At 72.4% G+C, this 54,911-nt stretch carries 54 protein-coding genes (1 of these 54 running past the window's edge); 27 read left to right on the top strand and 27 right to left on the bottom strand.

Translation table 11 applies throughout. The features are described from left to right. Positions 1-708: 708 nt before the first annotated feature. The 3 genes from KME80_RS14745 to KME80_RS14755 are packed head-to-tail and all read right to left on the bottom strand — an operon-like array spanning position 709 to position 3,346. Positions 709-1,980, bottom strand: a complete 1,272-nt coding sequence (locus KME80_RS14745; RefSeq protein WP_219505359.1) for a DUF6493 family protein — start codon at positions 1,978-1,980, stop codon at positions 709-711. A 33-nt stretch (positions 1,981-2,013) separates the two neighbouring features. Next, the gene (locus tag KME80_RS14750) at positions 2,014-2,808 is read right to left on the bottom strand and encodes an SDR family NAD(P)-dependent oxidoreductase (RefSeq protein WP_219505361.1); all 795 of its coding nucleotides are present in this window, start codon (positions 2,806-2,808) and stop codon (positions 2,014-2,016) included. Between the two features lie 58 nt (positions 2,809-2,866). Then, a complete protein-coding gene (locus tag KME80_RS14755; RefSeq protein WP_219505363.1) occupies positions 2,867-3,346 on the bottom strand; it encodes a GNAT family N-acetyltransferase in 480 nt (159 codons plus the stop codon). A 109-nt stretch (positions 3,347-3,455) separates the two neighbouring features. Between KME80_RS14755 and KME80_RS14760 the strand changes: the two genes are divergently transcribed. From KME80_RS14760 to KME80_RS14770, 3 genes are all read left to right on the top strand, one after another. Then, positions 3,456-5,009 (top strand): trypsin-like serine peptidase, encoded by a 1,554-nt coding sequence (locus tag KME80_RS14760; RefSeq protein ID WP_219505365.1) that lies wholly within the window; start codon positions 3,456-3,458, stop codon positions 5,007-5,009. Positions 5,010-5,109: 100 nt separating this feature from the next. Next, positions 5,110-6,744, top strand: coding sequence for a hypothetical protein (locus KME80_RS14765; RefSeq protein ID WP_219505367.1), 1,635 nt, complete (start codon positions 5,110-5,112; stop codon positions 6,742-6,744). Next, positions 6,741-7,796, top strand: a complete 1,056-nt coding sequence (locus KME80_RS14770) for a hypothetical protein (protein ID WP_219505369.1) — start codon at positions 6,741-6,743, stop codon at positions 7,794-7,796. The genes KME80_RS14765 and KME80_RS14770 overlap by 4 nt, the downstream gene beginning before the upstream one ends. Here the strand turns inward: KME80_RS14770 and KME80_RS14775 are convergent. The 4 genes from KME80_RS14775 to KME80_RS14790 form a co-directional block, all read right to left on the bottom strand. After that, positions 7,776-9,155 (bottom strand): glycoside hydrolase family 5 protein, encoded by a 1,380-nt coding sequence (locus KME80_RS14775; protein WP_219505371.1) that lies wholly within the window; start codon positions 9,153-9,155, stop codon positions 7,776-7,778. The genes KME80_RS14770 and KME80_RS14775 overlap by 21 nt on opposite strands. Positions 9,156-9,157: 2 nt before the next feature. Then, a complete protein-coding gene (locus tag KME80_RS14780) occupies positions 9,158-9,976 on the bottom strand; it encodes a carbohydrate ABC transporter permease (protein WP_219505373.1) in 819 nt (272 codons plus the stop codon). Further along, positions 9,973-10,854, bottom strand: coding sequence for a carbohydrate ABC transporter permease (locus KME80_RS14785; protein WP_308125761.1), 882 nt, complete (start codon positions 10,852-10,854; stop codon positions 9,973-9,975). The genes KME80_RS14780 and KME80_RS14785 overlap by 4 nt, the downstream gene beginning before the upstream one ends. A 77-nt stretch (positions 10,855-10,931) precedes the next feature. Continuing rightward, the gene (locus tag KME80_RS14790; protein WP_219505376.1) at positions 10,932-12,206 is read right to left on the bottom strand and encodes an extracellular solute-binding protein; all 1,275 of its coding nucleotides are present in this window, start codon (positions 12,204-12,206) and stop codon (positions 10,932-10,934) included. A 166-nt stretch (positions 12,207-12,372) separates the two neighbouring features. Between KME80_RS14790 and KME80_RS14795 the strand changes: the two genes are divergently transcribed. Both KME80_RS14795 and KME80_RS14800 read left to right on the top strand, forming a co-directional pair. Further along, a complete protein-coding gene (locus tag KME80_RS14795) occupies positions 12,373-13,380 on the top strand; it encodes a LacI family DNA-binding transcriptional regulator (RefSeq protein WP_219505378.1) in 1,008 nt (335 codons plus the stop codon). 35 nt (positions 13,381-13,415) lie between these two features. After that, positions 13,416-13,925, top strand: coding sequence for a DUF6789 family protein (locus tag KME80_RS14800; protein ID WP_246644987.1), 510 nt, complete (start codon positions 13,416-13,418; stop codon positions 13,923-13,925). Positions 13,926-13,927: 2 nt separating this feature from the next. Here KME80_RS14800 and KME80_RS14805 read toward each other — a convergent pair whose 3' ends face one another. Then, a complete protein-coding gene (locus KME80_RS14805; RefSeq protein ID WP_219505380.1) occupies positions 13,928-14,566 on the bottom strand; it encodes a TetR/AcrR family transcriptional regulator in 639 nt (212 codons plus the stop codon). Between the two features lie 66 nt (positions 14,567-14,632). Between KME80_RS14805 and KME80_RS14810 the strand changes: the two genes are divergently transcribed. The 6 genes from KME80_RS14810 (at position 14,633) to KME80_RS14835 (ending at position 21,084) form a co-directional block, all read left to right on the top strand. After that, the gene (locus KME80_RS14810) at positions 14,633-15,286 is read left to right on the top strand and encodes a hypothetical protein (protein ID WP_219505382.1); all 654 of its coding nucleotides are present in this window, start codon (positions 14,633-14,635) and stop codon (positions 15,284-15,286) included. Between the two features lie 15 nt (positions 15,287-15,301). Next, positions 15,302-15,589 (top strand): Rossmann-fold NAD(P)-binding domain-containing protein, encoded by a 288-nt coding sequence (locus KME80_RS14815; RefSeq protein WP_219505385.1) that lies wholly within the window; start codon positions 15,302-15,304, stop codon positions 15,587-15,589. Positions 15,590-15,702: 113 nt separating this feature from the next. Further along, on the top strand, positions 15,703-16,866 hold the full coding sequence (locus KME80_RS52715; RefSeq protein WP_219505387.1) for a sensor histidine kinase: 1,164 nt from the start codon (positions 15,703-15,705) through the stop codon (positions 16,864-16,866). Further along, positions 16,863-17,507: a response regulator gene (locus tag KME80_RS14825; RefSeq protein WP_219505389.1), complete on the top strand. Its 645-nt coding sequence runs from the start codon at positions 16,863-16,865 to the stop codon at positions 17,505-17,507. Before KME80_RS52715 ends, KME80_RS14825 begins: the two co-directional genes overlap by 4 nt. Positions 17,508-17,526: 19 nt before the next feature. Then, the gene (locus KME80_RS14830) at positions 17,527-17,880 is read left to right on the top strand and encodes a nucleotide pyrophosphohydrolase (protein WP_219505391.1); all 354 of its coding nucleotides are present in this window, start codon (positions 17,527-17,529) and stop codon (positions 17,878-17,880) included. Between the two features lie 39 nt (positions 17,881-17,919). Then, the gene (locus KME80_RS14835) at positions 17,920-21,084 is read left to right on the top strand and encodes an AfsR/SARP family transcriptional regulator (protein ID WP_219505393.1); all 3,165 of its coding nucleotides are present in this window, start codon (positions 17,920-17,922) and stop codon (positions 21,082-21,084) included. Positions 21,085-21,124: 40 nt separating this feature from the next. On the opposite strand, the gene KME80_RS14840 is transcribed toward KME80_RS14835, so the two are convergent. After that, positions 21,125-21,532: an SRPBCC family protein gene (locus KME80_RS14840; protein WP_246644988.1), complete on the bottom strand. Its 408-nt coding sequence runs from the start codon at positions 21,530-21,532 to the stop codon at positions 21,125-21,127. Between the two features lie 145 nt (positions 21,533-21,677). Between KME80_RS14840 and KME80_RS14845 the strand changes: the two genes are divergently transcribed. After that, on the top strand, positions 21,678-22,376 hold the full coding sequence (locus KME80_RS14845; RefSeq protein WP_308125762.1) for a helix-turn-helix domain-containing protein: 699 nt from the start codon (positions 21,678-21,680) through the stop codon (positions 22,374-22,376). On the opposite strand, the gene KME80_RS14850 is transcribed toward KME80_RS14845, so the two are convergent. Both KME80_RS14850 and KME80_RS14855 read right to left on the bottom strand, forming a co-directional pair. Further along, complete coding sequence (locus KME80_RS14850; RefSeq protein ID WP_219505397.1) at positions 22,362-22,811, bottom strand: hypothetical protein; 450 nt, start codon at positions 22,809-22,811, stop codon at positions 22,362-22,364. The genes KME80_RS14845 and KME80_RS14850 overlap by 15 nt on opposite strands. Next, on the bottom strand, positions 22,808-23,476 hold the full coding sequence (locus tag KME80_RS14855) for a 2OG-Fe(II) oxygenase (protein WP_219505398.1): 669 nt from the start codon (positions 23,474-23,476) through the stop codon (positions 22,808-22,810). Before KME80_RS14855 ends, KME80_RS14850 begins: the two co-directional genes overlap by 4 nt. Before the next feature lie 97 nt (positions 23,477-23,573). On the opposite strand from KME80_RS14855, the gene KME80_RS14860 reads away from it, so the two are divergent. Beyond that, a complete protein-coding gene (locus KME80_RS14860) occupies positions 23,574-24,392 on the top strand; it encodes an alpha/beta hydrolase (RefSeq protein WP_219505399.1) in 819 nt (272 codons plus the stop codon). On the opposite strand, the gene KME80_RS14865 is transcribed toward KME80_RS14860, so the two are convergent. Beyond that, the gene (locus KME80_RS14865; RefSeq protein ID WP_219505401.1) at positions 24,378-24,707 is read right to left on the bottom strand and encodes a hypothetical protein; all 330 of its coding nucleotides are present in this window, start codon (positions 24,705-24,707) and stop codon (positions 24,378-24,380) included. The two genes, KME80_RS14860 and KME80_RS14865, sit on opposite strands and share 15 nt — an antisense overlap. Before the next feature lie 321 nt (positions 24,708-25,028). On the opposite strand from KME80_RS14865, the gene KME80_RS14870 reads away from it, so the two are divergent. After that, positions 25,029-25,745 (top strand): maleylpyruvate isomerase N-terminal domain-containing protein, encoded by a 717-nt coding sequence (locus tag KME80_RS14870; protein ID WP_219505403.1) that lies wholly within the window; start codon positions 25,029-25,031, stop codon positions 25,743-25,745. A 156-nt stretch (positions 25,746-25,901) separates the two neighbouring features. Here KME80_RS14870 and KME80_RS14875 read toward each other — a convergent pair whose 3' ends face one another. The 4 genes from KME80_RS14875 to KME80_RS14885 form a co-directional block, all read right to left on the bottom strand. Then, complete coding sequence (locus tag KME80_RS14875) at positions 25,902-27,038, bottom strand: methyltransferase domain-containing protein (RefSeq protein ID WP_219505405.1); 1,137 nt, start codon at positions 27,036-27,038, stop codon at positions 25,902-25,904. Continuing rightward, positions 27,035-27,166: a hypothetical protein gene (locus tag KME80_RS51830; RefSeq protein WP_281427003.1), complete on the bottom strand. Its 132-nt coding sequence runs from the start codon at positions 27,164-27,166 to the stop codon at positions 27,035-27,037. Before KME80_RS51830 ends, KME80_RS14875 begins: the two co-directional genes overlap by 4 nt. Positions 27,167-27,494: 328 nt before the next feature. Then, positions 27,495-29,342: a DNA helicase RecQ gene (recQ, locus tag KME80_RS14880; RefSeq protein ID WP_219505408.1), complete on the bottom strand. Its 1,848-nt coding sequence runs from the start codon at positions 29,340-29,342 to the stop codon at positions 27,495-27,497. A 4-nt stretch (positions 29,343-29,346) separates the two neighbouring features. Further along, positions 29,347-30,531 (bottom strand): MFS transporter, encoded by a 1,185-nt coding sequence (locus KME80_RS14885; RefSeq protein WP_308125771.1) that lies wholly within the window; start codon positions 30,529-30,531, stop codon positions 29,347-29,349. Between the two features lie 99 nt (positions 30,532-30,630). Between KME80_RS14885 and KME80_RS14890 the strand changes: the two genes are divergently transcribed. The 3 genes from KME80_RS14890 to KME80_RS14900 all read left to right on the top strand — a co-directional run bounded on the left by KME80_RS14890 (position 30,631) and on the right by KME80_RS14900 (position 31,974). Next, entirely contained in the window at positions 30,631-31,365 is a 735-nt protein-coding gene (locus KME80_RS14890; RefSeq protein WP_219505410.1) for an SDR family NAD(P)-dependent oxidoreductase, read from the top strand. 28 nt (positions 31,366-31,393) lie between these two features. Next, positions 31,394-31,639 carry a type B 50S ribosomal protein L31 gene (locus KME80_RS14895; RefSeq protein ID WP_219505552.1) on the top strand — a complete coding sequence of 82 codons (246 nt, stop codon included), beginning with the start codon at positions 31,394-31,396 and terminating at the stop codon, positions 31,637-31,639. Positions 31,640-31,713: 74 nt separating this feature from the next. Then, positions 31,714-31,974 (top strand): DUF3040 domain-containing protein, encoded by a 261-nt coding sequence (locus KME80_RS14900; protein ID WP_219505412.1) that lies wholly within the window; start codon positions 31,714-31,716, stop codon positions 31,972-31,974. Here the strand turns inward: KME80_RS14900 and KME80_RS14905 are convergent. The 3 genes from KME80_RS14905 to KME80_RS14915 all read right to left on the bottom strand — a co-directional run bounded on the left by KME80_RS14905 (position 31,945) and on the right by KME80_RS14915 (position 33,775). Then, positions 31,945-32,208, bottom strand: a complete 264-nt coding sequence (locus tag KME80_RS14905) for a DUF6343 family protein (RefSeq protein ID WP_219505414.1) — start codon at positions 32,206-32,208, stop codon at positions 31,945-31,947. The genes KME80_RS14900 and KME80_RS14905 overlap by 30 nt on opposite strands. Before the next feature lie 13 nt (positions 32,209-32,221). Further along, complete coding sequence (locus KME80_RS14910; RefSeq protein WP_219505417.1) at positions 32,222-32,926, bottom strand: maleylpyruvate isomerase family mycothiol-dependent enzyme; 705 nt, start codon at positions 32,924-32,926, stop codon at positions 32,222-32,224. A 114-nt stretch (positions 32,927-33,040) separates the two neighbouring features. Further along, positions 33,041-33,775: a hypothetical protein gene (locus KME80_RS14915; protein WP_219505418.1), complete on the bottom strand. Its 735-nt coding sequence runs from the start codon at positions 33,773-33,775 to the stop codon at positions 33,041-33,043. Between the two features lie 187 nt (positions 33,776-33,962). On the opposite strand from KME80_RS14915, the gene KME80_RS14920 reads away from it, so the two are divergent. Further along, the gene (locus KME80_RS14920) at positions 33,963-34,835 is read left to right on the top strand and encodes a sugar kinase (RefSeq protein ID WP_219505420.1); all 873 of its coding nucleotides are present in this window, start codon (positions 33,963-33,965) and stop codon (positions 34,833-34,835) included. A gap of 15 nt (positions 34,836-34,850) precedes the next feature. Here the strand turns inward: KME80_RS14920 and KME80_RS14925 are convergent, their stop codons facing one another. Then, positions 34,851-38,120, bottom strand: a complete 3,270-nt coding sequence (locus KME80_RS14925; RefSeq protein ID WP_219505422.1) for a discoidin domain-containing protein — start codon at positions 38,118-38,120, stop codon at positions 34,851-34,853. A gap of 228 nt (positions 38,121-38,348) precedes the next feature. Here KME80_RS14925 and KME80_RS14930 point away from each other — a divergent pair, with 228 nt between their 5' ends. From KME80_RS14930 to KME80_RS14955, 6 genes are all read left to right on the top strand, one after another. Beyond that, complete coding sequence (locus KME80_RS14930) at positions 38,349-39,338, top strand: LacI family DNA-binding transcriptional regulator (protein ID WP_219505424.1); 990 nt, start codon at positions 38,349-38,351, stop codon at positions 39,336-39,338. Between the two features lie 93 nt (positions 39,339-39,431). Next, on the top strand, positions 39,432-40,781 hold the full coding sequence (locus KME80_RS51835; RefSeq protein WP_281427004.1) for an ABC transporter substrate-binding protein: 1,350 nt from the start codon (positions 39,432-39,434) through the stop codon (positions 40,779-40,781). Positions 40,782-40,784: 3 nt separating this feature from the next. Beyond that, positions 40,785-41,651 carry a carbohydrate ABC transporter permease gene (locus KME80_RS14940; RefSeq protein ID WP_219505428.1) on the top strand — a complete coding sequence of 289 codons (867 nt, stop codon included), beginning with the start codon at positions 40,785-40,787 and terminating at the stop codon, positions 41,649-41,651. Further along, complete coding sequence (locus KME80_RS14945) at positions 41,648-42,523, top strand: carbohydrate ABC transporter permease (protein ID WP_219505436.1); 876 nt, start codon at positions 41,648-41,650, stop codon at positions 42,521-42,523. Before KME80_RS14940 ends, KME80_RS14945 begins: the two co-directional genes overlap by 4 nt. After that, entirely contained in the window at positions 42,520-44,031 is a 1,512-nt protein-coding gene (locus tag KME80_RS14950) for a glycoside hydrolase family 13 protein (RefSeq protein WP_372455358.1), read from the top strand. Before KME80_RS14945 ends, KME80_RS14950 begins: the two co-directional genes overlap by 4 nt. 41 nt (positions 44,032-44,072) lie before the next feature. Next, complete coding sequence (locus tag KME80_RS14955) at positions 44,073-44,603, top strand: carboxymuconolactone decarboxylase family protein (RefSeq protein ID WP_308125763.1); 531 nt, start codon at positions 44,073-44,075, stop codon at positions 44,601-44,603. Here KME80_RS14955 and KME80_RS14960 read toward each other — a convergent pair. The 7 genes from KME80_RS14960 to KME80_RS14990 all read right to left on the bottom strand — a co-directional run bounded on the left by KME80_RS14960 (position 44,600) and on the right by KME80_RS14990 (position 52,625). Beyond that, positions 44,600-45,829, bottom strand: coding sequence for a hypothetical protein (locus KME80_RS14960; RefSeq protein WP_219505438.1), 1,230 nt, complete (start codon positions 45,827-45,829; stop codon positions 44,600-44,602). The two genes, KME80_RS14955 and KME80_RS14960, sit on opposite strands and share 4 nt — an antisense overlap. 72 nt (positions 45,830-45,901) lie before the next feature. After that, positions 45,902-47,143: a phospholipase D-like domain-containing protein gene (locus KME80_RS14965; RefSeq protein ID WP_219505439.1), complete on the bottom strand. Its 1,242-nt coding sequence runs from the start codon at positions 47,141-47,143 to the stop codon at positions 45,902-45,904. Between the two features lie 43 nt (positions 47,144-47,186). Beyond that, positions 47,187-48,182, bottom strand: a complete 996-nt coding sequence (locus KME80_RS14970) for a LacI family DNA-binding transcriptional regulator (protein WP_219505440.1) — start codon at positions 48,180-48,182, stop codon at positions 47,187-47,189. A gap of 33 nt (positions 48,183-48,215) precedes the next feature. Continuing rightward, positions 48,216-49,586, bottom strand: a complete 1,371-nt coding sequence (locus tag KME80_RS14975; protein WP_219505441.1) for a GH1 family beta-glucosidase — start codon at positions 49,584-49,586, stop codon at positions 48,216-48,218. Further along, positions 49,583-50,386, bottom strand: a complete 804-nt coding sequence (locus tag KME80_RS14980) for a carbohydrate ABC transporter permease (protein WP_219505442.1) — start codon at positions 50,384-50,386, stop codon at positions 49,583-49,585. Before KME80_RS14980 ends, KME80_RS14975 begins: the two co-directional genes overlap by 4 nt. Continuing rightward, on the bottom strand, positions 50,383-51,345 hold the full coding sequence (locus KME80_RS14985; protein WP_219505444.1) for a carbohydrate ABC transporter permease: 963 nt from the start codon (positions 51,343-51,345) through the stop codon (positions 50,383-50,385). Before KME80_RS14985 ends, KME80_RS14980 begins: the two co-directional genes overlap by 4 nt. Then, positions 51,342-52,625 carry an ABC transporter substrate-binding protein gene (locus tag KME80_RS14990; RefSeq protein WP_219505446.1) on the bottom strand — a complete coding sequence of 428 codons (1,284 nt, stop codon included), beginning with the start codon at positions 52,623-52,625 and terminating at the stop codon, positions 51,342-51,344. Before KME80_RS14990 ends, KME80_RS14985 begins: the two co-directional genes overlap by 4 nt. A gap of 60 nt (positions 52,626-52,685) precedes the next feature. Between KME80_RS14990 and KME80_RS14995 the strand changes: the two genes are divergently transcribed. From KME80_RS14995 to KME80_RS15005, 3 genes are all read left to right on the top strand, one after another. After that, the gene (locus tag KME80_RS14995) at positions 52,686-52,904 is read left to right on the top strand and encodes a hypothetical protein (protein ID WP_219505448.1); all 219 of its coding nucleotides are present in this window, start codon (positions 52,686-52,688) and stop codon (positions 52,902-52,904) included. Between the two features lie 83 nt (positions 52,905-52,987). Further along, entirely contained in the window at positions 52,988-54,067 is a 1,080-nt protein-coding gene (locus tag KME80_RS15000; RefSeq protein WP_219505450.1) for a HesA/MoeB/ThiF family protein, read from the top strand. Further along, positions 54,064-54,911, top strand: the 5' portion of a protein-coding gene (locus KME80_RS15005) for a hypothetical protein (RefSeq protein WP_219505452.1). Its footprint extends 310 nt past the window's final position; only the first 848 of its 1,158 coding nucleotides appear in the window; its start codon is at positions 54,064-54,066; its stop codon lies beyond the right edge, outside the window. The genes KME80_RS15000 and KME80_RS15005 overlap by 4 nt, the downstream gene beginning before the upstream one ends.

The following is a 54,911-nucleotide window of genomic DNA, read 5'->3' on the forward strand; positions in this document are numbered from 1 at the left end:
AGGCCCCCCGAGGTCCCCCGAGGCCAGGCCCCCCGAGGAACCCCCCGAGGAACCGCCCCCACCCGGGGCGGCCCCTCCACCCACCGCCGGCGGGAGGCCAAAGGCCGGCACAGCCGCCCATCCGCAGCCGTGCGGCGGGGTGCCCACCCACACGCCGGCCTCGCCACCGGCCCGCCTACCGTCCACCCCAATCCGGTCGCACCAGATCACCAAGTGAGGGGGCCCACGTGGGCCACCTTGCCGCCGCAAACGGCGGGGTCCGGCGCGGGCGGCCGGTCCGGGACCGGCTCCCCGCCGCAGCGGACGGCGGAGGCCCAATGAGGGCCTGGCCCTCCGTGGGATGGTCCCCGTGAGATGGCCCGCCCATGTGCGGCCTCCCCGTGTGCGGCCTCCCCGTGTGCGGCCTCCCCGTGTGCGGCGGGACCCGTGGGACGGCACCCCTGGGCGGCCCCCGTGGGACGGTCCGCCCGTGGGACGGTCCGCCTGTGGGACGGTCCGCCCGTGAGATGGCCCGCCTGTGGGACGGTCCCTGTGGGACGGTCCGCCTGTGGGGCGGCCCGCCTGTGAGATGGCCCGCTGTGGGACGGGTCGCCGCTGCAAACGGTGGGGTGAGGGGCGGGCGGTCCTCGATGGGCCTGCTGGCACGGCCGATGGGCGGGTGGCCAGGGGGCGGCGCCCGTCGAAGTGGCTTGCCGGGGCGAGGGGAGGTCAGGCTCGGGTGAGGGTGGTGGTGAGGTGGGTGTGGAGGTCGTCGTCCAGGGGGGTGGCGGCTTGGCGCAGGGTGGCGGCGGTGGCCGGGGTGAGGCGGGCGGCGTGGCGGAGCAGCAGGCGGACGGCTCGTTCCTGGACGGAGCGCGTGGGGTGGCCGAAGGTGGGCGTCAGGGCCGGGGTGAGGGTGTCGGCCAGGGCGGGGGAGGCGCGCAGGACGGCGGCGAGCCAGGAGAGCCCGGCGCGGACGAGGCCGGTCTCGCGGCGGAACAGCAGCGCCTCCAGGGCTTCCGCCAGGTCGGCCGGGTCGAGGGCGGGCAGCCGCCGCAGGTGGGTCAGCGCCAGCTCGGCGACGGGGCCGGGCGCGGTAGGGAGGAGGCGCAGGTACGTGGTCGCGTGGGCGGCGATCTCGGCCTCGGTGGGCGCCAGGGATTCGTGGAGCCGGGTGAAGAAGCGCAGCTCGATCGCGTCGCCGCCGAGCAGGAAGCGGCGGCGGCAGCCGTCGAGCAGCAGGTCGCGGCTGATCACGCCCTCCCGGGCGAGGGTATGCAGGGCGGTGAGCCAGGACAGCGGCCCGTGCTGCTGGTGGCGCAGCGCCAGGCCGACGCCCTGGGCGGTGAACAGGCGCGGCAGCAGGCCGGGCAGCAGCGGGTCGCCGCGCAGGCTGCTCAGCAGGGCGTCGCGTGACACGTACGCCACCACCAGCGGGTCGTGGTCGGGCGGAGTGACGCCGGTGGCGCGCAGCAGCGCCAGGACGAGGGGGAGGGTGCGGTCGGAGCCGCGCTCGCGCGGGCGGGGCGGCCGGATGCGGAGGGCGAGCCGCACGGCCACGTCGGCCTGCCACTCGGGCGGGCGGGCGGCGATCACGTCCAGGAGGGGGCCGTGGTCGGCGAACAGCGGGTAGCCGTCGAGGTCCCACAGGTCGAAGTCGCGCCGGGTGATCCAGGCGGCCGCGGCGGCGGGGCTGAGCACGCCGGCGCCCGCGATCCGCATCGGCTCGGCCCATTCCGGATGGTCGTCGATCTCGTGCTCATGGTCCCAGGGGCGCGGGAAGGTTGAGGCGAGGCGGCGTTCCTGCTCGCGGTGGGCGCGGCGGGCGGCGGCGACCTCGGCCGCGTGGGCGCGGGCGACCTGGACGTGGCCGGGCAGCTCGCGGGCGACGAGGCGGCGGCCGGCGGCGTCGAGGGCGGTCACCGCGGCGACGGTGCCGGGGACGTCACCGGCGTCGATGAGGCGGCGCAGCTCGTCCCAGGGGGATTCCTGGCGTGTCATGACGCCGGAGCCTGGCAGAGCGCACCGACATTCCTACGGCAGGATCGAGTCCACGTACCCGCCGTCCACGCGGACGGCCGCGCCCGTGGTGGCGGAGGCGTACGGGGAGCTGAGGTAGACGACCAGGTTGGCGATCTCCTCGGGCTCGATGAGGCGTTGCAGCAGCGACTGGGGCCGGTGTTCGCGCATGAACGCCCGCTGCGCCTCCTCCCACGGCAGGTCGCGGTCGACGAGCTGGTAGACGAAGTCCTCGACGCCGCCCGTGTGGGTGGGCCCGGCGATCACCGAGTTGACGGTGACGCCGCTGCCCGCCGCCTCCTTGGCGAAGCCGCGCGACACCGCGAGCAGCGCGGTCTTGGTCATGCCGTAGTGGATCATCTCGGCGGGGATGACGACGGCGGAGTCGCTGGCGATGTACTGGATGCGGCCCCAGGACCGTTCCCGCATGCCGGGCAGGTAGGCGCGCGTCAGGCGGACCGCGGCGAGCACGTTCACCTCGAAGTAGCGGCGCCATTCGGCGTCGGTGATGTCGAGCGCCGGCTGGGCGCCGAAGATGCCCAGGTTGTTGACCAGGATGTCCACGGCGGGCAGGTCCTCCAGCACCCGGGCTGCGCCCTCGTCGGTGGCCAGGTCGCCGGGGGCGGCCAGCAGGACGGCGCCGGGGTGCGCGGCGCGGATGCGGTCGAGCGCGGACGCGACGGACGCCTCACCGCGGCCGTTGACCGCGACCGTGGCCCCGGCGGTGGCCAGGCCGGTGGCGATGGCGGCGCCGATGCCCTGGGTGGAGCCGGTGACCAGCGCGGTCTTGCCGGTGAGGTCGATGCGCATGTGTTCCCCCCTGATCGCGTTGCCCTGCCATTGTCGGTGACGGGCGGGCGGTTGCCGGTCAGGCGGGGCCGCGCCGCCAGAGGCGTTCGCCGTCGTCGAAGCGGCCGGTGGGGGTCAGGCCGGCGCGGCGGGCCACGGCGGCGGAGGCGGCGTGGTCGGGGTGGATGTGCGCTTCGACGGTGGTGACGCCGTGCTCGTCGAGCCAGGCGACCAGGGCGCGGGCGGCCTCGGTGGCGTAGCCGTGGCCCTGCTGTCGTTCGCCGACGACCCAGGCGATCTCGGCCCGCCGTCCCTCGTGGGTGATCGTCGCCTGGACGTAGCCGACGGCCTCGCCGGCGACCCTGATGATCCAGTTGTGCCACTGCTGGCCGGGCGGGCCGCCGGTGACCTGGCGGGCGTAGCGGGTGCGGAGCTCGTCCAGGGTGGGGGCGGTGCCGCCGGTGAAGGCGTAGAGGTCGCCGGCGAGCACGCCGACCATCTCGTCGGCGTCGGCGACCGTCAGGGGGACGAGCGTGACTCGGCCCGTAATTTCCGTCATATCCAGCCATTTTGCCGGTACGGCGGTGGCAGCGCGCGGCTCACTGATTGTGCGGCAACGGTGACTTAGTGTGCTGAGGGGGATTTGATCTCGATGCTCAGGGGGACCGATGTCACGCCGAAGGACCCTGCTCGCGCTCGCCGTCGCCGGCACGGCCTGGACAGTGCCGCTGGGGCCGGCCGCGCCGCCCGCGCACGCGGCGCCGGAGCCCGTGCCGCCGGCCGACGCGTCGCCGGTGATGGACCCGGCACGCGCGGTGGACTACTGGACGGCCAGGAAGCAGTCCAAGGCCGACGCCGCCGAGCTGCCGGAGGCCATGGTGCTGCCGGCCGGGAAACGGCGCGGGCGCACGGGCGACCGCCCGGCGGCAAGGCCGGGCGAACGGCCAGGCGAACGCTCGGGGGAGCGCTCGGCAGAGCGAGGGGAGCGGCCAGGGGAGCGGCCAGGAGGGCGGCCGGGGGAGCGGCCGGTGGAAGGGCCCGGGGAGCAGCCGGGGCCCAGGCCGGCCGTGCTGGGGAGCGAGGGCCGGCCGGTGAGCGTGCCGGTGGCCGAGCGGCTCACCCCGGGCGCCGACGCCAACGGCTACGGCCGCATGCGCAGGCCCTACACCAGGGCCGCCAACAGCCGCGCCACCGGTCGCCTGTTCTTCCTGGACGCCGACGGCACCCGCCGCTCGTGCAGCGGCGCCGTGGTCAACTCGGGGAGCAGGCTCCTGCTGGCCACCGCCGCGCACTGCGTGTACGGGGTGTCCAAGCGCGACAACCGCGGCCGGTGGTCGTCGAACCTGGCGTTCGTGCCCGCGTACGACGGCCATGCCAAGGCGTCGGCCGATCGCGCGCCCTACGGGGTGTGGGGCGCGCGGCGGGTGTGGAAGCCGCGCGCCTTCACCGGCGAGGGCCACTGGGACTGGGACTCGATCTACGACCTGGCGCTGGTCGAGGTCGGGCGGCGGGGTGACCGGACGCTGCAGGGCACGGTCGGCGCGTACACGCCGCTGCGCAACGAGGGCGGCCGGTTCACCGTCACCACGCTCGGCTACCCGAGCGACGAGCCGTACGACGGCACCCGGCAGCTGTGGTGCCTGGGCCGGACGCAGCCCTGGTCCGGGTACGCGCGCCCGGACCGCAGGGTGACGGGCCGCCTCTACACGGACAACTGTCACCTGTTCGGCGGCAACAGCGGCGGCCCGTGGCTCGACCGGGACACCGGCCTGCTGCTGGGCGTGCTGTCGTCGGGCGCGGCGGACGAGTCCACGGCCGGTTACGCGGTCGCCAACCCGTTCGGCCGGGCCAGCTACGGCGCGCTGGTGCGTGACGCGGACCCGCACGGCGTCTACGATGCGCTGTCGGTCAAGGGGTCGGTCTCGGGCGCCAGGGTGAGCGCGGTCGTGACGATGCGCGGGCTGGTGGCGGCGAGCGTGCCGGTGACCTTCGAGCTGCCGCACGGCGTGAGCCTGGCGCCGGGGTCGCGCTGCCGGGCGAGCGCGCGGCAGGTGACGTGCCCGGCGGGCGTGGTGCGGCCCGGCGACCCGGTCACGGTGTCGTTCCCGGTCCGCGGCGTCGCCGGGGAGCGGGCCTCGTACCGGGTGCGGGTGCCGGTCTCCCACCTGGACCCGGAGCGGGGCGACAACACGCACGTGTTCGGGCCGAGCGCGCGCAGGTAAAGGCGCACGGCGGCGATGGCAAAGGATGGCGTGTCGGCCGGGCGGGCGCTCCGCCCGTGCTGGCAGGGTCGACGGCGCCGCGACGAGCTGGGAGGGCCAGATGCGACGTGCCGGGGATGGGGACCAGTTCGACCGGCTGCTCTCCGCTGCGAGGGCCTACTGGGGCAGGCGCCCCGCCGGGCCGGGAACGTGCGTGGTCGCGGAGGCCATGCACCAGGACATCCGCGTGATCGTCCGCAACCTGCTGTTGGCGAACGCGCTGTGCGATCTGACCGCCGCCCGGCTGGTCGTGCTGGTGGGCACCGACCGTGACTGGACCCGGGCGCTGTGGGACGACTACGACGTCGAGCGGGTGCGGCGGCTGGCCGAGGCGTTCGGCGCGGCCGAGGTCGTCGACGTGCACGAGCTGGCCGACCGGCGGCTCGCCGACGAGGGTGACGCGCCCGCCGAGGGCGTCGACGCGGCGGCGCTGGACGTCGTGGAGAAGGCGACGCTGATCCGGCTGAACCTGGTGCCCCGGCTGCCGCACGCGGAGGACGAGCAGCACCGCGCTCGCCGGGCCCGCGCCCGCGCCTTCTCCGCCGTGTACGACCGGCTGTTCGCCGAGCTCGCGCCCGCCGCGCTGGTCACCAGCCACGTGGACTATGACCAGTGGGGGCTCGCGGTCGAGACCGCGATGCGCCGCGACGTCCCGGTGGTGCACGCTCAGAGCACCGGGTCGCTGAAGGCGTACGCGCTCTTCCCGGGTGAGGCGCGCGGCCCGGGCGGCTTCCGTGAGGAGCTGACCCGCAGGATCGCCGCCTACTTCGACGAGCACGTGTGGGCGAACCGGGAGCTGATCAGGCCGGGCGCGGAGCTGGTGGCCTGGCGGGCGAAGGGCAACCTGGGCAGGCCGAGCTGGTGGCGGGCGGGCAACGTGAGCTCGTTCGAGGTCCGTACGGAGACCGAGCGCCGCCAGCTCCGGCGGCACGCCTGCGACCGGCTCGGCATCGAGCCGGACCGGCCGATCTTCACCGTGTTCAACCACGCCGTGTCCGACGCGGTGGGGGCGAACCGGGAGGTGTTCGGCGACCTGGCCGAGTGGTTCGAGGAGACCGCCGAGTTCGCGGCGGCGGAGGAGTCGGTGAGCTGGCTGTTCCTGGACCATCCGAGCCAGGAGCGCTACGACGTCACGGGGCACTTCGGGTCCGTCGCGGCCCGTTACGCGGGGCGGTCGCACCTGGCGTTCGCGCCCAGCCTCGACCTGTCGAAGAACATGCTGTGGAGCCTGACGGACGCCGGGGTCACCGTGCGCGGCAGCGTCTCCAGCGAGCTGCCCGCGTTCGGCATCCCCGTCATCCAGGCCGGCTGGTCGGAGTGGAGCGGCTGCGGCCTGTCGAACGTGGCCGAGACGCGGGCCGACTACTGGCGGCTGCTGGCCGACGCCGTCGCCCGGCACGCCAAGGGCGAGTCGACGCTCGGCCCGGAGCAGCGTGAGCGGGCCCGGCTGTGGCTGTGGCTCTACCGGTGCGGCGCCGACGTGTCCTCGCCGCTGCTGCCGCACTGGGAGCTGGGCGACGGCGAGGAGTATCTGCGGGCGCTGTCCGTCAGCATGCGGCACGTGGAGCGCGACGGCGATCCGCTGCACTGCGCGGTGCGCCGCATGTGGGAGCGGCGCGAGCCGCTGCTGAGCCGGTTCGACTTCCGGGACCAAGCGGGGCTGGCCGCGGCCCTGACCGCATCGAGGAGCGCATGATGAGCACGACAACGCTGACCGGGGCCGCCACGACGCTCGACGAGGAGATCGTCCCGCTGTCGCCGCCGGTCGAGGTGTTCAGCGGGCGGGCGGCGGCGTTGCAGGTGACCGACCAGTTGCATCGCGGCGAGCAGATCGTGGGCCGGTTCGAGCGGTCCGGGCTGGCCGGGTTCAAGGTGGCGGCGCGGGGCAGGCGGCTGCGGGTCAAGGTGTCGCTGGCGGTGGACGCCACGTCGATGCCGGGCTGGCATCTGCCGGACGCGCAGGGCAGGGCGGCGACGCGGCCCCGGCTCATCCAGGTGCGCTCGCAGGGGCGGCTGCGCCAGTGCGTGCTGCTCAAGGGCGGCAACGGCATCCGCAGCGCGCAGGCGGCCTTCGACCTGCTGCCCGAGGAGGTGCCCGACGACGGGCTGGTGTGCGTGGAGGTACTCGACATCGCCGAGGGCGGCGGCGTGGACGCCGGGGTGCGCGCGGCCGTGGCGGACGCGATCATGGAGTGCGGCACCGCCGGGCTGCGCATCGACGGCGTCGCGTTCGAGGAGGGCCGCGACGACGGCGAGCCCGGCGGCGGCGAGACGCTCGACGGAGCCCGCTGCGAGATCCTGTCGCTGATCAGCTCGGGCGGGCTGGCCAACCCGAACCGGCGCGGCCCCCGTACGGTGCGTACCGGGATGTTCGTCGTGAACCCGGTCCCGCCCGGCATGTTCGGCTCGGGCGGGCGGCTGACGATCCGGCTCGGCAGCCGGGCCGACACCACCCTGCGCCCCGCCACCGCCCGCGACCGCGCGCTGATGCGCCGGGCGGTGCGGCGGGCGGGCGGCGAGGCCAGGCGGCTGCGTCACGCCGCCCGCGAGGTGCTGTGCTCGGCGGCGCCTTCCGTGACCGGCGTCATGAGCGTCCAGGACGGCGCCCTGCCGATGCCGACCAGGATCACGACCGGCAACACGCTGGAGCTCGACCTGCCGGCCCCGGTCACCTCGCCCGTGCTCGTCTTCGTCGACCCGGGTGAGTGCGCGCTGCCGACCCTGGTCTCAGCGACCTGGACTCCCTGACAGGCTCTGGGCCAGCAGGTCGAGCAGCGGCTGCCGGCGCACGCAGCGCTCCAGCGCGAACGAGTCGGCCAGCGCCGCCAGCTCGTCGTCGCCGAGGCCCCTGAACAGCTCGGCGTACTCGGGCAGCATGGCCTGGGCGATGAGGATGTGCCTGACGAGGTCGTCGGTCTGGTAGCGGGCGCCCCACGGGTAGGGCGCCCAGCCGGGGAACTCGGCGTCCACCAGGGCGTGCAGCGGCCCGACGACGTCCGCCGACTCCTCCATGGTCGAGCCCCACCGGTCCGCGCCCAGCCGCGCCTTCTTGGCGATGAACGGCCCGAACCTCTCCAGGTACGGCCCGGACGCGCTGACCAGCCCCTGCAACCCCACGTCCTTGTACGTCCACAGCGCCCAGCCGGCCTCGTGCCGGTCGTAGATCTCCAGCTGGTCGCGCAGGATCTGGTAGCGCTCGTGGTCACGCTCCGGATCGCCCGTGTAGACGGGCCCGAACTCGCCCACCCACAGCGGCGTCCCCGTCTCCCGCTGGAAGCGCGAGCGCCGCTCGAACGTCCGCTCCAGCTCGCGCCGGTCACACCACTCCCCGCGCGTGTAGCCCGGGTAGCCGCCGCCGTGCGCGAACCCGGCCAGCGCGTAGTCGTGGCAGACGAACACCGTGTTCTCGTACACCTCCCGGAAGATCGAGAAGTCCGTCGAGTACGTGTTGCCGTCCAGGAAGAGCACGTGCCCGGGGTCGGCCGCGCGCACGGCCTTGACCAGCCGGTCGTAGAACGGGCCGACGACCTTGCCGGTCGGGTCGCCGGGCTCGTTGACCGGGTTGTACCCGGCCACCCAGGGATGGTCGCGGTAGTGGTCGGCGATGGCCTCCCACAGGTTGACCGCCCGGTCCTGGAAGTGCCGGTGCCGCCAGAACGCGGCGACGTGGGTGGCGTTGTCGGAGTGCCAGTGCTGGTTCTGCGAGCCCGGCAGCGCGTGCAGGTCGATCACGCTGTAGACGCCGCGCTCGCCGAGCAGGTCGATGACCCGGTCGAGGTGGCGGAACCCGTCCTCGATGATCTCGAACGGCCGCTCGTCCGACTCGAAGTGGTGGTAGTTGACCGGGATGCGCACGCAGTTCATGCCGAGCCCGGCCAGCAGGTCGGCGTCCTGTTCGGTGAAGAACGAGGTGAGCAGCCGGTCGAAGAAGAACGCGGCCCGGTCCTCGCCCAGCACCCGCGTGACCGAGGCGCGCATCGACGACTCGTCGGCCGGGTAGCCGGTGATGAAGTTCTCCATGTTCATCCAGCCGCCCAGCCCGACGCCGCGCAGCCGTACGGGCTGGTTCTCGGCCGTGAGGAGCCGCGTTCCGGAGACGTGCAGCATGGTCAGCCTTTCGTAGCTCCTGCGGTGAGACCGCCGATGAGGTGGCGCTCGGCGACGGCGTAGAAGCCGAGCGCGGGCACCATGGCGAGCACCAGGTAGGCGAGGATGCGTGAGGTGTCGGAGCTGTACTGGCCCTGGAACTGCTGGATGCCGAGGGGCAGCGTCCAGCTCGCCTCGTCGCTGAAGACGACCAGCGGCAGCATGAAGTTGTTCCAGCTCCCGACGATGGCCAGCACCGACACGGTGGCGAGCGCGGGCCGGGCCATCGGCAGCAGGATGCGCCAGAAGAAGGCGAACGGGCCGCAGCCGTCGAGCGTGGCCGCCTCCTCGATCTCGCCCGGGATGCTCCGGAAGAAGCCGCGCAGGATGATGATCGTCAGCGGCAGCCCGAACGCCGCCTGCACGAGGATCACGCCCCACGCGTTGTCGACCAGGCCGAGCGTGCGCAGCATGACGAAGATCGGCAGGATGGCGACCGCGAACGGGAACATCAGCCCGGCCGTGAAGACCGTGAACAGCAGCTCCCTGCCCCGGAAGGCGAAGCGGGCGAACACGTACGCGGCCATGGCCGACAGCGACACCGTGACGATCGTGGTGAGCACCGCGATGAACGTGCTGTTCCACATCTGGCGCCAGAACGAGCCCGCGGCCAGCACCTCGGTGTAGTTGCCGGTCTCCCACGGGCTGGGCAGGCCGAACGGGTTGGTCGAGAGCTGGCTGGTGTCCTTGAAGCCGCCGAGGACCGCGTACACGATCGGGATGAGGATGAACGCGCCGACGATCCAGGCGATCGCGTGCAGGGGCAGGGTGGGTCGCTTCAACGGGTGTCTCCCATGGCGGTGGTCGCGCCCTCCAGGTCGCGGCGCATCACGAACCGCTGATAACCCAGGGCGAAGACGAGGCTGAGCACGAACATCACCACGCTGATCGCGCTGGCGTAACCCACCTGGGAGCGGCCGAAGCCGATGTCGAACATGGTGACGGCGAGCGTCTCGGTCGAGTGCGCCGGGCCGCCCTCGGTGAGGATCCAGACCAGGTCGAACAGCTGGATGGTGTAGATGACCGACAGGAACACGCTGATTCGGATCGTCGGCCCGAGCAGCGGCAGCGTGACGTGCCGGAAGACCTCCCAGCCGGTCGCGCCGTCGATCCTGGCGGCCTCCAGCAGCTCGTTCGGGATGTTCTGCCGGCCCGCCAGGTAGATCATCATGTGGAAGCCGAAGTACTTCCAGGTCATCACGACGAACAGCGACATGAGCGCGGTGTCCTGGTCCGCCAGGAAGTCCGACTCCAGCCCGACCAGCCCGAGGATCCCGTTGGCCAGCCCGGAGGTGGGCGACAGGATGAGCGAGAACAGCACGCCGGTGATGACCTCGGACAGCACGTACGGCGAGAAGAACACCAGCCGGTAGATCGCCCGGCCGCGGATGCGCTGGTTGAGCAGCATGGCGATGCCCAGCGCCATCGGGAGCTGGACCACCAGGCAGAGCAGCACCAGGACCAGCAGGTGCCACATGTCGGTGAAGAAGATCTCGGACTCGAGCAGCCGGGTGAAGTTGTCGAAGCCGATGAAGTCGGTGGGAAGCCCGCCGAACCCGTTCCACTTGAAGCCGCTGGCGTAGACGGCCACCACGATCGGGGCCACGACCAGCAGCAGGAAGAGGGCGAGAGCCGGCAGGACGAACAGGGTGATCGTCACCCAGCTCCGCCGTCTTCCCCGGTTCGGGCGGGCGTGGGCCGGAAGCCGCCTGGCCTCCGGCCTACGGGTGATCGTCGTCATTCGCTCTTGGCCACTTCGGTGATGTCCTGGGCCACCTGCTCCGGGGTCTTGGCGCCGGCCAGCAGCTCGGCGACGCTGTCGTTGACCTCGGCGCCGACGGCGGGCGGGTAGGCCTGGTCGAGGTAGAGCTGGAAGCCCGTCGCGGTCGCCAGGGAGTCGGCCACGATCTTGAGGTTGGCGTCCTTGACCGCGCTCTCCTCGCCCTTGAGCACGGGGAGCACCGCGTTCTCCGCGACGGCCTTGGTGTGGTTCTCCTCGCTGGTGAGGAACTTCAGCAGCTCGATCGCCTCCGGCGGCGCGTCGGCGCCCACGGCCATGCCGCCACCGCCGCCGAACGCCTCGGTGATGGCGCCCTGGCCGCCCTCGACCGCCGGGAACGGGAAGAAGCCCAGGTCCTCGCCGAGGCCCTTGCCGGCGTCGATCTGCACGTTCGGGGCCCACTGGCCCATCAGCTCCATCGCGGCCTTGCCGTTGGAGACGGTGGCCGCCTGGCCGTCGGGGGTGGAGTAGGCGGCGCCGAGGAAGCCCTTCTGGAACGGCTGCAGGTCGGCCAGCGCCTTGAGCTGCTGCCCGGCCTGGACGAACGCGGGCTTGGTGAAGTCGTGGTCCACCGCCGCCTGCTGGAGCGCGGGCAGCCCGCCGATGCGCATGGCCAGGTAGGCCCAGTAGTAGTGGCCCGGCCACTTCTCCTTGCCGGCCAGGGCGATCGGCGTGATGCCGGCGGCCTTGAGCTTGCTGACCGCGTCGAGGTAGCCGGACCAGGTGGTCGGCGGCTCGGCGATGCCGGCCTTCTCGAAGAGCTTCTTGTTGTACCAGAAGCCGACCATGCCGATGTCGGTCGGCAGCGCGTACGTCTTGCCGTCGAACTGGTAGGCGGCCAGGGCGGCGGTGGTGAACGTGTCGATGACCGGGGCCACGTCGGCGGAGATGTCCTTGACCAGGCCGGCGTCGACCTGCTGCTTGAGCACGCCGCCGCCCCAGGTGGCGAACAGGTCGGGCGCCTTGCCCGACTGGGTGAGCGTGGTGACCTTGGACTTGTACGCCTCGTTCTCCAGCACCGTCATCTTGATGGTGACATGGGGATTGGCGGCCTGGAACTCCTTGGCGCGCTTCTCGTACACGGTTTTGAGCGGGTCGGACGTGGACAGGTGCCACCATTCCAGCGTGACCTTCTGCGGCGCGCCGGATTCGGACCCGGGCTGCGGCGCCTCGCCGCCTCCGCAACCCGCGACGAGCACGGCTGCCGCGATCAAGGTGACCGTTCGTTTCATTTCAGGGGCGCCCTTCATTTGCCAACGAAAATTTCGTGAACCCCCCGATAATTTCGATGTCCGGAGCATAGGTAAACGCTGCGTTACGCGTCAATAGGTGTCATGGGAGCGATCCCACTACCCTCGTCACCCCGGATTCCGAAAGTTTCGGCTAAACTTCTGATCTATGTCTGCGAAGAGGCGGGTGACGATCGCCCTGATAGCCGAGGAGGCCGGGGTGTCGATCCCCACGGTGTCCAAGGTCATCAACGGTCGTCCCGAGGTCGCGCCGGCGACCCGGCACCGCGTCGAACGGCTTCTCCACAAGCACGGCTACCAGCGGCGCATCAGCCAGGACGACACCCCGGCCGGGCTGGTCGACCTGGTCTTCGCCGAGGTGGAGTCGCCCTGGGCGATGGAGATCGTGCGCGGCGCCGAGTCCGCCGCCCACGAGGCCGGGGCCAGCGTCGTCATCTCGGTCCTGCACACCCACGCCGGTCCCGGCCGCGACTGGCTCGACCGGCTCGCCGGACGGCGCACCGACGGCGTGGTGATCGTCGCCTCCCGCCTGTCGGCCGGCGTCCAGGACCAGCTCGCCGCCCGCTCGCTGCCGTTCGTCGTGGTCGACCCCGACGGCGAGCCCGCGCCCGGCGTCGTGTCCGTCGGCGCCACCAACTGGAACGGCGGCCTGGCCGCCACCCGCCACCTGCTGGAGCTCGGCCACCGCCGCATCGGCATGATCAGCGGGCCCGCCGACATGCTCTGCAGCCAGGCCAGGATCGACGGCTACCGCGCCGCCCTGGAGACCGCCGGGGTGCCGCTCGCGCCCGAGCTCATCCGCCGCGGCACCTTCCTCGTCGACTCCGGCCACGACCAGGGCCACGCGCTGCTCGCGCTCGACGAGCCGCCCACGGCCATCTTCGCCGGCTCCGACCTGATGGCGTTCGGCGTCTTCGAGGCCGCCCGCCAGCGCGGCCTGCGCGTCCCGCAGGACCTCAGCGTCGTCGGCTTCGACGACCTCCCGCTGTCGGAGTCCGCCTGGCCGCCGCTGACCACCGTGCGCCAGCCGCTGCAGGAGATGGCCGCGCTGGCCACCCGCACCGTCCTGGCCATGCGGCGCGGCGAGTCGCCCGAGGCCCGGCGCGTCGAGCTCGCCACCGAGTTGATCGTCCGCGAGAGCACTGCCGCCGTCTAGCGTTTCGGCGCCGGGGCGCGGGGCAGCCGCAGGGCATGATGCGTGACCTCGTCAACGGCGCCGTGAGCGGCACGCTGGCCACCGTCGCCATGAGTGGCGTCATGGTGGCCGGCGAGAAGGCCGGGCTGATGCGCGGCCAGCCGCCCAAGCACATCGCCCGCGGCCTGCTGCCCGGCAGCAAGCACCGCCGCAAGCCCGGCGAGGGAGTTCTCGGCGCGCTGGCCCACCTCGGCTTCGGCGCGGGCGCGGGCGCCGCCTTCGCGCTGCTGACCCGCGGCCGGACCCGCCGCGCCCCGCTCGCCGTCGGCTACGCGCTGACGATCTGGGTCGTCAGCTACTCCGGCTGGGCGCCGCGCCTGAGCCAGCTCCCGCCCATCGGGCGCGACGCCCCCGGGCGTCCCGCCGTGATGGCCGCCGGGCACGTCGTGTACGGGACCACGCTCGCCTTCCTGCTGAACCGCCTGGCCGTCCGCGACGCCGACCCGGCCAGCGTCCCCCAGGCTGCGGCCCCGCCCGTGCCCGTCGCCGGGCTGCTGGGCCTCTGATCTCAGCGGGCGGTGGCCGGGCTCAGCAGTTCGCGGGCCAGCGCCTCGCCCCACCACTGCTCGATCCGGCCGGGTGACCAGGAACGCTCGACGTGGAGCGTCGTGTAGACGTCGATGTTGCACAGGGCGGCGTAGATGTCGACGGCGGTGGCGACGTCCAGGCCGGGCCGGAGCGTGCCGTCCGGCCACGAGGCGAACACCTGCGTGCGCAGCTCGCCGACCTGCCGCCGGCCCTGGAGGTAGAAGTCCGCGATCTCGGGCTCGGTGCGGCCCGCCTCACGTATCAGCGTGATGAGGTCGCCCGCCCGCTCGAACAGCCGCCGGTCGTAGCCGGCCATCGCCGCCAGGTGCCGCCGGGGGTCGCCGGTGGCCTCCAGCTCCTCGATCGCCTGGGGCAGGTCCGCGGCCAGGTCCGCGGCGTCGGCCAGCGCCCGGACCAGCCCCGCCTTGTTCTGGTACGCCGCGTAGACGGTCGGGACGGAGACCCCCGCCTCCCGGGCGACGTCGCGCACGGTGGTCGCGGCCCATCCCTGTGACAGGAACAGCCTCCGTGCGGCCTCGGCGATCTCCGCCCGCGTCTGATGGGCCTGCGCCACGCGGCGCAGCGAGGTGTAGCGGCGCCGCCCGGTCTCGTTCTCCATGATTGCGTCCAGACTTTCCGTGACTTACATTCAATATATGTACCGTAAAACCAATTGGTGGTCACCGTGACCGTCACCAGTCTGGCGGGTGCGGCAGGCATGGGATTCGTCCTGCTCGCCATCGTCGTCAACGTCCTCTACGTCCGCGCCGGGCTCCCGCTGCCCACCTCCGGCCTGTCCCTGGAGGCCACCACCGACGCGCTGGCCGGGATCGGCAAGCGCATCAACGCGCCCTCCGTGGTCGTGCCGGCCACCTGGCTGTTCACCACGCTGTTCGCCGCCGGGCTGCTCGCCGTGCTCTGGCGCGACGGGCAGACCGGCAGCAACATCTGGGCCCTGACCGGGTTCGCCGGGGTCCTCATGCAGAACGCCACCTTCATGGTGGTCGAGTCGCTCCGGTTCGGGACGGCCGCGGCCGCCCGGCACCACCGCGGCTCGGTCGCCGGGCTGTGGGCGTTCGGCAACGTGCTGTTCGGGTTCAACCAGGTCTTCCTGGCCATCGCGGTGCTCGGCTTCACCGCCGCCGGGGCGGGTCTCGCGTTCATCCCCGCCTGGCACGCCTGGCTGGGCTGGATCAGCGCCGCCCTGCTCTTCGTCTCCTCCGCGGCCGCCCCGTACAACGCCGGGGGCGCCGGCCGCGCCGGGGTGATCGGCCTGCTCGGCTGGGTCGGCTGGGCTGCCTGGATCGTCGTCTACAGCATCGCCCTGCTGGGCGTCTGAGCAAGGAGCACGTACGTGATACTCGTGACCGGAGCCACCGGCCGCATCGGCGGCCGGGTCGTCCACGCACTCACCGAGGCGGGCGCGCCCGTGCGGGCCCGCTTCGCCGAGCTGTCCCCGCAGGAGCTCCGCGCGGAACTCCTCACCGGCCACCCGCCCGCGGTCGCGGACGCCATGATCGACGTCCTGGCCGCCGCCACCGGCACGACCGCCCCCATTCTCCCCGGGGTGCGCCAGGCCACCGGCCGCCCGCCGCACGCCTACGCCGAGTGGGCCGCCAGGAACGCCGGCCGCTTCCGCTGAACGCCGGGACGCAAGTGCGGCCGCCTGCCCCCGGCGGTGCAGCCGTTCGTCGGTCACGTATGTAGACGAACGTCGGATCCGCCCACCCGGGCGGCCACCGTACGCTGGCGAACGTGCAGGTAAGCAAACGGATCGAGGCCGCCGTGCCGACGCTGGTCGGCGCGCTGGTGCTCGTCGCCTCGGCGGTGGCCGTCACCGGCGGCGCCGCGTCCGCCTCGCCCGCGCTGCGGGGCGCCGCCGCCCTCGTGGCGGGCGGCGCGGCGGTGGTCGCCGTCCGCCGGTCCTGGTGGCCGCTCGCGATCATCGGCGCCGTGCTCTACCCCTGGCTGGTCATGTGGCCGCCCGTCGTCGTCGCGTCCTACTACGCGGGCACCACCTGGCGCACCCGGCGCGAGCTCGGCGCCTACCTGGGCCTGGCCGTCGTCATGATGGCCGCTTCGGTGCTGGCCGGCCGGGCGAGCGGCGGCACCCGCGAGATGGTCACCGCCACCCCCGCCAACGCCGCCCTCATGGCCGCCGCCATGATCGGGCTGCCGCTGCTGCTCGGCCTGTGGGTGCGCGCCAAGCGCGAGGTGCTAGCCGCCGCCCGCGAGCGCGCCGACCGGCTCGAACGCGAGCAGGTCATGCGCGCCGAGCAGGCCCGCGCCCAGGAGCGCGCCCGCATCGCCCGCGAGATGCACGACGTCGTCGCGCACCGCGTCTCGCTCATGGTCCTCCACGCCGGCGCGCTCGAAGTGGGCGCCGCCGACGAGCGCACCACCGGCGCCGCCGCCATGATCGGCGACATTGGGCGGGAGGCGCTGACCAACCTGCGCGAGATCCTCGGCGTCCTGCGCGGCCCCGCCCAGCCCCCCGCCCTCGCCCCGCAGCCCACGCTCGACGACCTCGACCGCCTGCTCGACCAGTCGAGGGCCCTCGGCATCACGATCGGCAGGCACGCCCACGGCGAGGCCCGGCAGCTCGCCGCCACCGTGGAGCGCACCGCCTACCGCGTCGTCCAGGAGGCCCTGACCAACGTGCACAAACACGCCGCCGACGCCCGTACCGACGTCCACATCCGCTACCTGCCGGCCGAGCTCCGGGTCGAGGTGCGCAACGAGCCGCCCCCCGGCCCCGGCCCCGGCCGGACCCTCCCGGGCGCCGGCTGGGGGCTCGTCGGCCTGCGCGAACGGGTCGAGCTGCTCGGCGGCAAGCTCCACGCCGGCCGGCGCGACGACGGCGGCTTCGACGTGATCGCCGCCATCCCGGCGGAAGCGGCAGGCGGGGTGAGCGCGTGATCCGGGTGCTCGTGACCGACGACGAGGCCCTGGTCAGGTCCGGCCTCCGGATGATCCTGGAGGCGGCCGGCGACATCGTGGTCGTCGGCGAGGCCCGCGACGGGGACGAGGCCGTCACGGCCGTGACCCGCCTCAGACCGCACGTCGTCCTCATGGACGTACGCATGCCGGGCGCCGACGGGCTGACCGCCGCCGCGCGGCTCCTGGCCGCCCCCGAGCCGCCCAAGCTGATCATGCTGACCACGTTCGACCTCGACGAGTACGTGCACGAGGCGCTGCGGCTCGGCGCGGTCGGGTTCCTGCTGAAGGACACCCCGCCCCGCGACCTCATCGCCGCCGTGCGCGCCGTCGCCGCCGGGCAGGCCATGCTGTCGCCGTCGGTCACCAAGCGGATCATCCACGCCTTCGTCGACAAGGCCCCCACCCGCGCCGAGGCGGCCCGCAGGCAGCTCGCCTCGCTGACCGGCCGCGAGGAGGAGGTGGTCAGGGCGCTGGCCCGCGGCCTGTCCAACGCCGAGATCGGCCGCGAGCTGCACCTGTCGGAGGCCACCGTCAAGGCCCACGTGAGCCGGGTGCTGGCCAAGCTCGACCTGACCAACCGCGTCCAGGCCGCCATCCTCGTCCACGACGCCGACCTCTGACGCCGTAAGGTCGTGTCCTGTGACGGAGTTGGAGCGGCATGCCGCACGATTGCGCGCGTTCGCCGCGGCACGCGACTGGGAGCAGTTCCACACGCCCAAGAACCTCGCCATGGCCCTGGCCGGTGAGGTCGGCGAGCTGGTCGCCGAGCTCCAGTGGCTCACGCCCGACGAGTCCCGCGCCCCCGACCCGGAGACGCTCGCCCGCGTCACCGCCGAGCTGGGCGACGTGACCAACTACCTGGTCCGGCTCGCCGACGTGCTCGGTGTCGACCTCGTCGCCGCGGCCTCGGCCAAGCTCGACACGGTCGAGCGCCGCTACCCGAGTGACGCCTACCGGGGCTCCGCCCGCAAGGCCCCGCCCGCCTCCCCGTGACAACCCCGGGGGGAAGCGGCACCGCATAAGGTGACGGGCATGCGTTTTGGGGTGCTTGGCCCGCTGGCCGTGTGGACCGACGAGGGGGAGCCGGTCACGATTCCCGGGCTGAAGGTGCGCGCCCTGCTGGCCGACCTGCTCGCGCACGAGGGCCGTACGGTGTCGGCCGACCGGCTCGTGGACGACCTGTGGGGCGACGAGCCGCCCGGCAACCCGTCGGCCGCCCTCCAGGTCCGCGTCTCCCAGCTCCGCAAGGCGCTGGAGGACGCCGAGCCCGGCGGCCGGGAGCTGATCGTCTCCAAGGCCCCTGGTTACCTGCTGCGCGCCGCCGACGTGGACGCCGTGCGGTTCGCGGAGCTGCTGGCCCGGGCCGAGGCCGCGGGCAGCCCGGGAGCCAGGGCGGCGCTGCTCGGCGACGCGCTCGCGCTGTGGCGCGGGGCGGCGTACGCGGACTTCGCCGACGAGGAGCACCTGCGCACGGCGGTCACGCGGCTGGAGGAGCAGCGGCTGACGGCGCTGGAGCTGCACACGGAGGCCCGCCTGGAGCTGGGCGAGCACGGCCTGCTGGTGGGCGAGCTGGGCGACCTGGTGGCCCGCCACCCGCTGCGCGAGCGGCTGCGCGCGGCGCAGATGCGGGCGCTGTACCGGGCCGGCAGGCAGAGCGACGCGCTGGCCGCCTACGCCGAACTGCGCGAGCGGCTGGCCGACGAGCTCGGCCTCGACCCCGGGCCCGACCTGGTGGCGCTGCACCAGGCGATCCTCGACCAGGACCCCGCGCTCAACGCGCCGGCCGAACGCCCCGCGACGAACCTGCCCGCCGCGCTGAGCAAGCTGATCGGCCGCGAGGATGCGCTGGCGGAGGTGCGCTCGCTGCTCGGCACCGAACGGCTGGTGACGCTCACCGGCAGCGGCGGCGTCGGCAAGACGCGGCTGGCGCTGGAGACGGCCTCCCGGATGGTGGGGGAGTTCTCCGGCGGGGCGTGGCTGGTGGAGCTGGCGCCGCTCGACCGGCGCACGCCGTCGCTGGCGGAGCCGGTGCTGGCGGCGCTCGACATCCGGCAGGACGCCGGCTCGGGCACCCCGGCCGAGAGGCTGGCGGACACGCTGCGCGACCGCCCCCTGCTGCTCGTGCTGGACAACTGCGAGCACGTCGTCGATCAGGTCGCCGAGCTGGCCGAGCTGCTGCTGCGGGCCGCGCCCGAGCTGCGCATCCTGGCCACGAGCAGGGAGCCGCTGGCCGTCGACGGCGAGGTGCTGTGGGCGGTGCCGCCGCTCGGCGTGCCCGACAGCACCGACCTGACGGTCATGGCGGGCTCGGACGCGGTGCGGCTGTTCGTGACGAGGGCCGCCGCGTCGGCGCGCGGGTTCGCGCTCGACGCGGGCAACGCGCAGGCGGTCGCGCAGCTCTGCCGCCGCCTCGACGGCATCCCGCTGGCGCTGGAGCTGGCCGCGACCCGGGTGCGGCTGCTCGGCGTGCACGGCGTGGTGGCGCGGCTGGACGACCGGTTCCGGCTGCTGGCCTCCGGGCAGCGGGGCGCGCCGCCGCGCCAGCAGACGCTCATGGCCGTGATCGACTGGAGCTGGGACCTGCTGTCCGACCCGGAGCGGGCGGTGCTGCGCCGCCTGGCGGTGCACGCCGACGGCTGCACGCTGGAGGCCGCCGAGGCCGTGTGCGCCTCCGCCGAGGCGGCGCCTTCGGACGTGCTCGACCTGCTGGGCCGGCTGGTGGACCGCTCGCTCGTGGTCGTGGCCGACGGCCCGTCGGGCGTCCGCTACCGCATGCTGGAGTCGGTGACCGAATACTGCCTGGCCAGGCTCGCCGACGCGGGCGAGCTCGACGCCGTACGCCGTGCGCACGCCGGCTACTACGCGGAGCTCGCCGAGGCGGCCGAGCCGCACCTGTACGGGCACGAGCAGCACGCCTGGCTGCAACGGCTCGACGCCGAGTCCGCCAACCTGCGCGCCGCCCTGGCCACCGCCGCCGACCAGGGCACGCCCGCGACCGCGCTGCGCCTGGTGAACGCGCTCGGCTGGTACTGGTACCTGCGGGGCAGGCCCGCCGAGGCCCGCCGCGCGTTCGACGTGGCGCTGGCCGGAGCCCCGGCGGGCGACCAGGCGGCGGCGCGGGCCGCCGCCTGGCGGGCCGGGTTCGCGCTGGTGCTGGGCGAGGAGACCGACAGGGAGGGGCCGCTGCGCGACATCGCCGACCCCGGGGTACGGGCGCGGGCGGAGCTGTTCCTCGGCATGAACGCGCCCGACCTGCCGACGTGCGACGAGCTGATCGGCCGGGCGCTGACCGTGTTCCGCCGCAACGGCGACACCTGGGGCGTGGCGGCGGCGCTGAGCAAGCAGGCCATGTCCGCGTTCACCCGCCGCGACCACGACGCGCTGGCGCGTGACGGCGAGGAGGGCGCCCGGCTGTTCCGGGAGCTGGGCGACCGGTGGGGCCTGTTGCAGGCCACCGAGTGGCTGGCCGGGCACGCCGAGATGACGGGCGACGTCGAGCGGGCCGTCGAGCTGTTCACCGAGGGCCTGCGCATGGCCGAGGAGCTGGAGCTGTGGTCGGAGGCGGCCCGCCACACCGCCTGGCTCGGCTGGATCGCCCTGCAGAGCGCCGAGTACGGCAGGGCGCTGGAGCTGTGCGGCAAGGCGCTGCGCCAGGCCGCCTCCCAGGGCCACCGGGACATCGGGCTGATGGCCGAGATGGGCCTGGCGCTCGCCGCACGCCGCACGGGCGAGCTGGACCTGGCCGACCGGCACCTGCACCGGCTGCTCGACGGCGTGCCGCGCGGGCCGGGCGTCGAGCCCGCGCTGCACCTGCCGGTCACGCTCACGGAGCTGGGCTTCCTCACCGAGCTGCGCGGCGACCCGGCGGGCGCGGCGCGCCTGCACCTGGAGGCGCTGGAGGCCGCGCAGCGGATCGGCGACCCGCGCTCGTCGTCCGGGGCGGCGGAGGGCCTGGCCGCGGCGCTCGCGGCGACGGGCTCGCACCGCGCCGCCGCCCGCCTGCTCGGGCTGGCCGCCGCCGTCCGCGACCACCACAACACCCCGGCCGGGCCGTCCGAGCAGGAGGAGATCGCCCGCGTCACCGCCGCCGCCCGCGCCGGCCTCGGCGAGCCGGGGTTCGCGGAGGCGTACGAGGACGGGGCCCGCCTCAAGCTGGAGGACGCCGCCGACCTGGCCGCGACGCCGTCCGGCGGCTGACCGGGCACCGTCCGGCGGCTGGCCAGGCGCCGTCCGGCGGCTATGCGAGGGTCTCCCCGAGCCGGTCGAGGAAGCCCGCCCAGCCCGAGCCGCCGCCCGTGTTGACGCCGCGCTGGCGGAAGCGCATGAGCGTGCCGCCGGCCGCCTCGGTCAGCTCGACCGTCACCACCGACGCGGGCCCGTCGCCCGGATCGTCCGGATCGCCGGTGGTGAACACCAGCCGTCCCGGCGCCGCCACCTCCCGGTAGACGCCGTCCAGCAGCACCTCGAACCCGTCGCCGTCACGGAACCTCGCCCGCCACGCCCCGCCGGGACGCACGTCCAGCACCGCCTCCGTGCTCATGTCCGGCGGCCCGAACCACCGGGCGAACCGCCCCTCCTCGGTCCACGCCCGGAAGACCCGCTCCCGGGGCGCGTCGAAGACGCGGATGATCTCGTACTGGCTCAACGTGCCGCCTTTCCCAGGGGTTGACGCTCCCACGCTCCTACGGTGCCGGGCTGCGCTTACGATCGCCTTCAGCCGCCCTTACGGCCCCCCGAACCGCGGCACGGCGGTCGCACGCGGTCCACGGCCGGGCCGCTAGGCTGCGCGAGTGGACAGCGCAGAACTGAAGGACCGCGTACGCGAGCTGCGAGCCGAGGGCCGCTCGCCCAAGGAGATCGCCCGCGCCCTGGGCGTGTCGCCGTCGGTCGTCGCGCCGCTGGTGCGCGAGATCGCGGCCGAGGGCGCCGGCTCCGGCGGCGAGGCCGAGCTCATCGGCTGCTGGACCAACGCCGGCTGGAGCGACGGCCTCGGCGTCGACCCGGCGCGCGGCTGGACCGACGACGAGCCCGGCACGGGCGGCGGCATGGTGTCGGTGCTGGTCGCCCGCCGCCACGGCTGGGACAAGATGACGGTCGGCGGCTTCCTCGCCGACGTCTACTGCCTGGGCATCAAGTACGTGGCCGGTCCCGACGTGCTCAGCGAGCGCGACCTGCGCCGCTTCCGCGACTACTTCTTCAGCGACTACAAGAGCTGGCAGGAGGTGCCGCTGGAGCTGGCGCAGACGCTGGTGTTCGGCTCGGAGCAGTACGCGCGCACGCTCGGCTTCGAGCCGCACGAGGACTTCGCGTCCGTGTCGCCGCTGCTCGGCACGTGGGAGGGGCCGTCGGCGATCACGTTCGGGCGTGACGGCAGGCCGTTCTACCAGCCGGGTCCCGTCGACGACCCGGGCAAGGTCGTCCGCGTGCTGCGGCGCACCCTGTCCGACGACGAGTTCGACTACGTGACCGACAAGTCACCCGCGCTCTGACTCCCGCTCCGGCCCGCGGATGATCAGGTTGCGGCCCAGCCGCCAGGTGCCGCCGCCCCGGCAGGCTCCGCGCATGCCCTCCAGCGTGCCGGGCGGCGCCAGCGCCACGGCCCCGGCCGTCGAGGCGAAGCCGATCGTGCGCGCCGGGTCCCAGCCGGTGCTCTGCCGCAGCCGGGCGGCCATCCGCGCCCAGCCGAGCGGCGGCCCGGCCACCACCCAGGCGTCCGGCGGCCCGGCGGCGAACCGCCTGGCCTGACGCAGCCACGACGCCGCCTCCTCCGGCCAGTCGACCACCGCGAGCACGGTGCCCGGCCAGACCGCGAGGAAGGCGTCCACCGAGGCGCCCCGGCCGTGCCCCACGACGACCGTCTCCGCCCGGGCCTGCGCCAGCAGCCGTAGCACGGCGTCCAGCTCCGCCGCCGTCGGCGTGCTCACGCGGCGTCGTGGAAGACGAGGCCCAGCGTGTGCCGCAGCCCGGACCGTACGACGCTGACGCCGTGCCGCACCGGCGCGGCCGACCAGCCGCGCGAGGAGCGCACCGGCCGGTCGCGGGTGGTGAACACCAGCCCGCGACCCTGCGGCAGCAGCGTCGCCGTGCCGCGCGACTGGGCCCGGGGCCGCTGCTCGACCAGCATGAACTCGCCGCCCGTGTAGTCCTCGCCGGGGCGGTCCAGGCCGATCACCACCTGGAGCGGGAACACCAGGTCCCCGTACAGGTCGCGGTGCAGCGCGTTCCAGTCGCCTTCGCGGTAGCGCAGCAGGATGGGCGTCGGCCGGGTCTGCCCGGCCTCGTGGCACAGCTCCAGCCAGGCGCCGAGGTCGTCGGGCCAGGGTGCGGGGCGGCCCAGGCGCGCCGCCCAGTCGCGGGCGATCGGCAGCAGCCTCGGGTAGAGGGCTTCGCGCAGCTCGGCGACCGCGGGCGGGAACGGGTGCCGGAAATATCGGTACTGTCCGCGGCCGAACCGGTGACGTTCCATGTCCACCGTAGACCGGAACCGCCCGGCCTCGTCGTACAGTCCGGCGATCTCCGCGCACTGCGCGGGCGTGAGCAGCGGCTCCGTCAGCGTGAAGCCGTAGGCGTCGAGTTCGTCCAGGTTCATAACCAGATAAACACCGCCGCCGCCCGGGAAGTCGGCAGTTTTCGGACCTCTGAACACCTGCGTACGATCGGCGTACGGCCGAACGAGGAGTGTAGTCATGGCGGAATCCCGGGAGCACCAGTTCAACGGCACGCGCGGCGTCAACGTCGTCCGCGAGTGGCCACACCCCGACCCCCGCTACGTCGCGCTCCTCGTCCACGGCTACGGCGAGCACATCGGCCGCTACGAGCACGTCGCCGACACCCTCGTCCGCCACGGCGCCGCCGTCTACGGCCCCGACCACATGGGCCACGGCAGGTCCGCCGGCGAACGGGTGCTCATCGAGGACTTCGAGGACGTCGTCACCGACGTGCACACCGTGGAGCAGCAGGCCCGCGCCGACCACCCCGGCGTGCCCGTCGTGCTCATCGGCCACTCGATGGGCGGCCTCATCGCCGCCCGCTACGCCCAGCGCCACGGCGCCGGCCTGGCCGCGCTCGTCCTGTCGGGGCCGGTGATCGGCGTCTGGGAGGTCGTCGACACGCTCCTCCCGCTCGACGAACTCCCCGACACGCCGCTCGACCCGGCCACGCTCTCCCGCGACCCGGCCGTCGGCGCCGCCTACGCCGCCGACCCGCTCGTCTGGCACGGCCCGTTCAAACGCCCCACGCTCCGCGCCCTCGCGACCACCCTGGAGACGATCACCAAGGCCGGCAGCCTCGGCCCGCTCCCCACCCTGTGGATCCACGGCGCCGACGACCAGCTCGTCCCCCTCGCCGGCAGCCGCACCGGCATCGACGCCGTCCGGGGCGACGACCTCACCGAGCGCATCTACCCGGAAGCCCGGCACGAGGTGTTCAACGAGACGAACCACGACGAAGTGCTCGCCGACGTCACCGCCTTCATCGACCGCGTCCTCACCTCACCGGACGTCTAACCACACGTACCCGGAGCCCCGGGTCCTGGACAGCTCCACCTTCCAGCACCCGGGCTCCGGGAACACCCACCCCGTGCCCCACTCACGACCGGGCCGCCGCCAGCTCGACCCGCTGTGCTCCTCCAGCCACACCAGCCTGGCCCGCCGCCCATCCAGCGACGCCGCCGCCCGCAACGGACCCTCCCCGGTCATCCGCCACACGATCTTCACCTCCGCCCCCGCCTCGAACGGCACCTCGGCGAACAGCAACCCCCACAGCTCCGCGCCCCGCCCCGCGCCCTTCACCTCGGGAAACCCCGCCTCCGACGCGCTCATGACCGTCCCCCCACAGGTCCTGCGCGCATCCCCAGGAGACGCCACGGGAGACGCCACGGGCGTGGACACAGGAGAGGCCGCGGGCGTGGCCACGGGCGTGGACGCCCCCGCCTCTTCGGCCCTGCCCGCCCCCGCGGACTCCGCCGCACACCCAGCCACCAGTACGACGAACACCGCACCCACCACCATCAGCCGCATACCACCCCTACAGCCCGAACCCCTGGCAGGTTCCCGGACAACCGCCTCATCGACCGATGACTTTCACCCGCCCCCGGCGTCAACCCTTCCGAGTACGCGTTCCGTACAGGAGGAGGCGCAACCATGGCCCAACCGCAGACGCCCACGGTCCCGACGCCGTCCACCGCGGCCCTCCTGGACCGGGCCATCGCCTACACCACCGGCTCCCTGCACCTCGTCACCCCCGCCGCCCTCCACCGCCCCACCCCGTGCGCCGCCTGGACCCTGGCCGACCTCCTCGCCCACATGAACGACTCCTTCCAGACCCTGTACGAAGCCGCCACCCACGGCCACATCCCACCCCCGGCCCGCGACGCCCCCACCCCGGAAACCGTCGCACCCCGCCCCGCCGTCCCCCTCGCACGCGAAGTCCCCACAGCCGGCCCGTACGGCATCCCGGCCCCGGTGCCTCCCCCCAGCGCCCCGGAGTGCCCCTTCCCTCAGAACGTGCAGACGGAGGCCGGCGAGTTGCGCGGAGCGGCCTGCGCGACGCTCGGCGCATGGTCCGGGGCGGTCAGAAGCGCCGTGGTCTCCGTCGGCGGGCTCCCGCTGGCGGCGGAGCTGGTCGCCGGGGTCGGCGCCGTCGAGATCACCGTGCACGGCTGGGACGTCGCCCAGGCCTGCGGGCACCCCCGGCCGATCCCGGCCACGCTGGCCGGTGAACTGCTGGAACTGGCCGCCCTCTTCGTCACCCCCGCCGACCGCCCCGCCCGCTTCGCCCCACCCCGCGACGTCCCCTCGAACGCCACGGCCGAAGCCCGCCTCCTCGCCTGCCTCGGCCGCGACCCGAATGCCTCATGACCACCCACTCCGGCCCGTTCGACTGGACTTACCGGACCTGAAGAATGATCAGCCCGTTGTAACAGGGCACATGGAGGAGGCGGCGTTCCTCGGTGACGCGGTGGGACCATGCCCCTTGAGTCGATGAGTCGGCGCATGTCGGTCGGGGGGCGCACCTCAACTGATCACCTGGCTCGGCGTGTCGAGCCAGTAGCACTGCCCCTGCGGGCCGACCGTCATGCCGAACCGGTCGCGGCGGGGCTCGCCCCACCGCACCCACTGGAAGTAGGCGGCCACGACCTCGTCCCACACCGGCCGGTCGCTCAGCTCGTACAGCTTGTACTCAGTCTTCCCTTCCTCCCAGATGACCAAGGCCTTCTCCCGCGCCTCGGTGGTGCTCGATGCCCAGACCAGGAAGCGCCCGGGTTCGGTGCGTGTGTCCAGCCGCAGCCCCGTCAGCGCGGCGATGGCCAGCCTCGCGCCGGGCGGCGCCCGGACGACCATGCGAGGGTCGACGCGTGTGGTGCTCTCCCGCGGCTGAACCCCTGCCGGGTCCGGCAAATAGACGGGGCGCTGCGACCGCATGGCCATGTAGTCGGCGTACTCGCGAAAGCGGCCCTGCGCGGTGCCATCATCCAGCACGACCAGGCGCAGCACATGCCCGTCCCCGACCCCCGTGTGGATGGGGGTGACGATCACCGCCCCGGGCCGGCACTGATCGATCCAGACGTACGGCACCGTCCGCACCGCACAGGTGGCGTGCACGCGGTCGAACGGCCCGCGATCGGGGGCCCCTTCCGCGCCGTCACCGACGACCAGGTGCGGTCGCAGGCCCGCCTCGGCGAGGTTCTTCGCCGCTGCCTCCGCGAGAACCGGGTCGACCTCCAACGAGGTGATGTTCTGCTCTCCGGCCAGGTGGCAGAGCAGCGCGGCCGTCCAGCCCGTGCCGGTGCCGATCTCCAGGACACGATCGCCGGGCTGAGGATCGAGGAGTTCGAGCAGGTCGGCGACCGTCGCCGGCGCGGATGACGACGAGCTGTAGTTGCCGTCCAAGGTGGCGAGGTCGGTCGCGCCGTCATCGAGCTGGGTGACGATCGCCGTCTCGGTGTAGACGCTGGTCATCCACAGCTCGGGGTCCTTGTCCCGGTCGATCAGGAACGGCGGCCGGTCGCCGTCGGCGATGAGCGCTATGGGTGGGACGTACCTGTGGCGGGGCACTGACCGCAGCGCGCGTTCGATCCGGCTGTCGACCGGTGCCCGCACCTCTTCGATGCGGGCGATCATGGCGTCCAGCAGGAGGCCGAGTTCGGTCACTTCTTGCCGCCGTCGGCTGGCTTCTCCCGGGATCCGCCTCCCTGTCCCGCCCCGTCTTTCGATTGGTCCTTACCGGGCTTGAACTCCTCGTAGCCGTGCTTCTTGTCGCCCTCGTGCTTACCACCCATAGCGACCTCCATGTGTTGCCTAACGTGACTGTAAAGTCGCTCAGCGATACGGGACAAGTGAATTCGCCGGGCCGCACGCACCCGGACCACGCGCACCGAGCGACCGGGCTCATCGAGGGCCGCTCGTGATCGTCCCGCAGAGGCGCCGGTGGAGGCCGTGACAGGTCCCCTGCCATCGCTGGTCAGCCGTACGGGGGAGCGCGAACCAGGTCGCCTTGCCTGCCAGCCCCGGGGCACGCGGCGAACGCCTGCGAGATGTACCCGTACAGCCCGACTGCGGCGGCCCGGCCTGCGGTGTGACGGGCCGCGGGTCCGGCTTGCCGGCGTGTCAGGGGAGGAGGGTGCCCTGGGGGTCGTCGGTGGGGTCGGTGCCGAGGGTTTCCAGGACCTGTTGCCCGTATTTGGCCAGTTTGTTCTCGCCGACTCCCGTGACCGTGCCGAGCTGGGACAGAGAGGTCGGGCAGAGGGTGGCGATCTCGCGCAGGGTTGCGTCGTGGAAGATGACGTACGCCGGGACGCCCTGCTCCTTGGCCGTGGCGGCGCGCCAGGCGCGCAGGAGCTCGAAGCGGGCGGCGGCGTCGGGGTCGAGGTCGGCGGCGGGGCGGGCGGAGCCGCCGGACGAGGAGGAGCGGGCCGGGCGCGGCGGGCGTTTGGCGTCGCGGCGCAGCGGGACCTCGCGCTGCCCGCGCAGGACGTCGGCGCTGGCGTCGGTGAGGACGAGGGTGCCGTGGGCGGGCTCGACGGCGAGCAGGCCGTGGGCGAGGAGCTGGCGGACGACGCCGTGCCACTCGGCGTTGCCCAGCTCGGAGCCGACGCCGAAGACGGTGAGCGAGTCATGGCCGTGTTGCAGGACCTTGGCGGTGGTCTTGCCGAGGAGGATGTCGACGATCTGGCCGACGCCGAACTTCTGGCCGCGCTCGCGCTTGAGGCGCAGGACGGTGGAGAGCACCTTCTGGGCGGCGACCGTGCCGTCCCAGGACTCGGGCGGGGCCTGGCAGGTGTCGCAGTTGCCGCACGGGGGGCTGCCGGGCTGGCCGAAGTAGTCGAGCAGCATCGCGCGGCGGCAGCTCACGGTCTCGCAGAGGGCGAGCATGGCGTCGAGGTGGAGCGCCTGGCGGCGGCGGTGCTGCTCGTCGCCCTCCAGCGCGAGGCGCCGGTGCTGGACGACGTCCTGCAGCCCGTAGGCCATCCAGGCGGTCGCGGGCAGGCCGTCGCGGCCGGCCCGGCCGGTCTCCTGGTAGTAGCCCTCGACGGACTTGGGCAGGTCGAGGTGGGCGACGAAGCGCACGTCGGGCTTGTCGATGCCCATGCCGAACGCGATGGTCGCGACCACGACGAGGCCGTCCTCGCGCAGGAAGCGGGCCTGGTGGGCGGCGCGGGTGCGGGCGTCGAGCCCGGCGTGGTAGGGGACGGCGGCGATGCCGTGCTCCACCAGGAACGCGGCGATCTTCTCCACGGACGAGCGGGACAGGCAGTAGACGATGCCGGCGTCGCCGGGGTGCTCCTCGCGCAGGAAGTCGAGGAGCTGCCGCTTGGGCTCGCTCTTGGCGGTGATCCGGTAGTGGATGTTGGGGCGGTCGAAGCCGGCCACGAAGTGGCGGGCCTGCTGCAGGCCGAGCCGTTCGGCGATCTCGGCGTGGGTGGCGGGCGTGGCGGTCGCGGTGAGCGCGACGCGCGGCACGTCCGGCCAGAGCGCGGGCAGCTCCGACAGCGCGAGGTAGTCGGGCCGGAAGTCGTGGCCCCACTGGGAGACGCAGTGCGCCTCGTCGATGGCGAACAGTGAGATCCGCCCCTTGGACAGCAGCCGCACCGTGGACTCGACCCGCAGCCGCTCGGGCGCGAGATAGAGGAGGTCGAGCTCGCCGGCCAGGAACTCCGCCTCGACGAGCTGTCTCTCGTCGTGATCCTGCGTCGAGTTGAGGAACCCCGCCCGCACGCCGAGCGCTCTCAGCGCGTCGACCTGGTCCTGCATGAGCGCGATCAGCGGCGAGACGACCACGCCGGTGCCGGGCCGCACCAGCGCGGGGATCTGGTAGCACAGCGACTTGCCGCCGCCGGTCGGCATGAGCACGAGCGCGTCGCCGCCGCCCACCACCTGATCGATGATCTCCTGCTGGCCCGCCCGGAACGAGTCGTAGCCGAACACGCGGTGCAGAACCTCGATGGGGGTATCCATGCGGCTACCTTACGTGTTCGGGGTCGGTCGCAGGCCCAGTTCGCCCACGGCGATCGTAGGCCATCAGGGCGAGCGCCCCGAGCGCGCAGCAGGCCGCGACGGCCGCCATCACGGCCGGGTAGCCGGCGACCTGGGCCACCCCGGCGGCGAGCAGCGGGGCGAGCGCCTTGGCCACGGTGATGGGCAGCGCCAGGGCCCCGCTGATGCTCCCGTACGAGTCCGTGCCGTAGCGGTCGGCCAGCAGGGCGGGCCGGGCGATGGTGCCGACGCCGAACCCCAGCCCGAACAGGACGACCGCGGCCACCGCCCCCGCCGGGTCGCGCCCGATCGCGGGCAGCAGCAGCGCGGCCGCCCCCTGGAGGGCGAACATCGCCGCCGTGATCAGCGACACGCGCCAGCGCGCCTGGAGCCCGGTGGTCACGATCCGCCCGGTCACCGACAGCACCCCGAGCAGTCCGGCCGCCGTCGCGGCGAACAGCGGCGAGTGCCCCAGCGTGATCAGGTACGTGACCAGCAGCACGCCCATGACGGCCACCGCCCCGGTCTGCGTCAGGAACGCGGCCGCCAGCAGCCAGAACGCCCGGTCGCGCAGCGCCGCCCCCACCGGCCGGCCGGGCGCCCGAGCCCGTGGGCGGCTCCGTACGGCGAACGCGTGCAGCGGGACGGCGGCCAGCCCGTACCCGGCGGCCAGCACGACCAGGGCCTGCCGCCAGCCGTAGCGGTCGACGAGGAACCCGGTCAGCGGCAGGAAGACGCTGGAGGCGAACCCGGCGACCACCGTGACGGCCAGCAGCGCCCGCGCCCGCCGCGCGGCGTCGAACCAGGCCACGAGCACCGCGAACGCGGCCTCGTACAGGACCATCGCGGAGGCGACGCCGAGCGCCGCGCACGCGAGGTAGAGCTGCGCGACGGTGCGGACCTGCGACCAGGCCAGCACGGCGGCGGCGCCCAGCGCCGAGCCGGCGGTCATGATGCCGCGCCCGCCGTAGCGGTCCAGGCCGCGCCCGACGACGGGCGCGACGAGCGCCGACACGAGCACCGAGACCGTGATCGCCCCGGTGAGCTCCGCCACCCCGGCGCCCAGTTCGCGGGACATCGGCGTGATAAAAACCGAAAAAGCGTAATAAAGGACGCCGTACCCGGCGGTTTGCGTGATCGCCAGCGCCCCCACCATCCGCGCCGCCCGCATGGTCACGCCTGGAGCCCTTCCCGCTTCCCCGGCCCGGCATACGGCCTCCAGCTCCGGCATACAGTGATAATCCTCACGCGCCGGGCATGAGCCCCCGTTATGAATCACAGCTATGTCGTCACCGGAGCCGGACGTGGGATCGGCAGGGCCGTCGTGGAGCGGCTCGGCCCCGCCACCGTGGTGGCCGTGGAACGCGATCCCGCCGCCCTCGGCTGGGCGGGCCCCGGCGTCATCCCGGTGATCGGTGACGCGGCCGACGAGGCCGTCCTCGTGCGTGCCGCCGGGCTCGCCGAGGAGGCCGGCACGCTGGCCGGATGGGTGAACAACGCGGTGGTCTTCCGCGACGCCGCGCTCCACACGTCCCCGGCCGGCGAGATCCGCGCGCTGATCGCCGCCAACCTGGACCTGGCGGTCACGGGCTGCGCCGTCGCCGTGCGCCGCTTCCTGGCCGCCGGGGCCGGGGGCGCGATCGTCAACGTCACCTCCCACCAGGCTCGCCGCCCGGTCCCCGGCAGCCTCCCGTACGCGACGGCCAAGGCCGCCGTCGAGGGCCTGACGAGGGCGGTCGCGGTCGAGTACGGCAGGCACGGCATCCGGGCGAACGCGGTGGCGCCCGGTTCGGTGGCGACCGAGCGGTACGAGCGGCTGCTGGCCGAGCGGCCGGGAACGGAGGAGGAGATGGCGGTGTTGCACCCGCTGGGCCGGGTCGCCACCCCGGCCGAGGTGGCCGACGCGGTGGCGTACCTGCTGTCGGCCTCCTTCGTCACCGGCGTCACGCTGCCCGTGGACGGCGGCCGGACGGTGCTCGGGCTCGACCCGGAGGCGCGGGAATGAAAACCATTGCCACATGGTTGCACGGGCCATGAAGAAGAACCTGCACCCCGAATACCGCCCCGTCGTCTTCCGCGACCCCAGCGCCGGGTTCGCCTTCCTCACCCGCTCCACGGTGACCAGCCGCGAGCGCGTCGGGTGGGAGGACGGCCGCACCTACCCGGTCGTCGACGTCGACGTGTCGTCCGCGAGCCACCCCTTCTACACCGGACGCGGCCGCATCGTCGACAGCGCGGGCCGGGTCGAGCGCTTCCGCCAGCGCTACGGGAAGGCGTGACCCATCGTCAAGCATGCCCCGGTCAACGGCGGGTAAATGCTTCTCACCGGCGTGAGAACGATGGTGAGCGCACGATGGGTCTGTCTGGAAGGGAGCGCCGCATCCTCGCGGACATCGAGCTGGCTCTGGAGAGGGACGATCCGGAGCTGGCCAGGCGGGTGGCGGCCATCAACAGGATCGAGTCCGGCGGCGACGCGGCGATGACGCGCGCCGCCGATCCGCCCGCGCTGCGGGTCACCCGGGCGCGCGGCAGGCCGGTGGTGCGCCGCTGGATGGTCGTCCTGGCCGTGACGCTGATGGTGTTCCTACTGGCGGTGGCGGTCGCGACCGCCTGATCGCGCCCGCCGGTGCCTGAGCACCAGCAGGTCGAGGGCGGCGATGAGCGCCACGGCGGCCGCGATCGCCGCCTCCCACGCCCACACCGCCTCGCCGGTGCTCATGGCCCGCACGACGAAGAACACGGCCGCCGCCGCGCCCAGCACCAGCGCGACCACCGACAGCACCCGGCGCGCGCCCAGCGGGCTGCGCGCGGTCACCGGCTCGGTGCCTTCGCGGTTCCGCAGCCACATGACGGGTCTCCTCTCAGGCCAGGCAGCGCAGCGCTGAGACGAGCCGCTGGTCGAGCGGGTGCGTCTCGGGCAGCCGCCCCACGGTGGCCGCGACGAACTCCGGATAGGACAGGCTGGCGCTCGCCCCGCCGGCGTGCGCCCAGATCTGCTCGGCAGTCGGCTCGACCTGGACGTCAGCGCCCCGCCCGGCCAGCGCGAAGCGGCCGACGGCGGCCCGCCAGAGCGTCCGGCCCTCCGCCTCCTCGTCGGAGACGGGCGCGCCGACGTCGTCGGCGTGGGTGGCGTACTCGGAGTCGTAGTGGAAGGTCTGCTTGCCCACCGGGTACGGCCCGGCCATGGTCTCCAGCGTCGCGTACGGGCCGAGCTCGCGCATGCGGGCCCGGGTGTCGCCGTTCTTGGTACGCCACTCCTCCAGCACCTCGGCGACCGGCACGCCGCGCCGCTCCCGCACGCACCACTCGTTGAACTCGTCATAGCCGGAGATGCCCTGCGACTCCATCAGCTCGCGCAGCTCGGGCAGGGTGCCGTCGAGGCACGTCTGGTTGTAGAGCTCCTCGCCTGCCAGATGGCCGAGCACGTCGCGGACCGTCCACCCGGCCGCCCGTGAGGGACGCCGCCAGCCTTCCTCGTCCAGTCCCGAGAAGAACCGGTCCAGCCGGGCCGCCTCGGTGTCGAAGATGTCGAACGGGTCGAAGTCGCGGAGCAGATCTTCAGCCATACCTGCGTCGCTACCCCCAGGACCGCACCTCTCACCGGGGCCGCCAAACGGCGAAGGCCCGGCCCCCCACGTGGGGGGCCGGGCCGTCAGTCGTCAGTCGTCAGTCGTCAGGGTTTAGCGGTGCCAGCCCCAGGAGGAGACGCGCACGTAGTCGTGACGGCTCTCGGCGCCGTCACGCTTCCAGTCGCCCTTGTAGACGGCCTTGAACGTGCCGCTCTTGTAGGCCTTGGTGCTCGCGTGGAAGTCGCCGCGCCAGTTGGTGCGGTCGGAGTCGACCCACTTCCAGCCGCTGTGGCCGTTGGCGCGGTAGTAGATGTGCACCTTCTGGTTGCGCAGGGGCTCCCAGCCACGGTCGTCGGCCTGGAGGCGGCCGGAGAAGTGGATGGTGCGGCCCTTGCGGACCTTGTACGGGTCGGCGGAGAACCGGGTGATCCGGGTGTCGGCCTTGCCCGCGCGGATGTCCACGTAGAAGCGGATGGTGTCGGTGGCGACCTTGTCACCGTCGTCGTCGAAGGCGACCGCGGTGGCCTTCCACTTGCCCTCGACGTCGTTCTTGTTGAAGGGCACCGAGAAGAGCCACTTCTCCAGCTCGCGCACGTCGCGGGCGACGAGGGTGCGGGCCGCGCGGCCGTCGGGCTCGACGCTGAGCTCGACGCGCTCGACGTCGGAGCTGGCGCCGACCTTGAACTTGGCGGTGGTCTCGCCGTCGCCCCGCACGACCACCGGGTTGGGCGAGATGTCGAGGATCTCGACCTCGGACGCCTTGGCGGTCGCGCTCGCGGCGCCACCGGACACCAACATGGTGCCGCCCACCAGGGCGGAGATGATTCCTACAGCGATTTTCTGCATGAGGGTGCTGATTCCTCTCCCCGTATCGCTGGAGCCGGTCCGGGATGACCAGCTCCGTCTACTCCTTTGAGTCACAGTAGGAGGAAAAGGTTCGCAAAAGTTACGAGAAAAATATGATCACGGTGTTTACCTGGGGCCTTGATAGAAAATCCGTTTTGGGACAGATGACCGACTACAGTCGGTCTTCATGATTGACGTCTACACCCTCGGCGAGGCGCTGGGGGTCGTGTCCAGCGGCCGGGTCCGGCACGAGAGCGAAGCCAGGCTGGACGTCTGCGGGCCGGAGTTCACGCTGGCCGTGGGCCTGGCGCGGCTCGGTCACCGGTGCGCGTTCGCCGGCAAGGTGGGCGCCGACGAGCTGGGCGCGCGGGTGCTGACCGCGCTGCGCGGCGAGGGCGTCGACGTGGCCGACGTGCGCGTCACGGAGGGCGCCGCCACCGGGCTGCTGCTGCGCGAGACCCGGGTGGGCCGCGCGCCCCACGTGAGCCACTACCGCACGGGCTCCGCCGGGTCGCGGCTGACCCCGGGCAACGTGCCCATCGACCGCGTCGGCGCGGCCAAGATGCTGCACGTCTCCGGCGTCACCGCCGCGCTCGGCAGGGACGCGCTGGAGGCGGTACGCGCCGCCGTGGCCGCCGCGAAACGCGCCGAAGTGGTCGTCTCGTTCGCCGTCGAGTACCGGCCCGAGCTGTGGCCGTCGGTGCGCGAGGCCGAGGACGTGCTGAGCGAGCTCGCCTGCGACGCGCACCTGCTCTTCGTCCACCAGGACGAGCTGGACCTGGTCAAGCCCGCGCTCACGCCCGAGCGCGAGGTCGTCGTCGACCGGGGCGCGAAGGGCGCGAGCGTGCGGGCCGACCGGATGCGCTACGACGCGCCCGGCCCGCAGGTGCCGATCGTCGACACCTCGGGCGCGGCCGACGCGTTCGTGGCCGGGTACGTCAGCGCCGCCCTGGACGGGCTGACCCCGCCCGAACGGCTGCACCGCGGGACGCTGCTGAGCGCCGCCGCGGTGTCCAGCGCGAGCGACTGGCAGGGCCTGCCGCACCGGGGCGAACTCTGACCGCCCGGGCTCCGGTTACTGGATGTTCAGGGTGAACGTCGAGGTGGTGTTCCTGACGTCCTGATGGTTGCCGCCGAAGCGCAGCCCCCGGAACGTCGCCGAGCCGACCGCCGGGCCCTGCCCCGGCTCGGGCATCTCGTTCACCCAGATGCCGAACCCGGACTTGGCGTCGAAGGCGTCGCCGCTCTTGCGCGCCCCGGTGATGGAGACGTTCTCGAACACGGTGTCCGTGACCGGGTTCAGCGGCTGGTTGCCCGCGTACCCGGTCTGGAACATGATCCCCGAGTACGTGGGATCCACGATCTCCAGGTTGCTGACCCGGATGCCCTGGAACACCTTCGAGGCCGAGAACAGCCACATCGCCGGGAACGTCTGCTGCCCCCAGAAGTGCCCGCCGGCCCGGACCAGCGAGATGTTCTCGAACCGCGTGGGCGGGCTGGCCCCGAAGCCGTGCATCGGGATGCCGAAGTCGAGCGAGCTGATCGTGACGCCCGAGTAGACGAGCGTGTCGGCCACGTAGATGTTGCGGAACACGTTGTCGTAGCCGCCGTAGACCGCGACCCCGGCCGCCCGCCAGGTGAGCAGCGACGTCAGGTTCTCGTACACGTTGCCGTGCTGCTGGCCGCTGTTGTTGTCGATGGCCGAGAACAGCGCGAAGCTGTCGTCGCCCGTGGAGCGGGTCTCGATGTTCGTCACGTGGTTGCCGGTGCTGCCGTTGGTCATGTTGAGCCCGTCGGCGAACACGTTGCGGATGCGCGAGTTCTTCAGCGTCATGTCGTCGGTGTTGGAGCCCCAGTACATGCAGATCTGGTGCTCGACCCACAGGTTGTCGATCGTCATGCCGGCGACGTTGCTGAGGTCGAACACCTTGCCGGGGCCGTCGATGCGGCTGGTGTAGTTGCCGAAGTAGGCGAATCCGGCGAACGTGGAGCCGTTGGCGGTGGCGTCGGCGCGGAAGCCGATGTCGGTGTTCTCCTGCCCGGCGGGGGCGTGGAAGCGGGTGTACCAGGGCCCGGCGCCGACGATCTTGACGGGCTTGCCGTACACCTGGAACTTGCCGGAGGTCCGGTAGTCGCCCGGGGGCAGGTAGACGCCCTCCAGGCCGGGCTCCTGGCGGGCGCGGTCGAGCGCGTTCTGCACGTCCTGGTGCCCGAGACCGGCGGGCACGGCGTAGCGCGCCGGGTCGGGGTTGGCGGCGGGGGAGACGTGCTCCAGGTCGACGAAGTCGATCGTGTAGGTGGAGGTGTTGGCCGCGTCCTTCTGCAGCCTGATCTTGCTGCCGGCCTCGACTGTGGTGCCGAGCATCAGGTTGGCCTCGTCGTAGATGTGCCGGGGCGGCCCGGATCCGGGGGAGTTGTTCGGGCTCGCCTCCGGCCCGTACAGCCAGGCGTAGCGCGAGGTCAGCGGGATGGCCTTGAGGAACGTGCCGTCGACGTAGACGTTCAGCGTGGAGTCGATGCCGCCGCCGCCCGGCGCGTCGGGGATGGAGAACCGGGTCACGAGCGTGTTGGTGCGGGCCCGGGCGGTGAACTCGACGTAGGAGCCGGTGCTGCCGAGCGTGACCGCGCGGCGGCCGGACGCCTCGCCGGCCAGGTGGCCGACCTCCCTGCTGGGGCCCAGCCGGGTGGCGCCGCCGCCGACGGCCGCGTCCTCGGCCTCGTAGGTGTCGTACGGCATGCTCGCGCCGCGGCCGACGGCGAGCTGGTGGGTGCTGGTGTTGTTGGCGCGCTTGACCGGGAGCTCGGCGGCGTCGGCCGCGAGCACCACCTTGACCGTGTGGCGGCCGTCGGCGGCGGTCCAGGCGCCGAGGTTGACCGGGGCGGTGGTGGCGCCGGGCGCGATCACGCCGGAGGCGGAGCCGGTCAGCGTGCGGACGACGGCGCCGGAGGCGTCGGCGACGGTGAGCGTGATGCCGTGCGAGCCGCCGCTGGACGCGATCGTGCCCTGGTTCCTGATCGCGACGGAGAACGTCACGGTGTCGCCCTGCGCGGGGTTGCCCGGGGTCCAGGCGACGGGGGCGGCGACCAGGTCGGCGGTGTCGACCGGTTTGACGGTCAGGTTCGCGGTGGCGGTGTTGTTGGTCTCGTCCCGCTCGATGATCTCGCCGCCGGGGTCGACCTTGGCGGTGACGGCGTACGTCCCGGCGTCGCGGGCGCCGATCGCGGCGGTCACGGTGGCGGTGGCGCCGGGGGCCAGCGGGCCGACGTCCGCGCCGCCGGCCTCGGCGTCTCCCAGGGAGAACGTGACCGACGTGGCGGCGGACGGGGCCGTGCCCGCGTTCCTGACCTGGGCGGACAGCGTGATCGTGTCGGTCTCGACCGGTGCGGCGGGGGAGGCCGCGGGCGCGGTGACGGTCAGGTCGGGGTTGGCCGAGGCGGTGCCGAACACCTGGAACTCGGCGACCTGCCCGCCCGGCGCGCCGGAGTTGGCGGTGAAGCGGAGCTGCACGTCGGCGGCCTTGCCGGTGACCGGGATCGTCACCGTGTTGCCGGTGGCCGGGCTGAAGCCGTAGGTGGCCTGGGCGGCCAGGCTGGTGAAGGAGGTGGCGTTCTGGCCGCGGCCGAGCACCTGGATGGCCTGGGTGCGCGGGCCCCACGCGCCGTCGGGGTTCAGCTTGACCGCGACCGAGGTGAGGTCGTGGTCGGCGCCGAGCTTGACGGTCAGCGTGCTGGGGTGGCCGGCGCCCTCGTAGTAGGTGGTCAGGTCGCCGTCGTTGGCGTTGGCCGGCACGTATGTGTGCGTGTGGGCGGAGCCGGTGACCGGCTTGCCCGCCGCCAGGTTCGCGCCCGGGTCGGGGCCGGGTCCGCCGCCGGCGCCCCACACCTCGAACTCGGCGAGCTGCCCGGCGGGCCAGCCGGTGTTGGCGCTGAACTGCAGCCGCACGTAGCGGGTGCTCGCGCTGACCGGGACGGTGGCGGTGGGGGCGAAGGCGTAGGCGGCCTGGGCCTTGATCGTGGTGAAGGCGGACCCGTCGGCGCTGCCCTGGACGGTCAGCGTCTGGGTGCGGCTCGGCCAGCCGGAGGGCAGCTTGAGCGTGAGGCTGTTGACGGTGGCGGTGGCGCCCAGGTCGACCTGGACCCACTGGGGGAAGGCGTTGTTGGCGGACTCCCAGTAGGTGGCCTGGTTGCCGTCGGTGACGTGCGCCGCCGCGTACGTCTGGGTGTGGCTGCTGGCGGTGGCCGGGCGGCCGGCCGCGAGGTTGACGTCGGCCGCCGCATGGGCGGGGGAGGCGGGTGCGGCGAGGATTCCGATGACCAGGGCGAGGGCGGTTAACAGTGCTCTCATGGGGGGTGGCCCTTCGAAGAAGTCGGTTGGCCGAACCATAGGTTGTTCAGCAGATGTCAGCAATATTCCGACGAGATTTCGCAAACAATTGACTGACTGGTGCCGGGTCGTCGACGGCCAAGGCGCTGGTCAAGCCGCGAAAGGGCCCTGGAGGCAAGGCGTGAGCGCCCCGCAAGGCCGAGCGTAAGCGGTTGCAAGGACTTGCGTTGATAGCCGTATAGTTTGCGCATGACGCGACGACTGGCAGAGGTGGCCAAGAAGGTCGGGGTGAGCGAGGCGACCGTGAGCCGCGTGCTCAACGGCAAGCCGGGGGTGTCCGACGCCACGCGCGAGGCCGTGCTGACGGCGCTCGACGTGCTCGGCTACGAGCGCCCCACCCAGCTGCGCGGCGACCGGGCCCGCCTGGTCGGCCTCGTCCTCCCCGAGTTGCAGAACCCGATCTTCCCCGCCTTCGCCGAGGTGGTCGGCGGCGCGCTGGCCCAGCAGGGGTTCACCTCCGTGCTGTGCACCAGGACCGTCGGCGGGGTGTCCGAGGCCGACTACGTGGATCTGCTGCTCCAGCAGCAGGTCAGCGGCGTGGTGTTCGCCGGCGGGCTCTACGCCCAGGCCGACGCCTCGCACGGGCACTACGAGCTGTTGCACGAGCGCAAGCTGCCCACGGTGCTGGTCAACGCCGCCGTGGAGCGGCTGGACTTCCCGCAGGTGTCGTGCGACGACGTGGTGGCCGCCGAGATGGCGCTGGGTCATGTGCGGGCGCTCGGCCACGAGCGGATCGGCCTGGTGCTGGGCCCCAAGGACCACGTGCCGTCGCGGCGCAAGCTGGAGACGTTCCAGGCGGAGGGCGGCGACCCGGAGCTGGTCGAGCACACGATGTTCTCGCTGGAAGGCGGGCACGCGGCCGCCGCGAGGCTGGTCAGGCGCGGTGTGACGGCGGTGATCTGCGCCAGCGACCTGCTCGCGCTCGGCACCGTGCGGGCGGCCAGGCGGGCCGGGCTGAGCGTGCCGGGTGACGTGTCGGTGGTCGGCTTCGACGACTCGGCGCTGATGAACTGCACCGAGCCGCCGCTCACCACGGTGCGCCAGCCGATCGACGCGATGGGCCGGGCCGTGGTCGACCTGCTGGTGGCCCAGATCGACAAGGCCGTCGTCCCGGCCGACGAGCTGCTGTTCGAGCCGGAGCTGGTGGTCCGGGCATCGACCGCGCGCCCGAGGGCGTAACACAGTCGTTATCTTGCAATAGTCCGTCGAAATCTTGCGGACTTTCGTTGGCGATCCTATGGTGTGGGCACCTCGCATCAGAAGGGTCAGCCCATGAAGAGATCCACGGGACTCTTAGTTGCAACCGCGCTCGGCCTCGCCGCCACCGCCTGTGGTTCCGGCGAGCCGGCCGAGCCCGCGGCCGGCGGAGCGGCCAAGGTGACGATCACCGTGGCCTGCCAGCCGGCCAAGTCCGCCCCCAAGGAGCGCCAGGCCTGGGACGACGACGTGGCCGCCTTCATGAAGGCGCACCCGAACGTGACGGTCAAGAGCACCGACCAGCAGCCGTGCTTCGACCCCAAGACGTTCGGCCCCAAGCTCGCCGGCGGCCAGATGGAGACCGTCTTCGTCGTCCCCGTGACCAACTACGACGACGTGATCGCCCAGGGCCAGGCCAAGGACATCACCCAGCTCACCGGCGAGATCAAGAACTGGAACGACCTGCGCCAGGACGTGCGCGACCTGGTGACCAAGGACGGCAAGGTCTACGGCGTCCCCAACGTCCACTACGGCGTCGGCCTCGTCTACAACCGCAAGCTCTTCACCGAGGCCGGGCTCGACCCCGACACGCCGCCGGCGACCTGGGCGGAGATCCGCGAGGCCGCCAAGAAGATCGCCGCGCTCGGCCCCGGCCACGTCGGCTACGGCGAGTACTCCGGCGGCAACACCGGCGGCTGGCACTTCACCCAGGCCATCTACGGCCGCGGCGGCAGCATCCTCACCGAGGACGGCAAGAAGGCCGCCTTCAACTCGCCCGAGGGCAAGGCCGTGCTCCAGACGCTGCACGACATGCGCTGGATCGACAACAGCATGGGCAGCAAGCTCCTGGTCGGCTGGGAGTCGCTCATGGTGGCGATGGGCAGCGGCAAGGTCGGCATGATGCTCGGCGCCCCCGACGTGGTCACCGACGTGGTCGGCAAGTTCAAGGGCAACGTCGCCGACTACGGCATCACCGGCTTCCCCGAGGCCAAGGCGTCGCTGAGCGGCGGCGAAGCCTTCATGATCAACCCGAAGGCCACGCCCGAGGAGGCGAAGGCGGGCATGCAGTGGCTCGACTTCCGCTTCAACACCCCCGGCAAGGGCCGCTTCGACTACGCCCGCGGCAAGGCCAACGGCAACCCGGTCGGCGTCCCCGACAACGCCGTCTACGGCGACTCGCCCACCGGCCAGGCCATCCAGGCCGACCGGGTGAAGAACGCCTCCCTGCCGGTCGCGAACTACGACCCGTACGTCAAGGCCTCCGCCACGATCCCGCCCAAGGCCGAGCCGGTCCACGCCCAGGAGATCTACGCGATCCTCGACGTGGCCATGTCCGGCGTGCTGTCCGACAAGGACGCCGACATCGACCGGCTGCTCGCCGACGCCGAGACCAAGGTGAACGCCGTGCTGGCGGCCAAGGGCTGACGCATGGGTGTTCTCAGGCGCAATCTGACGGCCTACGGGTTCCTGTGCGCGGCGCTGTTCTGCTTCGCGGTGTTCGCCTGGTATCCGATGATCAGAGAGTTCATCCTGAGCTTCCAGGAGACGAACCTGATCGATCCGCCCACCTGGGTCGGGCTGGACAACTTCGAGTACGCCGTGAAGTACCCGGGCTTCACCGAAGCCTGGATCGCCACCCTGCAGTTCACGTTCCTCGCGCTGGTGTGCGGCTTCGTCGTCCCGTTCGTCGTCGCGCTCGTGCTCAACGAGCTGCGCCACGCCCGGGCCTATCTCAGGTTCGTGGTCTACCTGCCGGTCATGCTGCCGCCGATCGTCGCGGTGCTGCTGTTCAGGTGGTTCTTCGACCCGGGGCCCGGGCTGTTCAACCAGATCCTCGGACTCGTCAACCTGCCCGGCCTGGCCTGGCTGGACTCCCCGCACACCGCGCTGATCTCCCTGGTCATCGTCTCGACCTGGATGAACATGGGCAGCGCGACCCTGATCTACCTGGCGGCGCTGCAGAACATCCCGCCGGAGCTGTACGAGGCGGCCGAGCTGGACGGCGCCGGCATCCTCAAGCGGATCCGGCACGTCACGATCCCGCAGACGAAGCTGATCCTGCTGCTCATGCTGATGCTGCAGATCGTGGCCACCATGCAGGTGTTCATCGAGCCGTACATGCTGACCGGCGGCGGGCCCGCGGGCTCCACCGTCACCGTCGCCTACATGATGTTCCAGTTCGCCTTCACGAACCAGAACTACGGCGTGGCGGGCGCGCTCGGCATGATGCTCATGATCGTGTTGCTGGTCTTCGCCGCGTTCCAGCTCCGGCTCACCCGGGAGGACAAGGCATGACCATCCATTCCGGCCAGTTCCGTACGATCATCTCCCCGCTCCAGCTCAACAGCCCGTGGGGACGGCGCATCTACTGGACCGTGCTCGTCACGGTCGTGATCACCTTCACGCTCGCCTTCGTCTTCCCGCTCTACTGGATGATCACCGGGGCGATGAAGACGGGCGAGGAGATCGCCCAGATGCCGCCCACGCTCTTCCCCGCCGACCCCACGCTCGACGCCTACGCCGAGGCGTGGAGCCTGTTCGACCTCGGCACGCTGCTCGGCAACACCGCCTACTACTCGCTGGGCGGCTGGATCTTCTGCATGCTCGTGGACGTGTCGGCCGCCTACGCGCTGTCGAAGCTGCGGCCGATGTTCGGCACCGTGATCCTCGGCGCCATGCTGGCCACGCTGATGATCCCGGCCATGGTCGTGCTGATCCCGCTCTACGTCACGGTCGTCGACCTGGGGCTGCTCAACAACCCGTGGGGCCTGTGGTTCCCGGCGGCGGCCAACGGCTTCAACGTCTTCCTGCTCAAGCGCTTCTTCGACTCGATCCCGAAGGAGCTCGTCGAGGCGGCGCAGATCGACGGCGCCGGCCCGGTGCGGGTGCTGTGGTCGGTCATCCTGCCAATCTCCAGGCCGATCCTCGGCGTCGTGTCGATCTTCACGATCGTCACCTCGTTCAAGGACTTCACCTGGCCGCTGCTGGTCATGACCGACAGCGACAAGATGACGCTCAGCGTGGGCCTGTCGCAGACCGCCGGCATGGTCAGCCAGAACGCCATCATGGGCGGCCTGGTCGTGGCGAGCATTCCGACGATCATCGTCTTCTTCATCTTCCAACGTCACATCATGGCGGGTCTCACCGCCGGATCTATCAAGGGATGAGCATGTCGCACACGTGGTGGCGGGGGGCCGCGATCTACCAGGTCTACCTGCGCAGTTTCGCCGACGGCAACGGCGACGGCGTCGGCGACCTGGCCGGGCTCCGATCCCGCCTGCCCTACCTCAAGGACCTGGGCGTCGACGCCGTCTGGCTGAACCCGTGGTATCCGTCGCCGATGGCCGATGGCGGCTACGACGTGGCCGACTACCGCGGCATCGAGCCGGTGTTCGGCACGCTGGGCGAGGCCGAGCGGTTCATCGCCGAGGCGCACGAGCTGGACATCAAGGTCATCATCGACGTCGTGCCCAACCACAGCTCCACGGAGAGCGACTGGTTCAAGGAGGCGCTGGCGAACCCGGCGGCCCGCGACCGGTTCTGGTTCCGCGACGAGCCCAACGACTGGCAGTCGATCTTCGGCGGCCCCGCCTGGACCCAGGTCCCCGACGGCCAGTGGTACCTGCACCTGTTCGCCCCCGAGCAGCCCGACTTCAACTGGGACAACCCGGAGGTGCACCGCGAGTTCGAGGACGTGCTGCGCTTCTGGCTGGACCGGGGCGTCGACGGCGTCCGCATCGACTCGGCCGCGCTCCTCGTCAAGTCCGACACCGCGTACGAGGACCTCGACCCCGTGCACGACGTCTACCGGCGCTGGCGGCAGGTGGCCGAGGAGTACGACGACCGCGTGCTGATCGGTGAGCTGTGGCTGGCCGACCAGGAGCGGTTCGCCCGCTACCTGCGGCCCGACGAGCTGCACACGGCGTTCAACTTCGACTTCCTGGCGTGCCCGTGGGACCCGGACGAGCTGCGCCGGGTCATCGACCTCACGCTCGCCACGCACGCCCCCGTCGGCGCGCCGCCGACGTGGGTGCTGTCCAACCACGACGTCACCCGCCCGGTGACCAGGTACGGCCGGTCCGACACGTCGTTCGCGCACGGCGGCGCGCTCCACGGCGTCCCGTCGGACCCCGAGCTGGGCTACCGCCGCGCCAGGGCGGCCGCGCTGCTGGCGATGGCGCTGCCCGGCGGGCTGTACGTCTACCAGGGGGAGGAGCTGGGCCTGCCCGAGGTCGAGGACCTGCCGGACGAGCTGCGCCAGGATCCCATGTACGCCCGCTCCGGCGGCGCGAACCCGGGCCGCGACGGCTGCCGCGTGCCGCTGCCCTGGTCCGGCGACGAGCCGCCGTTCGGCTTCGGCGGCTCGCGCCCGTGGCTGCCGCAGCCGGAGAGCTGGCGCAAGCTCACCGCCGAGTCGCAGCTCGCCGACCTGGACTCGATGCTGAACCTGTACCGCCACGGGCTGCGGCTGCGCCGCGAGCACCTCGGCGACGGCACGCTGACCTGGCTCCCGGCGGCGGAGCGGGTGCTGGCCTTCACCCGCGACACCGGCGTCACCTGCGTCACCAACCTCGGGACCGAGACGGTGCCGCTCCCCGACGGCGTCGTCCTGCTGGCCAGCGGGGGCCTGGAGGACGGCGCGCTGCCCCCGGACACCACGGCCTGGGTGCGCTGACCAGAGGGCCGGGCCGATCGGGGCGGGCTAGCATCGGTGCGGTGACGCGCCTTCGCCCGATGCCGCCCGCCGGGCTCGACCCCGACGCCCGCGCCCTCTACGACCGCATCGTCGCCGGCCCGCGCGGCCTGTCGATGGTCGGCGACGGGGGCGCGCTCGCCGGGCCGTTCAACGCCATGCTGCTCAGCCCGGCCCTGGGCGATCCGCTTCAGGAGCTGGGCGCGGCCGTCCGCTACCGCTCGGCGCTGCCGGGCCGGTGCCGGGAGCTGGCGATCCTGGTGGTGGCCGCGCACTGGGACAGCGCCTTCGAGCGGCGGGTGCACGAGGGGCTGGCCGCCGGGCTCGGCTTCACCGCCGCCGAGCTCGCCGCGATCCGCGCGGGCGAGCCCCTGGACCTGGCCGACCCGCAGGAGGCGGCCGTCCTGCGGGTCACCCGCGCGCTCGTGGCCAGGGGCGACGTGGACGACGACGAGTACGCCCTGCTGCCGGAGCCGATGCTGTTCGAGCTGACGACGCTGACCGGCTACTACGCCACCCTGGCGCTCCAGCTCCGCGTCTTCCGCGCAAGCTAGGGCCGTGCGGTGCGGCGGCGCAGGAGCAGCCCGCCGACGCCGGCCGCGAGCACCAGGGCCGACCCGGTCAGCACGAACAGCCGCCCGTCCGGCCCCGCCGTGCCGCCGGCGCCCGTCGCCACGCCGTCCTTGGGCGTCCTGGACTCCTCCGCAGAGGGCTCGTCGGCCGGGTCGTCGTCCGTGGGCGTCGGGGTGGGGGTCGGGGTGGGCGTGGTGGTGGTCGTCGGGGTCGGGGTGGAGGTCGAGCCGCCCGCGCCGATGGTCAGCGTGTACGTCTTCAGCAGGTCGGAGTTGTCCGGCTCGCACTCGATGAGCGGGCTCGTCGGCTGCAGGCCGAAGTTGATGGAGGCCGGCTTGACGGTCGCGGTGCCCGCCTGCTGCGAGGTCGTCTTCATGTCCACCGACGCGGGCAGCGGGATCGGCTGGCCAACGGTGACGCCGCTCAGCTCGCCCACGCCCGTCGCCGAGGTGAGCCCGGTCAGGCCGGAGATCGACGCGTAGGCGTACATCTTGAGCCCGGTCGTGGGCAGGCCGTTGGGGGCCTCCAGCTCGGCGCCGCTCTCGTAGACGCCCTTCCAGCCGATCGTGAACTGCTGGCCGGGCGCCGGGTTCGTCGTCGGCAGGGTGAGCGTGACCTTGACGTCGACCTCCTGCTCGGCGCCCGAGGTGGGCTTGCAGGTGTAGAGGACGATGTCGCCGCCGGTGGTGTCGCCGCCGCCGGGGCCGACGGTGACGGTCACCCCCTGGGTGCTGCTGGTCGTGCAGGAGGTGACGTCGTTGGGGGCGCTCGCCAGCGACAGCTTGAGGCTGCCGGTCTCCGTCGACGGCTTGACCGTCACCTCGGTCGTGGAGGTCACCGTGACCTGGCTGGTCACGGTGCTCGCGGTGGCGGACGTGGCTCCGGCGGCCACGCTCGCGCCCGTCGCCACCAGGTCCGCGTGGGTGCCGCCGTTGACGACGAGCTTGCCGTTCACCTGGACCTGCGTGGCGGCCGTCGCGGCGGTGCGGAGCGTCAGCGGGGGGATCGCCCACTCCGCGTCGAACGTCCCGGTCGCCGAGTCGGGCACGACGACCGGCACGCTCAGCGAGGCGTTGCTGAACGGCCCGCCCGAGCAGGTGTAGGACACGGTCAGGGTCTTGTCCGCGGCCAGCGCGGGCGGGGCCAGGCCCGCCAGCGCCGCGGTCAGGACGAGCAGCACGCCTAAGGCGGAACGCGAGGACGGCACCGTCCATCCCCCTCATCGGAGCGGTTTGTCGTAGCCGACCCACAATCGCAGTATTTGGTCACAACGGTGTCTCTAGGCGCGGCACGTATCACGGATCTTGTAGAACCACGACAGGTACGGCGTGTGCACGTCCCGGCCGGAGATTCGCAGCAGGCTGTCGTCGGCGTTCTCCAGCGTGGTGAAGTTGGCGCTGCCCGTGTAGACGCGCGGCGTGATGTCGTCGTCGTAGAAGCCGTCGATCATCATCAGCTTGGCGTGCGGCACTACGGAACGGCCGCCCACGGTGAAGCGGCAGGGCGTGAGCTGGATGCGCCTGCCGTTGACGGTCTTGGCCAGCTCCTCGCGGATCGCCGTGGTGACCGCGCTGCCGTCGTTGTAGACGACGTCCACCCAGCAGTTCTCGCCGCGCAGCCGCAGCAGCTCCCTGGCGATCTCCACCCGCGACCAGTTGAATGCCGTGAGCACCAGGCGGACGTCCGTCTGCCGGGTGACGCCGTCGGTGTCGCGGTAGGAGCACTCGACGAGCTTGAGCACGTTCGCGATGTGGTCGCCGGTCGCCGAGTCGCGCGGCAGGAAGTGACCCCGGTGCTTGGTCCCGGTCGGCGTCGTCCAGAAGTAGTCCGGGTTCACCGGCCGGTGCCGGCCCGCCCGCAGGTCGTCGAAGTAGCGCACGTACGCGTCGTGCACGACCGCGTCCTGGAAGGTGTAGGCGTCGTTGTAGGAGTTGTACAGATACCAGTCCGACAGGTTCGACGACGTCTGGAACACCACGTCGGCGCGCGTGACCCCGCCCACCTGGAGCTCGGAGAACGTGGCGAACTTGCTGTGCAGGTAGTTGCGCGCGATGCAGCCCCGGTCCACCGCCGCCGGGTCCGGGTACTCGCACTGCACGACGAACGAGGCGGCGCCCTCCGCGCTCCCGAGGGCCGCGCCGAGCCGCGCCAGGACGGAGTCGTTCTTGCCGTCGTCGGTGCTGTCGAGGATCGCCTTGACCCGTACGCCCCGGGCGTGCGCGTCGATCAGCGCGTCGGCCACCTCGCTCGACCGCTGGCCCTCGCCGAACTCGAACATGACGAACCGGATGTCGCTGCCGGGCCGCGCCGCCCGGATCAGCCTGATGAGCTGGTCCATCACCGCCGACTGGGCGGCGCTGGGGGTGCCGGGGACGCCCGAGCCGGCCACCGGGTCGTTGAACACCGGCCCGCCGATCACGGGCGGACCCGTGACGTCGGCCGAGGCGGAGGAGGGGAGCGACAGGGTGAGGGGCAGGGCCAGGCACAGCGCCGCCAGGACGGCGGCCCGTTTCGACATCATGGACGGACGATCCGCCGACGTAGATCGGCTGTCAAGAAGCCTGTCAGGCCGACTCGCGCACCACCAGCTCGGTGGGCAGGATGACCGGATCGCCCGGCCCGCCCTCGAACAGGTCGAGCAGCAGCCGCACCATCGCCGCCGTCTGCTCGGCGATCGGGTGGCGGATCGTGGTCAGCGGCGGCTCGGTGTATTTGGCCGCCTCGATGTCGTCGAAGCCCACCACGGCCACGTCGTCCGGCACCCGGCGCCCCGCCTGCCGCAGCGACTGCAGCGCGCCCACCGCCATCAGGTCGTTGGCCACGAACACCGCGTCCAGCCCGGGATCGTCGCCCAGGAGCTGGCGCATCGCCACCGCGCCCGACTCGCGGGTGAAGTCGCCCACCGCCACGATCGAGCGCCGGTCGGAGTCGCGCAGCACGTTGCGGTAGCCGGTGAGCCGGTCCTGGCCGCCGATCATGTCCTGCGGCCCGGCGATCGTGGCGATCCGCCGCCGCCCCGACTCCACCAGGTGCCGGACCGCCGCCTCGGCCCCGCCCACGTTGTCGTTGTCCACGTACGGGATGTCGACGGGCACGGCCGGGCGGCCGTAGGAGACGACCGGCACGCGCAGGCGGGCGATCGCCGGCGGGAGCGGGTCGGCGCCGTGCATCGAGATGAGCATCGCGCCGTCGACGTGCCCTCCCGCGATGTAGCGCTCCACCCTGGCGTGGCTCTTGGCGGAGGAGGCCAGCATCAGCACGACCTGCTTGTTGACCGCCTCCAGCTCCACGCTGGCCATCCGGATCACCGTCGAGAACAGCGGGTCCTCGGAGAACACCCTGGTCGGCGGCTCGGAGACGACCAGGGCGATCGAGTCGGTGCGCTGGGTGACCAGGCTGCGCGCCGCCGAGTTGGGCACGTAGCCCAGCTCGTCGATGGCCTGCTGCACCGCGTCGCGGATGTGCGGGGCCACCGTCGTCTGCCCGTTGACCACGCGCGACGCCGTGGCCCGGGAGACTCCGGCGCGGGCGGCGACCGCCTCCAGAGTGGGACGTCTCATGACTTCACCATGTGGGAGAGCACGCAACGAAATCTACAACCGGTTGGCGGCGATCACGTCCCGGTACCAGAGCGCGCTGTCCTTGAGCACCCGGGTCTGCGTCGCGTAGTCGACGTGCACGATGCCGAACCTGCGCCGGTAGCCCTCGGCCCACTCGAAGTTGTCCAGCAGCGACCAGACGAGGTAGCCGCGCAGGTCGGCGCCCGCCTCGATGGCCCTGCCGACCTCGCGCAGGTGGCCGTCCAGGTAGGAGACGCGGTCGGCGTCGTGCACCCGGCCGTTCTCCACGACGTCGTCGAAGGCCGCGCCGTTCTCCGTGACCATGAGCCCGACCTGCGGGTAGTCCTGCGACAGCCGGACGAGGAGCCGGGACAGGCCGTCGGGGACGATCGGCCAGCCCATGGCCGTGGTGGGCGCGTCGGCGGGGGCGAACCGGACGTCCTCCGAGCCCGGCCAGGCCGCGTCGGCGGGCAGGCCGGGACCGGCCTCCACCACGCACGGGTTGTAGTAGTTGACGCCGACGACGTCGACGGGGGCGTTGATGAGCGCCAGGTCGCCGTCCAGGATGTGGCCGGTGCCTCCGTTGCGGGCGGCGGCGGCCAGCACCTCCTCCGGGTAGCGGCCGTGGATCGCCGGGTCGAGGAACTGCCGGGTCAGCAGCGCGTGGATGCGGTCCACGGCCGCCTGGTCCGCCTCGGAGGGCACCGCCTGCGGGTCGTTGACCTGGGCCGGGGTGAGCACCGGGGAGGAGTTGACGACCAGCATGAGCCGTTGCGCGCCGAGCTCGCGCAGCCGGGCCGCCGCCAGGCCGTGGCCGAGCAGCAGGTGGTGGGCCGAGCGCAGGGCGTCGCCCGGGTCGCGGCGGCCGGGGGCGTGCACGCCGTTGCCGTAGCCGAGGAAGGCCGACACCCACGGCTCGTTCAGCGTCGCCCAGTCGCCGACCCGGTCGCCGAGCCGGTCGTGGACGAGCTCGGCGTACTCGGCGAACCGGTAGGCGGTGTCGCGGTCGGCCCAGCCGCCCCGGTCCTCCAGCGCCTGGGGCAGGTCCCAGTGGTAGAGCGTGACGTAGGGGGTGATCCCGGCCTCCAGCAGCCCGTCCACGAGCCTGTCGTAGAAGGCCAGCCCGCGCGGGTTGGCCGCGCCCGCGCCGTCGGGCTGGATGCGCGGCCAGGCCACCGAGAACCGGTAGGCGCCCAGGCCCAGCTCGCGCATCAGCGCGATGTCGTCGGGATAGCGGTGGTAGTGGTCGCACGCCACGTCGCCGGTGTCGCCGTCGGCCACCTTGCCGGGGGTGTGGGAGAAGGTGTCCCAGATCGACTGGCCCCGCCCGTCCTCCTTGACCGCCCCCTCGATCTGATAGGAAGCCGTTGCGGCACCCCAGACGAAGTTTTCCGGGAAGATCATCCCTTGACCGCTCCTTGCATGATTCCACCGATGATTTGCTTGCCGAACAGGGCGAAGACGAGGACGAGCGGCAGCGTGCCCACCGCCGTGCCCGCCAGGCCCAGCACGTAGTCGTTGACGTAACCGCTCGCCAGCGTCGAGAGCGCCACCTGGACCGTGGGGTTGTCCGGGCTGAGCACGACGAGCGGCCAGAAGTAGTCGTTCCAGGCCGACATGAACGTCAGCATGCCGAGCACCGCCGCCGCCGGGCGGGCCGTGGGCAGCACGACGTGCCAGAACAGCCCCCACGTGGTGCACCCGTCGACCCGCCCCGCCTCCAGCAGCTCGGTCGGCAGCGCCCGGGACAGATACTGCGTCATGAAGAACACGCCGAACGCGTTGACCAGCGCCGGGACGATCAGGGCGTAGTTGGTGCCGGTCCACTCCAGCTTCACCATGAGCATGTAGAGCGGGATGATGCCGAGCTGGGCCGGCACCATCATCGTCGCCACCGTGATGACGAGCATGGCGTTCTTGCCCCGGAAGCGCAGCTTGGCGAAGGCGAACCCGGCCAGCGTCGAGAAGAACATCACCGCGACCGAGATCGAGCCGGCCACGATGAGCGAGTTCAGCAGGGCCAGCCCGAACGGCACCGTGTCGAAGACCCGCGCCGCGTTCGTGAAGAAGTTGCCGCCCGGCAGCAGCGGCGGGGGCACCTGGGCCAGCGCCGAGTTGTGCCGGGAGGCGACCACGACGCTGTAGTAGAGCGGGAACGCCGAGAAGAAGGCGACCCCGGTCAGCGTCAGGTAACGCAGTCTCATACCAGCCCGCCCTTCACCTTGCGGGTCAGCAGGAAGTTGATCCCCGCCACGATCACCACCGCCAGGAACATCAGCCAGGACGCGGCCGAGGCGTAGCCGAAGTCGAAGGTCGAGTTCGCGAAGCCCTGCTCGTAGACGAACAGCGCCAGGGTCTGGAACTGCCGGTCCGGCCCGCCGGTCGCCAGCCCGCCCCCGCCGCCGGTGCTCTGCCCGAACAGCATGGGCTCGGCGATGATCTGCATCGCGCCGATCGTCGAGACGATCACCACGAAGATGATCGTCGGCCGGATCATCGGGATGGTGATGCTGCGGAGCTGCTTGAGGTTGCTCGCCCCGTCCAGCGTGGCGGCCTCGTACAGCTCGCGCGGCACCGCCTGCATGGCGGCCAGGAAGATGAGCGCGTTGTAGCCCGTCCACCGCCACATGATCATCACCGAGAGCGCCAGGTGCGAGGTCGCGGTGCCGGCCGCCCAGTCGATGTGACCGGCGCCCAGCCCGCCCAGCACCCAGTTGATCAGCCCGAAGTCCCGGCCGAAGAGCTGGCTGAAGATCACCACCACCGCCACCACGCTCGTCACGTTCGGCAGCAGCAGCGAGATCCGGAACAGCGTGGCGAAGCGCAGCCGCTTGTTCAGCAGGTGCGCCAGCCAGATCGCCAGCACGAGCTGCGGGACCGTCGACAGCACGCCGATCGACAGCGTGTTGAACGTGGCGTTCCAGAAGTAGCCGTCGGCCAGCAGCGTCCCGTAGTTGCCCAGGCCGATGAACGTCTGCGTCTCCGACAGCAGCGTCCACTCGTGCAGGCTGACCCAGGCCGTGTAGATCAGCGGGAACAGCCCGAACGCGCAGAACAGCAGGAAGAACGGGGCGACGTAGGCGTACGGCGACACCCTCGTGTCGAGGGTGTGCCGCACACCGCGCCTACGCCGTCGCGTGACCGCGAGGGGGAGCGTGCTCATTTGATCTTCTTGACGTCCTCGAGCACCTGCGCCCACGCCTCGTCCGGGGTCTGCTTGCCCTGCTCGACCCGGCCCAGGCCGTTGCCGATGGCGACGCGGACGTCGGCCTCCTTCGGGCCGAGGTGCTGCGGCTTGAGCGCCTTGGCGGCGTTGGAGTAGATCTTGCCGATGGGGGCGTCACCGAAGAACGGCTTGGTGAAGTTCTGGATCGACGGGTCGTCGTAGAGCGAGGGGATCGACGGGAACGTGCCCTCCTCCTTGAAGACCTTGGCCTGGTTCTCCTTGGAGGTCAGGAAGTCGATCAGCTCGGCGGCCTCCTTCGGGTGCTTGCTCTGCTTGGGCACCATCAGGTGGGAGCCGCCGCTGTTGCCCGAACCGCCCGGCACGGTGGCGATGTCCCACTTGCCGGCCGAGTCCTTGGCCTGCTCCTGGATGAAGCCGGTCATCCAGGCCGGGCAGATGATCGTGGCGAACGAGCCCTTGGCGAAGCCGGTGTTCCACGGCGGCGAGAAGGCGGCCAGCTTTGCCGTCAGGCCCTCGGCCGTGAGCTGGTTGGACAGGTCCCAGGCCTTCTTCACGTCCGGGTTGGAGTCCACGATGATCGTGTCCTGGGCGTCGTAGAGGCCGACCGGCGCCTGGTTGACCATGGCGCGGAAGATCTCACCGGGGGAGTCGACGAACTTGGCGCCGGCCACGTCCGCCGCGGCGAACTTCTTGCCGGTCGCGATGTAGTCCTCCCAGGTGGGCCAGAGCGCCGACACCTCGTCGCGGTCCTCGGGCAGCCCGGCCTTCTTGAACAGGTCCTTGCGGTAGCACATGGCCAGCCCGCCCACGTCGGTGCCGAGGCCCAGCACCTGGCCGCCGTCCTTGCTCAGGCCCTGCTGCCACTTCCAGTCCAGGTAGTCGCCCTGCCGCTGGTCGAGGCCGTACTGCTTGAGGTCGGTGAACTTCTGCGGCTGGGCGGTGAAGGTGCTGACGTAGCCCACCTCGACCGCCACCACGTCCTCCGCGCCGGCGTTCGTGGCCAGGCGCTTGACCAGGTTGTTGTGGTGGTCGTTGAACTGGGTGACGTTCTCGGCGATCTCGATGTTCGGGTGGGTCTTCTTGTATTCCTCGTAGAGGGGCTTGAAGCCGAAGTCGCCGAAGAGGCCGATGGTCAGCTTGATCTTCTCGGTCGGCGCGGCCGCCGGCGTGGCGGTGTCGCCGCCGCTCCCGCAGGCCGCGAGGGCGAGCAGCGACGCGGTGACCAACGGAACGATCCGCCGGGTGCGAGGGGTCATGGAACCCTCCTCGGGTTCGTACTAGGGGGGTGGACGAGAGAGCGCTCTCTCGCCAGATTCGTGGGCATCATGCGGCCCTGTCAACGGCTCGTCGGTAACGATCGCTGTTATCAAGAGAGCGATCTCTCGGGTCCGGCCCCGGGCGTGTGGCCCGGCTGTGGCGATTGTGTGGCGGCGGCGGCGATGATCGGTCGCGAACGAGCGCAACGGAAGGAGGTCCCCATGAAGATCGAGGTCCGCAAGGTCGAGGCGGTCAAGGCCACCGGCTTCGCCGTCTGAGCCGAGTGCTCTGCCGGGTGGGAACGGGGTCCCGTTCCCACCCGCTTTTTTGTCTGTCTTCGAGGGGGATGCGAGGAGGAGCTGTGCGGATTGCGCTGAAGGAATGCGTCTGGGAGTCGCTCGGCGGTGATCTGTTCGTCATCACCGATCCGCGCGAGGTGGTGACGCTGGCCGACGAGGAGGGCCAGGTGGCCGCGCTCTTCGCCGCGCTGGACCGGGGCCCGTGCACGGTGCCCGAGCTGCGCGAGCGGCTCGCGGAGGGCGGCGTCGCGCTGGGCGAGGACGACGTGCACGGTGCCGTGGCGGCGCTGGACTCGCTCGGCCTGGTCGAGTACGAGGCCGACCGCACGCTCGGCGACCCGGCCCTGGACGCCCGCCACTTCTCCAACCTGGCCTTCTTCGGCACGCACTCCCGGCTCGACAGGCCGCGCGCCGAGTTCGTCTCGCGGTTGCGCCGCTCGCACGTGCTCGTGCTGGGCGTCGGCGGCGGCGGCTCCTCGGTCGTGCAGGCCCTGGCCGGGCTCGGCGTGGGCCGGCTGACGCTGGTCGACAGGGACGAGGTCGAGCCGCGCAACTTCGCCAGGCAGTTCCTCTACCATCACGCCGACATCGGCCGGTCCAAGGTCGAGTGCGCGGCCGAGTGGGTGCGCGCGTTCGACCCGGAGATCGAGGTGCGCCCGGTGGAGCGCTGGATCTCCGGCCCCGACGACCTGAAGGACCTGCTGGACGGCGTGGACCTGGTCGCGGGCGGCCTCGACGGGCACCCGGACGCCAACCTGTGGATCAGCGACGCCGCCGTGGGCGCGGGGGTGCCGCTGGTGGTGGGCGGGATCACCCGCTCGGAGGTCGTCTACTACTCGGTGTCGCCGGGCCGCAGTGCGTGCGTCCGGTGCGACTGGAGCGACCGGCCGCCGGCGGACGAGGCGAGCAGCGGCGGTTTCGTCGAGCGCAACCGGGACCGGCTGGCGCTGAGCAACACCCTGATCGGGCCGCTGGCGATGCAGATCGGCTCGCTGGTCGCCTACGAGGCGCTGCGCTACCTGACCGGGTTCGAGGAGCCGCGGGCGGCGGGCGCGTACATCCGCCTGGACCTGCGTGAGGGCCTGGCGCCGTCGCGGCACCCGTTCACCCGCGACGACGCCTGCCCGGTGTGCCCGCGATGAGCGGCGGGACTGTCGCGCTGCGCCCGCTCAGCCTGGTCGAGGAGGGTGACGAGGTCCTCGTCGGCGATCCGGAGACCGGCACGTTCGTGGCGATCCCGGCGGTCGGCGGCGTGGTGATCGCCGCGCTGCGTGACGGCGCGAGCGTCGAGGAGGCCGCCCGGCGCGCCGAGGAGTTCGCGGGTGAGCCGGTGGACGTGCCGTCGTTCGTGGAGACGCTGCGTGAGCTGGGCTTCCTCGACGAGGGCGAGCGAGTGCCGGTCGCGACCGCGCCCGTGCAGGGCCGCCGGTGGCTGCGCGGGGTTCCCGCGTGGGTGGCCAGGCCGCTGTTCGGCCGCGTGGCGTGGACGGTGTACGCGCTGGCGGCGGTGTTCGACCTGGCCGTGCTGGTCCTGGTGCCGTCGTTGCGCCCGGCGCCCGCGCAGGACGCGTTCGTCCTGGACGACGTGGGGCTGAGCGCGGTGCTGCTGTACGCCTTCCAGCTCGGCCTGGTCGCCGTGCACGAGTGCTGGCACTGGCTGGCGGCCCGGTCGCTGGACATCCCGGCGCGGTTCGGGCTGGACCGGCGGATGGCGTTCCTGGTGTTCGAGACCGATCTGTCGCAGCTGTGGTCGGTGCCGAGGCGGCAGCGTTACGGCCCGCTGCTGGCCGGGCTGGCGATCGACGCGGTGATGCTGGCCGTGCTGCTGGCGGGGCAGCTCGTGGTGACCTCGCCGCTGCTCGCGGCGTGGGCGTTCGTGCTGCTGTTCCAGATCGCCTGGCAGTGCATGGTGTTCCTGCGCACCGACCTGTACGCGGTGCTGGCCACCCGGCTGGGCTGCAAGGACCTGTGGCGGGTCAAGTCGCT

It is taken from the genome of Nonomuraea ceibae (genome assembly GCF_019396325.1).
In the GTDB taxonomy this organism is placed as follows: domain Bacteria; phylum Actinomycetota; class Actinomycetes; order Streptosporangiales; family Streptosporangiaceae; genus Nonomuraea; species Nonomuraea ceibae.

What these genes read in the sequence shown, in the direction of transcription:
- KME80_RS14745 (WP_219505359.1), bottom strand. Translation starts at nt 1,980, where the DNA reads ATGACACGCCAGGAATCCCCCTGGGACGAGCTGCGCCGCCTCATCGAC.
- KME80_RS14750 (WP_219505361.1), bottom strand. Translation starts at nt 2,808, where the DNA reads ATGCGCATCGACCTCACCGGCAAGACCGCGCTGGTCACCGGCTCCACC.
- KME80_RS14755 (WP_219505363.1), bottom strand. Translation starts at nt 3,346, where the DNA reads ATGACGGAAATTACGGGCCGAGTCACGCTCGTCCCCCTGACGGTCGCC.
- KME80_RS14760 (WP_219505365.1), top strand. Translation starts at nt 3,456, where the DNA reads ATGTCACGCCGAAGGACCCTGCTCGCGCTCGCCGTCGCCGGCACGGCC.
- KME80_RS14765 (WP_219505367.1), top strand. Translation starts at nt 5,110, where the DNA reads ATGCGACGTGCCGGGGATGGGGACCAGTTCGACCGGCTGCTCTCCGCT.
- KME80_RS14770 (WP_219505369.1), top strand. Translation starts at nt 6,741, where the DNA reads ATGATGAGCACGACAACGCTGACCGGGGCCGCCACGACGCTCGACGAG.
- KME80_RS14775 (WP_219505371.1), bottom strand. Translation starts at nt 9,155, where the DNA reads ATGCTGCACGTCTCCGGAACGCGGCTCCTCACGGCCGAGAACCAGCCC.
- KME80_RS14790 (WP_219505376.1), bottom strand. Translation starts at nt 12,206, where the DNA reads ATGAAACGAACGGTCACCTTGATCGCGGCAGCCGTGCTCGTCGCGGGT.
- KME80_RS14795 (WP_219505378.1), top strand. Translation starts at nt 12,373, where the DNA reads ATGTCTGCGAAGAGGCGGGTGACGATCGCCCTGATAGCCGAGGAGGCC.
- KME80_RS14800 (WP_246644987.1), top strand. Translation starts at nt 13,416, where the DNA reads ATGATGCGTGACCTCGTCAACGGCGCCGTGAGCGGCACGCTGGCCACC.
- KME80_RS14805 (WP_219505380.1), bottom strand. Translation starts at nt 14,566, where the DNA reads ATGGAGAACGAGACCGGGCGGCGCCGCTACACCTCGCTGCGCCGCGTG.
- KME80_RS14835 (WP_219505393.1), top strand. Translation starts at nt 17,920, where the DNA reads ATGCGTTTTGGGGTGCTTGGCCCGCTGGCCGTGTGGACCGACGAGGGG.
- KME80_RS14855 (WP_219505398.1), bottom strand. Translation starts at nt 23,476, where the DNA reads ATGAACCTGGACGAACTCGACGCCTACGGCTTCACGCTGACGGAGCCG.
- KME80_RS14860 (WP_219505399.1), top strand. Translation starts at nt 23,574, where the DNA reads ATGGCGGAATCCCGGGAGCACCAGTTCAACGGCACGCGCGGCGTCAAC.
- KME80_RS14865 (WP_219505401.1), bottom strand. Translation starts at nt 24,707, where the DNA reads ATGAGCGCGTCGGAGGCGGGGTTTCCCGAGGTGAAGGGCGCGGGGCGG.
- KME80_RS14870 (WP_219505403.1), top strand. Translation starts at nt 25,029, where the DNA reads ATGGCCCAACCGCAGACGCCCACGGTCCCGACGCCGTCCACCGCGGCC.
- KME80_RS51830 (WP_281427003.1), bottom strand. Translation starts at nt 27,166, where the DNA reads ATGGGTGGTAAGCACGAGGGCGACAAGAAGCACGGCTACGAGGAGTTC.
- recQ (WP_219505408.1), bottom strand. Translation starts at nt 29,342, where the DNA reads ATGGATACCCCCATCGAGGTTCTGCACCGCGTGTTCGGCTACGACTCG.
- KME80_RS14885 (WP_308125771.1), bottom strand. Translation starts at nt 30,531, where the DNA reads ATGCGGGCGGCGCGGATGGTGGGGGCGCTGGCGATCACGCAAACCGCC.
- KME80_RS14890 (WP_219505410.1), top strand. Translation starts at nt 30,631, where the DNA reads ATGAATCACAGCTATGTCGTCACCGGAGCCGGACGTGGGATCGGCAGG.
- KME80_RS14895 (WP_219505552.1), top strand. Translation starts at nt 31,394, where the DNA reads ATGAAGAAGAACCTGCACCCCGAATACCGCCCCGTCGTCTTCCGCGAC.
- KME80_RS14900 (WP_219505412.1), top strand. Translation starts at nt 31,714, where the DNA reads ATGGGTCTGTCTGGAAGGGAGCGCCGCATCCTCGCGGACATCGAGCTG.
- KME80_RS14905 (WP_219505414.1), bottom strand. Translation starts at nt 32,208, where the DNA reads ATGTGGCTGCGGAACCGCGAAGGCACCGAGCCGGTGACCGCGCGCAGC.
- KME80_RS14910 (WP_219505417.1), bottom strand. Translation starts at nt 32,926, where the DNA reads ATGGCTGAAGATCTGCTCCGCGACTTCGACCCGTTCGACATCTTCGAC.
- KME80_RS14915 (WP_219505418.1), bottom strand. Translation starts at nt 33,775, where the DNA reads ATGCAGAAAATCGCTGTAGGAATCATCTCCGCCCTGGTGGGCGGCACC.
- KME80_RS14920 (WP_219505420.1), top strand. Translation starts at nt 33,963, where the DNA reads ATGATTGACGTCTACACCCTCGGCGAGGCGCTGGGGGTCGTGTCCAGC.
- KME80_RS14925 (WP_219505422.1), bottom strand. Translation starts at nt 38,120, where the DNA reads ATGAGAGCACTGTTAACCGCCCTCGCCCTGGTCATCGGAATCCTCGCC.
- KME80_RS14930 (WP_219505424.1), top strand. Translation starts at nt 38,349, where the DNA reads ATGACGCGACGACTGGCAGAGGTGGCCAAGAAGGTCGGGGTGAGCGAG.
- KME80_RS51835 (WP_281427004.1), top strand. Translation starts at nt 39,432, where the DNA reads ATGAAGAGATCCACGGGACTCTTAGTTGCAACCGCGCTCGGCCTCGCC.
- KME80_RS14940 (WP_219505428.1), top strand. Translation starts at nt 40,785, where the DNA reads ATGGGTGTTCTCAGGCGCAATCTGACGGCCTACGGGTTCCTGTGCGCG.
- KME80_RS14945 (WP_219505436.1), top strand. Translation starts at nt 41,648, where the DNA reads ATGACCATCCATTCCGGCCAGTTCCGTACGATCATCTCCCCGCTCCAG.
- KME80_RS14950 (WP_372455358.1), top strand. Translation starts at nt 42,520, where the DNA reads ATGAGCATGTCGCACACGTGGTGGCGGGGGGCCGCGATCTACCAGGTC.
- KME80_RS14965 (WP_219505439.1), bottom strand. Translation starts at nt 47,143, where the DNA reads ATGATGTCGAAACGGGCCGCCGTCCTGGCGGCGCTGTGCCTGGCCCTG.
- KME80_RS14970 (WP_219505440.1), bottom strand. Translation starts at nt 48,182, where the DNA reads ATGAGACGTCCCACTCTGGAGGCGGTCGCCGCCCGCGCCGGAGTCTCC.
- KME80_RS14975 (WP_219505441.1), bottom strand. Translation starts at nt 49,586, where the DNA reads ATGATCTTCCCGGAAAACTTCGTCTGGGGTGCCGCAACGGCTTCCTAT.
- KME80_RS14980 (WP_219505442.1), bottom strand. Translation starts at nt 50,386, where the DNA reads ATGAGACTGCGTTACCTGACGCTGACCGGGGTCGCCTTCTTCTCGGCG.
- KME80_RS14985 (WP_219505444.1), bottom strand. Translation starts at nt 51,345, where the DNA reads ATGAGCACGCTCCCCCTCGCGGTCACGCGACGGCGTAGGCGCGGTGTG.
- KME80_RS14990 (WP_219505446.1), bottom strand. Translation starts at nt 52,625, where the DNA reads ATGACCCCTCGCACCCGGCGGATCGTTCCGTTGGTCACCGCGTCGCTG.